The following is a 57,671-nucleotide window of genomic DNA, read 5'->3' as shown; positions in this document are numbered from 1 at the left end:
GGTGCGGCGGCCGGCGAATTCGGCCTGGCGCGCGCACTGCGGCTCGCGGTCGATGCGGGCGCGGAAGCGGCGAAGGCGGCGGGCTTCACGGCCGCGCAGCGCCCGGTCGCGCCGCAGGTCGCCGAAACCGTCGAAGGCGCACTGCAGCCGCTGTGGCTCGTCGGCAGCCGCGAGGCCGCGGCGCGCGGGCCGAAGCAGTTCGTCGATTTCCAGAACGACGTGTCGGCTGCCGACATCCTGCTCGCCGCGCGCGAAGGCTTCGAATCGGTCGAGCACGTGAAGCGTTATACGGCGATGGGCTTCGGCACCGACCAGGGCAAGCTCGGCAACATCAACGGGATGGCGATCCTCGCGCAGGCGCTCGGCAAGTCGATTCCGGAAACCGGCACGACGACGTTCCGCCCGAACTACACGCCCGTGTCGTTCGGCACGTTCGCGGGCCGCGAGACCGGCGATTTCCTCGACCCGATCCGCAAGACCTGCGTGCATGAATGGCACGTCGAGCACGGCGCGCTGTTCGAGGACGTCGGCAACTGGAAGCGGCCGTGGTATTTCCCGAAGAACGGCGAGGATCTCCATGCGGCCGTGAAGCGCGAATGCCTCGCGGTGCGCAACAGCGTCGGCATCCTCGACGCATCGACGCTCGGCAAGATCGACATCCAGGGCCCCGACGCAGTGAAGCTGCTGAACTGGATGTACACGAACCCGTGGAACAAGCTCGAAGTCGGCAAGTGTCGCTACGGGCTGATGCTCGACGAGAACGGGATGGTGTTCGACGACGGCGTGACGGTGCGCCTCGCCGACCAGCATTTCATGATGACGACCACGACGGGCGGCGCGGCGCGCGTGCTCACGTGGCTCGAACGCTGGCTGCAGACCGAATGGCCCGACATGAAGGTGCGGCTCTCGTCCGTCACCGATCACTGGGCGACGTTCGCGGTGGTCGGCCCGAAGAGCCGCAAGGTCGTGCAGAAGGTGTGCCAGGACATCGACTTCGGCAACGAAGCGTTCCCGTTCATGAGCTACCGCAACGGCACCGTCGCGGGTGCGAAGGCGCGCGTGATGCGGATCAGCTTCTCGGGCGAACTGGCCTATGAAGTGAACGTGCCGGCGAACGCGGGCCGCGCGGTGTGGGAAGCGCTGATGGTGGCCGGTGCCGAGTTCGACATCACGCCGTACGGCACCGAGACGATGCACGTGCTGCGCGCGGAGAAGGGCTACATCATCGTCGGCCAGGATACCGACGGCTCGGTCACGCCGTACGACCTCGGGATGGGCGGGGTCGTCGCGAAGTCGAAGGACTTCCTCGGCAAGCGTTCGCTCGCGCGCTCGGACACCGCGAAGGAAGGTCGCAAGCAGTTCGTCGGCCTGCTGACCGAGGACGAGCAGTTCGTGCTGCCGGAAGGCGCGCAGATCATCGAGAAGGACACGCAGGTGTCGGCGGTCGATCCGACGCCGATGATCGGCCACGTGACGTCGAGCTACTACAGCCCGATCCTGAAGCGCTCGATCGCGCTCGCGGTGGTGAAGGGCGGCCTGAACAAGATGGGCGAGAGCGTCGTGATTCCGCTGGCCAACGGCAAGCGCATCACCGCGAAGATCTCGAGCCCGGTTTTCTACGATACCGAAGGGGTGCGTCAGCATGTGGAATGAAACGAGAAACCAGACGCAGGTGGCGGGCGCGGGCGGCGTGACGCTTGAATCGCCGTTCGTCGGCGCGACCGACGTGCTGAAGACGCACCAGGCGCGCGCATCGAAGAAGTTCAAGCTGCGCGAGCGGCCGTTCCTCGATCTCGTCAACGTGCGCGGCGAGTTGAGCGATCCGGCGTTCGTGAGCGCGTTCGAGCGCGTGGTCGGTTGCCGGCCGCCCGCTCAGCCGAACACGACCGTGCGCGGTGCGGAGTACGACGTGCTGTGGCTCGGCCCCGACGAGTGGCTCGTGCGCTCGAACGGACCGGTGCAGGCCGGCGTGCTCGAGGCAAAGCTCGCGGAGGCCGTGCAGGGCACGTATTCGGCGGCCGTCGATGTCGGCAGCGGCTACACGGTGGTCGAGATCAGCGGCGAACGCGTGCGCGACGTGCTCGCGCGCGGCTGCCCGCTCGATCTCCATCCGCGTGCGTTCAAGCCGGGCCAGTGCGCGCAGTCGCATTACTTCAAGGCGTCGATCGTGCTGATCCCGACCGGCGACGATGCGTACGAGATCGTGCTGCGCCGCAGCTTCGCCGACTACTTCGTGCGCATCATGCTCGACGCCGCCGAGCCGCTCGCGTCATGAAGCCGTTCGACGAACCGTTCGTGGCGATCGACGCGCCGCGCCTGCGCGGGCGCGGCTGGAGCGTGTTCGTCGACGAACTGAAGGTGCCCGCGCGGATCGGCATTCACGCGCACGAGCATGAAGCGCCGCAGCCGATCGTGATCGATGCGCGGCTTGGGTATCGCTGCGAGCCGAGCGAGCAGGGCGAGTGGATCGATTACGACGGCTATTGCGCGCGCGTCGCGTCGTTTCTGTCGCACAAGCCGCATACGCGGCTGCTGGAGACGCTCGTCGCCGATATCGCGGTGCTGTCGTTTCGCGAATGGCCGGCGCTGGAGTCGCTGACGCTGTCGGTGTACAAGCCGAAGATCCGGCCGGGCACGAAGCGCGTCGGCGTGTCGCTCGACTGGACGCGCGGGGATTATTTGCGGTGGACGGGGGCGGCGGGGCAGATTTGATGCGGCCGGATGGCAGCAGTCGGCCGCGGCTTGCCGATGTGCATTGTTCCTGAAATATCAGAACAATCTGAGTGCCGTCGAGGCGGAAGGCTTTGTTCCTGAAATATCGGAACAAAGCCTTCCGCCTTATGTTGTCTCCGTAACGAACCGATGCCGCGACACCCGTTCCGGCGTGTCGCGGCATCGCGCCGTGCGGATGCGTTACGCCGCAGCCGCGCCGCTCAACGCCGGATAGTCGACGTACCCGCGCGCATCGCCGCCGAAGAACGTGTCGCGCTGCGCGTCGTTCATCGGCGCGCCGGTCTTCAGCCGCGTCACGAAATCCGGATTCGCGAGCACCATCTGGCCGTACGCTTCGAGATCGGCGAGGCCCGTTGCGACATCCGTGCCGATCGCGTCGCGCGTGCGGCCCGGCCGGTTCACGATCAGCGTACCGCTCCAGCGCTCGCGCAGGTCCGCGAGCAGCGGCTCGTCGCCCTGGTGCATCACGTGCAGGTACGCGAGGCCGAGCCGGTCGAGCTGCGTCGCCAGGTGGCGATACAGGTCCGGCCCTTCCGCGCCTTCGTCGATCCCCCACAACGTGGTGCCGGGCGACAGGCGGATCGCCGTGCGGTCCGCACCGATCTCGTCGGCGATCGCCTCGGCGACCTCGATCGCGAAGCGCGCGCGATTCTCGATCGAACCGCCGTAGGCGTCGCTGCGCGTGTTGGCGTTCGGCGCGAAGAACTGCTGGACCAGATACCCGTTCGCGCCATGGATCTCGACGCCGTCGGCGCCGGCCTCGATCGCGCGGCGCGCGGCGAAGCGGAAGTCGTTTACGGTGTCACGCACCTCGTCCGTCGTCAGCGCGCGCGGCGCGGGAATCTCCTGCATCCCCTTCACCGTGAACATCGGCACGCCCGGCGCGATCGCCGACGGCGCGACGCCCTGGCGATGATGCGGCGTATTGTCGGGGTGCGACATGCGCCCCACGTGCATCAACTGGATGAACAGGCGGCCGCCGCGCGCATGCACGCGGTCGCTGATCGCCTTCCAGCCGGCGACGTGCGCATCGGTGTAGATGCCGGGCGTCGTCAGGTAGCCCTGGCCGTCGTCCGACGGTTGCGTACCTTCGCTGACGATCAGGCCGAGGCCCGCGCGCTGCGCATAGTATTCGGCGGCCAGTTCGCCGGGCGTGCCGTCGAACGCGGCGCGGCTGCGCGTCATCGGCGCCATGACCAGGCGGTTTTGCAGCGTGTAGCGGCCGACACGGGCCGGGGTGAACAGTGCGTCCATGATGCGTGACTCCTCGAAGTTCGGGATGCAGGATCGGGGCGATCCCGCATCGGGCGGCGGCCGCGCACGTTGCGCCGACCTCGCCTCCACGTGTGCATCATCCATTGCTTCTTTTTCGAGATAAATATGGTAATTTGGATAACATTGATCCATTGATGGAGCAGTGGGCGTGGAGCTGCTGAACGACATGGCGCTGTTCGTGGAGGTCGTGAAGGCGAAGGGCTTTCGCAGCGCGGCCGACGCGCTGGGCATGCCGAATTCGACGCTGTCGCGGCGGATCGGCGCGCTGGAAAAAGCGATCGGCTTGCGGCTGCTGCATCGCACGACGCGGCGGATCGAGCTGACGGAGGCCGGGCAGCTGTATTTCGAGCGTTGCAAGCGCATCGTCGACGAGGCGCGGCTCGCGCACGAACAGCTCGGCGAACTGCTGGCCGAACCGGCGGGCGTGCTGCGCGCGTCGTTTCCGGTCGATTTCGCGGTGATCTACCTGACGCCGCTGATCGTCGAATTCGCGAACCGTCATCCGAAGCTGACGTTCGATTTCGAGCTGACGTCACGGCGCGTCGATCTGGTGAGCGAGCCGTTCGACGTCGCGATCCGCATCGGCGAATCGGCGGATTCGCAGCTCGTCGCGCGGCGGCTCGCCACGTTTCGCAATCACCTGTATGCGTCGCCGCGCTATCTGGAGCGTTCGGGCGAGCCGCGCGAGCCGGACGACCTGACGCGCCATCAGTGCCTGAGCGTGCAGCGCGTCGATGCGTGGACGCTGCATGACGATGCGCGGGAGGTCGAGGTGCCGGTGGGTGGTCGCTTCGTCGTGAACAGCGTCGGCATGATCCGGCAACTGGCCGTGCACGATGCGGGAATCATCCAGATGCCGGAGGAGGTCGTGGCCGACGACGTGGCCGCAGGAAGGTTGCGTCGCGTGCTACCTGGATGGGAGGGCGCGCCGGTGCCGGTCTATGCGATGACGGAAACGCGTTTGTTGCCCGCGAAGACGCAGATTTTCATTGAGTTTCTGCGCGAGCATTTCGCGCAGGCCTAGCGTCTCGAGCGGCCTGAAAGTATCGGGAGTACGCGCGGAACGCGCTTAGCGGGTGCTGCGGTTCGTGGCCGGCGCCGACGTCGACGATTCGCTGACCGGCACCATCCGTGCCTTCGTATCGTTCGCGGCTTTCGCGTCGTCGTCAGGTTCGAGCACGAACCGGAACGAATCGACCCGCTGCATCACCTTCGCCGCATACGCGTTCGAACCGCCATAGTTCTTCAGCCCGGCCTGCACGTTGCCGCCCGCCGCCCTCACATAGCCCGACAGGATCGCGGAGCCCGCTTCGACGTTCGCGTTCGGCTCGGTCAGATCCTTCACGTTGCGCAGCAGGCCGCGGTGCGCGGCCGGCACGACCTGCATCAGCCCCGTTGCGCCATGCTGGCCGCGCGCCTTTTCCTGGAAGCGCGATTCGATCGAAATGATGGCGTAAACGAGAGCCGGCGGCAGCGAATATTTCGTCGCGGTAACGCTCACGATATCGGCGAGCTTCGCGGCCCGTTCTTTCGCGACGCCGAATTTCTTCGACAGGTAGGCCGTGATGCGGCGGTTTGCTTCGTTCGGCTGATCGTTGGCGTCGGCGAGCGGCGCGGATGCGACGGACGGTGCCGATGCGGCTGCTTCGGGCGCGGACGCAGGCAGCGCGGACGCTTGCTGCGCCGATGCCTGTTGCGCGATGCCGAGCGAAAGCACGATCAGACAGAGAAACCGTCGCATGGTGGAGTGCGGGAAATTGGGAGGCGCATAGTATATCGGCCAATCGGCGCCGGTGGTCGAGCGCCGGCTCGAATGAAAGCGCCGTGTAGGCTTGTATCGGATCGCGATGACCGGTGGGCCGATCGTTGCATGGGCACGCATCGGAGTCCGGATGAATGTCACCGTCGGTTCCGGGATCGTATCCTCATTTCCCGTGCATGGAAAAGCGACGCGAACCGCCTATGCGCGCCGCGCGGCAGCCACCCGCGCAATCGCGCCGATCGCATCGCTGACGAGCACCGCGAGCAGCCCGACGATCACGCCGCCTTGCAGCACGAACGCGGTGTTCGACGTCTGCAGGCCCGCGATGATCACGTCGCCGAGCCCGCGCGCGGCGACCGTCGAGCCGATCGTCGCGGTGCCGAGATTGATCACGACCGCGAGCCGGATGCCGTTGACGATCACCGGAAATGCGAGCGGCAGCTCGACCGACACCAGTTGCTGCCAGCCGCTCATCCCCATCCCGCGCGCGGCGTCGACGACGTCGCGCGGCACGTCTTCGAGCCCCGCGATCGTGCTTTCGAAAATCGGCAGGAGCCCGTACAGCACGAGCGCGATCAGCACGGGTTTCAATCCGAAGCCGACGGCCGGCACCGCAAGTGCGAGCACCGCGACTGGCGGGAAAGTCTGGCCGATATCGACGACGCTGCGCGCGACCGGCAGGAAATCCGCGCCGGCCGGCCGCGTGACGAAGATGCCGGCCGCGACCGCGACGATCGTGCCGATCAGGCTCGACAGCGCGACCGTGCCGAGATGCGCGAGCGTGAGGTCGAGCAGGCTCGCGCGATCGTAGATGACCGGTGCGCCGTTGTCCGCGAACGGCGCGAACAGACCTTGCAGCCATGCAGGGCGCAACAGCAGCACGAGCAGCAGCGCGAGTGCGGTCGCACGGGCCGCATACGCTGGCAGCCGCCGACGCAGCGCCGAGCGCGTTGGCCGCGCACTGTGCGTCGTCATGCGGGTTTCCTCGCGTGTGCACGAATCGCATCGAGCGTGATGCGGCGCGCGACGCGGCCGTTGCCGTCGTCCACGGGAAGCGCGTCCGCACCGCGCCACAGCAGCTCGGACACCGCATCGCGCAGCGTGCGCGTCGCGGCGATCGGTTCGCCGTCGGCATGACCGGGTTCGGCTACCGCGTCGATTGGCGTCAGCGCGAGCAGGCGCAGCGGCCGGTCGACACCCGCGACGAGCTGCTCGACGACGCCGGCCGCCGGCTTGCCGAGAATCTCGGCGGGCGGCGCGACCTGCAGCAGCCGTCCGCCGTCCATCACCGCGATCGTGTCGCCGAGCTTCAGCGCTTCCTCGATATCGTGCGTGACGATCACGACCGTGACGCCGAGGCGGCGCTGCAACGCGAACAGGTCGTCCTGCGCCTTGCCGCGAATGATCGGATCGAGCGCGCCGAACGGTTCGTCCATCAGCAGCATCCCGGGCTCGGCCGCGAGCGCGCGCGCGACGCCGACGCGCTGCTGCTGGCCGCCCGACAATTCGTGCGGCAGCTTGTCGGCGAACTCGGCCGGCGCGAGATGGAACAGGTCGAGCAATTCGTTCACGCGCGCTTCGATGCGCGCAGGCGGCCAGCCGAGCAGGCGCGGCACGGTCGCGATGTTGCGCGCGACGCTCCAGTGCGGAAACAGCCCATGCCCCTGGATCGCATAACCGATGCCGCGTCGAAGCTGCTCGGGCGCGACGCTCGCCGTATCGACGCCGTCGATGCGGATCGTGCCGCTGGTGGGCGCGATCAGCCGGTTGATCATGCGCAGCAGCGTCGACTTGCCGCTGCCCGACGCGCCGACGAGCGCGGTGATCGTGCCGCGCTTCATCGTCAGCGATACGTCGTCGACGGCGACGACGTCGCCGAAGCGTTTGCCGACACGTTCGATTTCGATCATCCCGCACGCCCCTTCGCGAGCGACGTCGCGGCTTCGAACACGACGGCGGCCGCCAGTGCGAGCGCGATCGTCGGGATCGCACCGAGCAGCACGAGATCGGCGGCCGATTGCCCGATCCCCTGGAAGATGAAGGTGCCGAACCCGCCGCCGCCGATCAGCGCGGCGACCGCGGTCAGGCCGATGTTCTGCACGAGCACGATGCGCACGCCGCTCAGGATCACCGGCAGCGCGAGCACGAGATCGACGCGCAGCAGCCGCTGAGCGCGCGTCATGCCCATCGCGCGCGCCGCTTCGGTCACGTGCGGCGGCACTTGCTCGAGCCCGACCACGACGCTCGATGCGATCGGCAGCAGCGAATACAGGAACAGCGCGAGCACGGCCGGCGCGACGCCGATCCCGCGTATGCCGAGCGCGGCCGCGAGCGGCACGTGCGCGGCGAGCAGGCCGAGCGGCGCCATCATCAGCCCGTACATCGCGATGCTCGGGATCGTCTGCACGACATTGAGCACGGGCATCGCGACGGTGCGCACCGCCGCGATGCGCGCGCACGCGATGCCGAGCGGCACACCGGCGACGAGCGCGGCCGCGACCGAGCCGCCCGCGAGCGACACGTGCCGGGTTGCTTCGCGCCAGAAATCGTCGCTGCGCACCGCGTATTCGCGCATCACGGAGAGGCCGTCCCACCAGCCGCTCGCGAGCGGCACCGAGATCGCCGCAATCGCGACGACGAGCGCGACGAGGCGCCGCCACGGGCCGAACGCGAGTCGCGCGAGCGCATCGGCGACGAGCACGGCCCACGCGAACAGCAGCAGCCAGACGCCGGCGGCGGGCGACACGCGCGCGAGCATGTCGTCGGGTGCGACGACGTGCGTCGCGGCTACGCCGACCGCATACGCGAGCGTCGCGAGCCACGCGCTGCCGGCCGCGAGCCGCCACGCGGGGCGGCTCGCCGTCATCGCCCACAGCGCGCCGGCGATCCATAGCGCGGCGAACACAGCGCCCTGCATGGCGGGCAGCGCGGCGAACACGGACAGATCGGCGCCGGCCGCGATCCGGTTCGGCCGCAGCACCGCGAACGGCAGGCCGAGCACGCCGACGATCGTCAGTACTCCGATCAGGATGCCGACCTTGTCGGGTGTCACGCGCCGCGCGGACGCTGCCGCGCGACCCGTCATTTAACGAAGCCCTTCGATTTCAGATAGCTTTTCGCGACGCCGGCCGCCGGCTCGCCGTTGATCTGGATGCGCGCGTTCAGCGCCTGCAGCGTCTTCAGGTCGAGGCTTGCAAACACGGGCTGCAGGTAATCGGCGATCTGCGGATGCGCTTTCAGCACGGCTTCGCGGATCACGGGCGTCGGCGCGTAGACCGGCTGCACGTGCTTGTCGTCGTCGAGCACCGCGAGGCCGCTCGACGCGATGCCGCCGTCGGTGCCGTAGACCATCGCGGCATTCACGCCGTCGGTCTGGTTCGCGGCGGCCTTGATCGTCGCGGCCGTGTCGCCGCCGGACAGCACGACGAGCTGCTCGGGCTTCAGCTTGAAGCCGTACGCCTTCTCGAACGAAGGCAACGCGGACGCGCTGTTCACGAATTCGGCCGACGCGGCGAGCTTCAGCTTGCCGCCGCCCGCGATCCACTTGCCGAAATCGGAGAAGGTCTTCAGGTGCTGCGATTGCGCGACAGGCGCGAGCACGGCGACGCCCCAGGTGTTGTTCGCGGGCGCCGGTGCGAGCCACACGAGACGGTTCGCCGCGTAGTCGAGCTTCTTCGCGGTGTCGTAGCCTTGACTTGCGTTCTTCCACACGGGATCGTCGGCCTTGTTGAAGAAGAACGCGGCGTTGCCCGTGTATTCGGGGTAGATGTCGATCTCGCCGCTCGTGAGCGCCTTGCGCACGATCGGCGTCGTGCCGAGCGCGATCTTTTCGGTGACCGGAATGCCGTGGGCCTTCAGCACCTGCGCGATGAGGTTGCCGAGCAGGTTGCCTTCGGTGTCGATCTTCGACGACACCACGACGGGCGTGTCGGCGTGTGCGCCGGGCGCGACGAGGGCGGCGGCAAATGCGAGGCCCAGGATCCGGGCGGGCAGGGCGAGCTTCATCAGGGCCAATCTCCAGGACGGGGGCGTACGCCGAAAGTTACTTGACTGAGCCGGCTTTGGCAAACCGCGTGCGGCGGCGTGTCCACAGCCCGTGTGGGGATAACCCGCAGCCGTCATGCGAGCTTGCTACACTGAAATCCGTTCCCGCCTGCGGACACTTGCTGACATGAAGCCCGAGCTGCTGGTCCTCATCGCATTGCGCGGCGACGCGCATCGCGAGATCGCCGCGTCGTTCGACGTGCGCTACGCCCCGACCGCCGAAGAACGCGAACGCGCGATCGCCGAGCACGGCGGCACGATTCGCGCGGTGCTGACCAACGGCAGCACGGGCCTCGCCGCTGCCGACATCGACCGGCTCCCGCGGCTCACGTTCGTTAGCGCGCTCGGCGCCGGCTACGAGCATATCGACGTCGCGCATGCGAAGGCGCGCGGCATCACGGTCGTGACGGGCGCCGGTACCAACGACGATTGCGTCGCCGATCACGCGTTCGCGCTGCTGCTCGCGGCGGTGCGCGGCGTCGTGCGGCTCGATGCGAAAACCCGCGCGGGTGTATGGCGCGAAGGGTTGCCGATGCCGCCGAACGTGTCGGGCAAGAAGCTCGGCATCGTCGGGCTCGGCAAGATCGGCGAGAAGTGCGCACGCCGCGCGGCCGGCTTCGACATCGAGATCGGTTATCACAACCGTTCCGCGAAGGATGTTCCTTACCGCTATTTCGACCGGCTCGACGCGCTCGCGCAGTGGGCCGATTTCCTGATCGTCGCGACGCCGGGCGGCGCGGGCACGCGGCACATGATCGACCGCGCGGTGCTCGACGCGCTCGGCCCCGGTGGTTTTGTCGTCAACGTATCGCGCGGCAGCGTTGTCGATACCGCTGCTTTGGCGGATGCGCTGCGCGAAGGGCGCATCGCGGGCGCGGGGCTCGACGTGTATGAAGGGGAACCGGAGCCGCCGCGCGCGCTGACGGATCTCGACAGCGTCGTGCTGACGCCGCACATGGGCGGCTGGTCGCCCGAGGCGCTCGATCGTTCGGTGCAGCAGTTTCTCGATAACGCCGCGCGGCATTTCGCGGGGCAGCCGGTGCTGACGCCCGTTTGAGTCGGGGTTTTCGGAGATAAAACAGTGCGGACGGCGACCGACGTCGAGATGACGTTGGTCGCCGTCCGCTTTGCGTCACGCGCGCCCGCTCAGGACGAAGCCGAAACCAGCGGCAGCGTCACCGCCGTGCCGGCGGGATCGAGCGTCAGGCCCGTGCCCGGCGTCGGCCGCAGCGTCGCCTCGTTGTCGCTGGACAGCACGACGAGCCCCAGCCGGTGGCCGGCTTCGAGCTTGTAGTCGCGCGGCATGAACGTCAGCTTCAGGTCGTACGGCATCCCCGGCAGCACGGGTTCCGACAGCCAGTCGGACAGCCGGTTGCGCGGGTCGGTCCATGCACGCGTGACGATCGTCGCCGTGCCGTCCGGTGCGCGGTCGACCAGCAGCGCCGTCACGTTGGCCACGCCCGTGAAGGTCAGCCTGACCTTTGCCGTCGCGGTGCCGGAAAGGCGCGTCGCGGCCGTGAACGGCGCGGTCTCGAAGCGGCTGCGGTTTTCGCCGGTCGGCGCATTCGCCAGCGTGAGCGCGGTAATGCGCGCATCGTCGGTGAAGCGTGCGAGCGGGCCGCCGGTCGGCATCCGCAGCAGCGTGCCGGTACCCGCGCCGTCGCCGCCCGCGAAATACGAAACCGGCGTCGCATGGCGCGCGGCCCAGTCGGCTTCCTTCAGCAGCTTGCCGTCCGCCTGCTCGATCACCGCGCGCGGATCGTGTTCGACGCCGTTGTCAAAGCCGATCAGGTAGCGCGTGAACCACCGGTTCACCTCCGCGGTCCACGCATCGGCCATCGCCGGCACGCGCGTCGGATCGGTGTGCTTCAGGCGATGCAGCCAAAGCTGCGTCGGCACGCCCTGGCGCCGCATCGCGAGATACCACGACGTCGACTGGTCGACACGCACGTTGTCGTCGGTCAGCCCCTGCGCGACGAGTGCCGGCGCGACCGCGAACGCGGTCGGGATGTCGCGCGCGGCCCAGAACGGCGAATAGTCGCCGGTCGTGCGGTTTTCCTTCTGCAACGCTTCGTCGATCAGGTGCGTGCAGCGCTCAGGATGCGCGTTTGTCAGCAGCGCCTTGATATACACGTCGACGTCCTCGCCCTGATAGCCTTCCGGCGCGCGCACGAGCCCGCCCGAGCGGTAATAGCCGTACATGTTCGACAACCCGGCGACCGGCACGATCGCATCGAGCCCGCGCGTGCGCAGGCTCGCGACCATCTTCGGCAGCGTGCCGTCGTACGACACGCCGTACATGCCGACGTGGCCCGTCGACCAGTTTGCAACGACGGTCTTGCCGCTCGCGTCCTTCGCGGTGGCGTCGCGGCCGAGCCAGCGGATCACCGACGCCATCGCGACCGATTCGTCGCGCGTGAGGATCGTCGGGCAGCCGTCCGAGCCGGCGGTGCCGAGCGAATCCGCATAGACGATCGTGAAGCCGCGCGGCACGAAGTAGCCTTCGATCCACGAGCGCCCGGCGGCGGCCGCTTCGACCTGCTGCAGCATCCGCGTCTGCGGCGCGGCGGCCATGATGCGCGCGGACGTCGATGCCGATGCGGAGGCGCTCGCGGCCGGATGCGGCGTGCCGTCGAGCTCGACGTCGACGTCGTGGTTCGGGCTGTCGGCGAGCCCTGCGTAGTACGGGCTCGCGAGCACGATGACGGGCGTGCGCGCGCCGTTCGCGGTTTCGGCCGGGCGCACGATGCGCACGTGGACGCGGTCGCGCGTGCCGTCGCCGTCGGAATCGACCGGCGTGTCGACCCACGCGTTCTCCTCGATCGTGCCGCCCGACAGCGACGGCTGCACCTGGCCGTTCGCGATCACGGGCCGGTAGCGCCCGCCGCTGGCCGGGTTGGCGTACGGGACGCCGGACGGCGAGATGCGTGACGCCAGCGACTGCGTATCGGCCGCCGATGCGGCGGCCCCCTCCTGTTGGCCTTGCGCGAGCGCAGATGCACCCACCACGCTGCCGCCGTCGTCGCCGCCGCACGCGGCGAGCGTCGCGGCAGCAACGAGCGCGGGAAGCCATGCGCGCCGCAATCCGGTTCGATGAATGTTCATTGTCGACCTCGTTGTTGTGTTTGTCCGGAACCGGCCGGCCCGCGATATGCCCCCTGCGGCCCGGCCGGGTGCTGCATCGGATGAAGCGGAACTGCACCTTCGAAAGCGCCGGGCGAGACGCCCGGATGTCACGGCCGGTGTCGGCGCGCGTGATGCGGCGCGCAAACCGGCGAGCGTCGGGGCGACTGCATCGCCCCGACCGGAAAGCGTCAGCGAGGCGGTCGGTTCGGGCCGCGCGGTCGAAGCGGTGCCGGCAGCGCGATATCAATGCAGGAGTGCGAATCAAATGTGGGCATGCCCGACCTTCCTTCAGGTTTCAGATGAAACGGAACGGCACGATGCGATGAGGCGGGGGTGTTGCGAACGACGGTGCTGCAACGGCAGGAAAGCGCGACGCGTGTCGGCATGGCTGGCCGGATTTCTTTCCGGAAGCTTGCGCAAACTTATCTCAGTGAAATCTACGTGTCAAACTTTTTTAGTTTGTGTCAAACAAAGTTTCGATGTGTGTGCACGGCACGCGGCCACCAATCCTTGCGGAATCGGTGTCAACTTCGCTCGCATCCATCCGCAAACAATCAAAAACAGTCTGAAAGGAGGGAGAGGGCCATGACGATTTCGGTCACGCCGGACGACGGCAACAGCGTCGGTTTCCACGACATCGCGTAACGCCCGCGCCGGACGCCGCGCCTATTCGTCGCGCAGCGCTTCGGCCGGCCGCACTCGCGCGGCACGCCAGCTCGGGTACAGCGTCGCGACGCACGACATCAGGAACGCGGCCGCGGCGATCTCGATCACGTCGATCGCCGCGAGCTTCGACGGCAGCGAACTGAGGAAATACACGGACGGCGTCAGGAAGCGGATGCCGAGCAACTGCTCGATCGCCGGCAGCACCCACGGGATGCTGACCGCGATCGCGCAGCCGAGCGCGACGCCCGCCAGCGTGCCGGCGAGGCCGATCGTCATCCCCTGGATCGCGAAGATCTTCGTGATCGACCCGGGCGGCGCGCCGAGCGTGCGCAGGATCGCGATGTCGCCCTGCTTCTGCGTGACGGTCATCACCAGCGACGACACGAGATTGAACGCGGCGACCGCGACGATCAGCATCAGGATCAGCGACAGCATGCGCTTCTGAAGTCGCTCGGCTTCGAACCACGTGCGGTTCTGCCGCGTCCAGTCGCGGATATAAAGATCGCCCGACAGCGTGCGCGACAGCGCCAGCGCGATGTCCGGCGCGCGCTGCAGATCGTCGAGACGCAACCGGATGCCGGTCGGCGCGGGCACGTTGAACAGCTTCCGCGCATCGCTGATGTGGATGTACGCAAGCGCGCTGTCGTATTGATAGTGGCCCGACTCGAACGTGCCGACCACGTTGAACTGCCGGAACCGCGGCAGCGCATCGCCGATGCGCGCGCTGTTGCCGGGCGCGAAGAACGTGATGCGGTCGCCGATCTTCACGTGCAGCGCGTCAGCCAGCGCGGCGCCGAGCACGATGCCCATCTCGCCCGGCACGAGCGCGTCGAGGCGCCCGGTCTTCAGCTTGCGCGCGATCTCGGACACGCGCGGCTCGAGCACGGGATCGATGCCGCGCAGCGCGACGCCCGTCACGCTGCCCGCGTTCGTCAGCAGCGCCTGCGCGTCGACATAGGGCGCGACGGCGCGCACGGCCGGGTTCCGCAGCGATTCGTGCGCGGTGAGCCGCCAGTCGGGCAGCGCGCCGGACGGCGAGAAGATCTCCACATGCGCGAGCACCGACAGCATCCGGTCGCGCACCTCGGTGCGAAAACCGTTCATCACCGACAGCACGACGATCAGCGCGGCGACGCCGAGCGCGATGCCGGCCATCGCGGCGCCGGCAATGAACGACACGAAGCCGTCGCCGGCCGCGCGCCGGCCGCCGCGCGCATAGCGCAGCCCGATCTGCCATTCGAACGGGAGTTTCAAGCGGTTTCCTTTCAATTCGATACGAACCACGTCGAGCCGCGCATTCTAGCGAACGCGGCGCGAGTGCGTGCAGAGGTCGGGGGGCGGGCGGAATGGCTAGCCGACCGGCCGGTCATTCGCCTGCGTTGCGCGCCGACACATCCATATTTCCATCGTTTCGGCTCTGACCCATAATGTCGGCCAGCATCCGGTCGAACAAAACATTCCAAGCATTTACGGCGCAACCAGGGCCGCGCCGTCACAGACCAATAAATCTCGGGGTACGTCGCCGCAGCCGGCAGCACGTCCTTGACAAGGAAATAACAAAATGGATTTGCTGCGTTTCCTGCTGCTCCTGCCGATTCGCGCGGCGGGCTTCGTCTGGCGCCTGCTCGGCCGCGTGCTGCGGCCGCTGGTCGGCAACGTGTCGTGGACGGCGCCCGCGTGGGCGGGCATCACCGCCACGGCCGTGCGCCGCCGCCCATGGCATGCCGGCGGCATCGTGCTGCTCGCGGCCGCGCTCGGCTACGGCGGATACTGGTTCAAGCATCGCCCGAAGCCGCCCGAGCCCGAGACAGTCGGTTTTACCGTGAAGGCGCCGGCGATCACGACCTACGAGGTCGACGACAGCGACAAGCCGAAGATCACCGTGCATCCGCTCGAAGTGGCGTTCGCGCGATCGGCCGCGCCGATCGAGCTGGTCGGCAAGCCGGCCGGGCAGGGCATCGAGATGACGCCCGCGCTGAAGGGCGCGTGGGAGTGGGCCGACGACAAGACGCTGCGCTTCACGCCGGCGGCCGACTGGCCGGTCGGCGCGCACGTCGAGGTGCGCTTCGCGGTGCGCCAGGTGTTCGCGCCGCAGGTGGTGATGCAGGACGACCATTTCGCGTTCGACCTGCCGGCCTTCACCGCGCAGTCGGGCGACAACCGGTTCTACCAGAATCCCGACAATCCGGCGGAGAAGCAGGCGCTGCTGCAGTTGCGCTTCAACTATCCGGTCGATCCGGCCGAGCTCGAGAAGCGCATCGGCCTCGTGCTGGTCGGCCGCGACGGCAAGACCGCGTCGCCGCTGCGCTATACGGTCAACTACGACAAGATGAAGACGAGCGCGTGGGTCTATTCGCCGCCGCTCGAGATTCCGCGCGATCCGCTGTCGGTGCGGCTCGACGTCGACAAGGGCGTGAAGAGCGCGCGCGGCGGCGACGGCACGCCGGCGGCGCTGCACGCGTCGGTCGGCGTGCCGGGGCTCTACAGCCTGACCATCGGCAACGTCGCGCCGACGCTCGTCGACAACGAGCGCTACGAGCCCGAGCAGGTGCTCGTCGCGGAAGCGTCCGACGGCGTGCGCAGCGCCGATCTCGCCGCGCGCGCGAAGGCGTGGGTGCTGCCGAAGCGCAAGCCGGGCGTCGATCAGTCCGACGACGATCCGCCGTACGAATGGAACGTGGCCGACATCAGTGACGCGGTGCTGAAGCAGTCGAAGCCGCTGCCGCTCGCGGCGGTGCCGACCGAGAACGACTTCGCGACGCTGCAAAGCTTCAAGTATCACGCGACACCGGGCGACCGCATCGTCGTACGTTTCGAAGGCGACCTGAAATCGGCCGGCGGCTATCTGCTCGGCGCGCCGGTGACGACCGCGTTCACGGTGCCCGACTATCCGAAGCTGCTGCGCTTCATGGCCGACGGTTCGCTGCTGTCGATGAGCGGCAGCAAGCGGCTGTCGGTCGTATCGCGCAACCTGCCGGGCATGAAGGTCGAGATCGGCCGCGTGCTGCCCGACCAGCTCCAGCATCTGGTGAGCTTCAACAACGGCACGTACGCGCGGCCCGAGCTGTCGTATTCGTTCAGCGAGGATCACATCGTCGAGCGTTTCGTGCAGACGCGCGCGTTCCCGGCCGGCGACCCCGGCAAGGCGCATTACGAAGGCGTCGATCTCGGTCAGTACCTGAAGGGCGGCAAGCGCGGCGTGTTCCTGCTGCACCTGTCGAAATACGATCCGGCGGCCGAGAAGAAGGCCGACGATGCGAAGGATGGCGATGCTTCGTCGGGCGACAGTAGCCAGGATCAGTCCGACAACGCCGATTCGGGCGACAGCAACGGCAACAGTGATGACAGCGACCACGCGCTCGGCGACACGCGCCTGATCGTCGTGACCGATCTCGGGATGCTGGTCAAGCGCGCGCTGGACGGCAGCCAGGACGTGTTCATCCAGTCGATCCGCAACGGCCGTCCGGTTGCGGGCGCAACCGTGTCGGTGCTCGCGGTGAACGGCCAGACGCTGTTCTCGCAGACCACCAGCGCCGACGGCGTCGTGCATTTCCCCGCGTTCAAGGGGCTCGACCGCGAGAAGCGTCCGCAACTGTATGTCGTGAAGAAGGACGGCGACCTGTCGTTCCTGCCGGTGGCCGGCCGCGATCGCCAGCTCGATTTCTCGCGCTTCGACGTCGACGGCGAACGCAACGCGACGGGCCAGGGGCAGCTGTCCGCATACCTGTTCTCGGATCGCGGCCTGTACCGGCCCGGCGATCCGTTCCACATCGGCCTGATCGTGCGCGCGGCGAGCTGGGCGCGCAGCCCGGCCGGCGTGCCGCTGCAGGCGGAGATCGTCGACCCGCGCGGGATCACCGTCGAGCGCAAGCCGGTGACCGTCGATGCGACGGGCTTCACGGAGCTTGGTTATACGACGGCCGAAACGTCGCCGACCGGCACGTGGACGGTCAACCTGTACATCGTCAAGGACGGCCAGCCGGGCGCCGAGCCGATCGGCAGCACGACGGTGCAGGTGAAGGAGTTCCTGCCCGACCGGATGAAGGTCGACGCGAAGCTGTCGCAGCAGGTCGTCGAAGGATGGGTGAAGCCGAAGGGGCTGAAGGGCATCGTCGATGCGCAGAACCTGTTCGGCACGCCGGCGGAGAAACGCCGCGTCGCGGCGACGCTGACGCTGCGCCCGGTATGGCCGTCGTTCCGCAGCTGGCAGGGTTATCGCTTCTTCGACGCACGCCGCGCGAAGGAAGGCTATACGACGACGCTGCAGGACGGCACGACCGACGACCACGGCCATGCCGAGTTCGATCTCGACCTCGACAAGTACGCGGACGCGACCTACCAGCTCTACTTCCAGGCGAAGGCATATGAAGCGGAAGGCGGGCGCAACGTCGCCGCGAACGCGCAGACGCTCGTGTCGAACAACGACTGGCTCGTCGGCTACAAGTCGGTCGACGATCTCGGCTATGTGAAACGCGGCAGCCCGCGCACGGTGCGGCTCGTCGCGATCGACCCGGGCGCGAAGGCGATCGACGTGAAGGACCTGCGCGCGCAACTCGTCGAGGAACGCTACGTGTCGGTGCTGACCAAGCAGGATTCCGGCGCGTACAAATACGATTCGCGGCTGAAGGAAGTGCCGGTCGACGAGAAGCCGCTGACGATTCCGGCTGCCGGGCTCGACTTCGCGCTGCGCACCGACAAGCCGGGCAGCTATGCGCTCGTGATCCGCCGCGCGGACGGCACCGCGGTGAACCGGATCGAGTATTCGGTCACGGGCGACGCGAACGTCACGCGTTCGCTCGACCGCAACGCCGAGCTGCAGGTGAGCCTCGCGAAGCACGACTACAAGCCGGGCGAGCAGGTCGAGATCGCGATCCGCGCGCCTTACGCGGGCAGCGGCCTGATCACGATCGAGCGCGACAAGGTGTATGCGCACGCATGGTTCCATGCGGACACGACGAGCTCGATCCAGCACATCACGGTGCCGGCCGGCTTCGAAGGCAACGGCTACATCAACGTGCAGTACATCCGCGATCCGTCGTCGGACGAGATCTTCATGAGCCCGCTGAGCTACGGCGTCGTGCCGTTCTCGGTGAACCTCGACGCGCGCCGCAATGCGCTGACCATTGATGCGCCGGCGCTCGTGAAGCCGGGCGAAACCGCCACCTTCACCGTGCATTCGGCGAAACCCGCGAAGGTCGTCGTGTTCGCCGTCGACGAAGGCATCCTGCAGGTGGCGCGCTACAAGCTCGGCGATCCGCTGAAGTTCTTCTTCCGCAAGCGGATGCTCGAAGTCGGCACGTCGCAGATTCTCGACCTGATCCTGCCGGACTTCGAGAAGCTGATGGCGATGGCCGCGCCCGGCGGCGACGCCGACGACGCGATCGGCCGCCAGTTGAACCCGTTCAAGCGCAAGCGCGACAAGCCGGTCGTCTACTGGTCGGGGATCGTCGACGTGAACGGCGACACGCGTGTGAGCTACACGGTGCCCGACTACTTCAACGGGAAACTGCGTGTGATGGCCGTGTCGGTGTCGCCGGACCTGGTCGGCACGTTCGAAGGCGCGACGACGGTGCGCGGCGATTTCGTGCTGTCGCCGAACGTGCCGACGACGCTTGCACCGGGCGACGAGGCCGACGTCAGCGTCGGCGTCGCGAACAACCTGACGGGCGTCGGCAGCCAGCCGGTGCCGGTCGCGGTCACGCTGAAGACGGGCCCGCAGTTGCAGGTGATCGGGCCGGCGACGCGGAACGTCGCGCTCGCGCCGCAGCACGAGGGCGTCGCGCTGTTCCGCGTGAAGGCGACCGACACGCTCGGCTCGGGCATGCTGTCGTTCGGCGCGCGCTACGGCGCGAAGGGTGCGCAGCAGCGCGTCGACGTGTCGGTGCGGCCGGCGGCCGCGTTCCGCACGCAGCTCGACATCGCGCGGCTGGATGCCGGCAAGAAGGCGAGCGTGCCGAACCTGCGGCCGATGTACGACGCGTATGCGTCGCGCGACGCGAGCATCTCGACCGCGCCGCTCGTGCTGTCCGAAGGGTTGTCGTCGTATCTCGTCAACTTCGACCATTACTGCAGCGAGCAGATGGTGAGCGCGGCCGTACCGCGCGTGTTCGCGTCGAAGTGGCTGTCGGTGCGTGCGCTGACGAGCGCGATGCATGCGCCCGAAGCCGGCGCCGATGCAGCAAATGCCAGCGCAATCACGCAGTTCCTCGGTGTGCTGCGCAGCCGGCAGAACGCGCAGGGCGGCTTCGGCCTGTGGAGCGCGACGCCCGATGCCGATCCGTTCGTGTCCGCGTACGCGATGCACGTGCTGCTCGACGCGCGTGAGCGCGGCACGGCCGTGCCGAAGGATATGCTCGACGCGGGCAACCAGTATCTGCAGAAGCTCGCGGCGAACGATTCGCTCGGCTCGCTCGACCTGCTGCGGCAGCGCGCGTACGCGGTGTACCTGCTGACGCGCCAGGGCAACGTGACGACCAACAGCCTCGCGGCCGTGCAGAAGCGCCTGCAGGATGCGTATCCGAACGACTGGAAGAACGATCTCGCGGCCGCGTGGCTGGCCGCGTCGTATCAACTGCTGAAGCAGGAAAAGGAGGCCGCCGCGCTGATCGCGGGCCCGCAGGCGCTGCTCGAACGCAAGCGTGCGTCCGACGGCGGTTACGTGACCGGCTACTACATCGATCCGCTGACGCGCGACGCGAGCGTGCTGTACCTGCTCGCGAAGCACTTCCCGGAGCGCGTGCGCAAGCTGTCGCCGCGTGCGATGGACAACATCGCCGCGCCGCTGGTCGACAACCGCTACAACACGCTGTCGTCGGCGATGACGATCCTCGCGCTCGATGCGTATGCGGCGTCGAACGTGGGCCAGCTCGACCAACTCGCGATCGACGAGGTGCGTGCGGGCGCCGCGCCGAAGGACGTGTCTTCGATCCAGGCGAACCTCGTGCGCTCGGGCACGTGGGCGGCCGGTGCGTCGCGCGTCGACTTCGTGAACGGCAGTGCGCTGCCCGCGTGGTGGGTTGCAAGCCAGTCGGGCTACGACCGCGGCACGTCGACGAAGGCGATCAAGAACGGGCTCGAGATCGTGCGCGACTACACCGACACTAACGGCAAGCCGCTCGACAGGATCACGCTCGGCCAGGAAATCGACGTACACCTGAAGATCCGCGCGACGGGTTCGGCGAACGTCGGCAACATCGCGATCGTCGACCTGCTGCCGGGCGGCTTCGATCCGGTGATCGCGCCGCCGCCCGCGACCGACGCGCAGGACGGCGACGGCAATGGCGACGGCGGCGCGTCGGCGCCGGCGGCCGATGCACCATGGCGCTCGCCGATCGGCGTGACGGGTTCGACGTGGCAGCCGCAGTTCGCGGACGTGCGCGAGGATCGCGTGGTGATCTACGGCACCGCGACGACCGACGTGCGCGAGTTCGTCTACCGGATCAAGGCGAGCAACGCGGGCCGTTTCGTCGCGCCGCCCGCGTACGGCGAGTCGATGTACGACCGCCGCGTGCAGGCGCAGGCGCCGGGCGGCACGACGCTGACGGTGGAGCGCGTGCGATGACGATGCGGCTGCACCGGCCTTGCATGCCGCGCCGGATGCGAGGAGCGCTCACGCGTGGCTGACGCATCCGTGCTCCGGCGGGCGCTGCATGGCGCCGGCCGCTGGCTGCATCGCTGGCAGAACTGGATCGCCGGCGCGCTGCTCGTGTTCGGCGCGCTGGCCGTATGCCGGCTATGGCCGCACCCGCCGCTGTGCGACTGGAAGCCGTCGTCGGTCGCGGTGGTCGACGCGCATGGCCGGCTGCTGCGCCTGACGCTAGCGAAGGACGATCGCTACCGGCTGTGGGTGCCGCTCGACCGTATGTCGCCGCAGCTCGTCGAAGCCGTGATGCTGCACGAGGACCGCTGGTTCCGGTGGCATCCGGGCTTCAACCCGTACGGGCTCGCGCGCGGCGCGTGGATCACGTACGTGCGCGGCGGCAATCCGCAGGGCGGATCGACGCTGACGATGCAGCTCGCGCGCTCGCTGTGGCGGCTGAACACGCGCACGCCGGCCGGCAAGCTCGAGCAGGTCGCGCGCGCGGTGCAGCTCGAACTTTTCTACTCGAAGCGGCAGATTCTCGAAGCCTATCTGAACGATGCGCCATACGGCCGCAATGTCGAAGGCGCGGGCACCGCGAGCGTCGTCTATTTCGACCGGATGCCCGACGCGCTGACGTTGCCCGAGGCGCTCGCGCTCGCGGTGATTCCGCAGGACCCGGCGCGGCGCGTGCGCGGCGGGCAGGACGAGATCAATCGCGTGCTGGCCGCGTCGCGCAACCGGCTATACGCACGCTGGCTGACGAAGCACCCGCGCGATGCGTCGCTCAAGCCGCTGTTCGCGTTGCCGCTGGCGATGCGGCCGCTGTCGGCGCTGCCGTTCGACGCACCGCACGCGGTCGACCAGGCGCTTGCCGTGCGCAACGCATGGCGCACGACATCGGGCAACGCCGACGACACGAACGACGCCGGCGCGCGGCTCGTGACGACGTTGGATCTCGATCTGCAGCGCACGCTCGAACGGCAGATCGCGCGCTACGTCGCTCGCAACGACACGCGCGGCGTGCGCAATGCAGCCGCACTGCTCGTCGATACGCGCGACATGGGCGTGAAGGCGCTGGTCGGCTCCGCGAACTTCTTCGATCGCACGATCGACGGGCAGGTGAACGGCACGCTCGCGCGGCGCTCGCCGGGCTCGACGCTCAAGCCGTTCATCTATGCGCTCGGTTTCGACCAGGGCGTGCTGCATCCGCAGACCGTGCTGCGCGACGTGCCGACCGCGTTCGGCCCGTATGCGCCGGAGAATTTCGACGGCCATTTCCTCGGGCCGATCACCGCGACCGATGCGCTGAACCGCAGCCGCAACGTGCCGGCCGTGTGGGTCGCGTCGCAGCTCAAGTCGCCCGATTTGTATGGATTCCTGCAGGAAGCCGGCGTGCGCCGGCTCGCGAGCGCGCAGCACTACGGGCTCGCGCTCGTGCTCGGCGGCGGCGAAGTGACGATGCAGGATCTCGCGGCGCTCTACGCAATGCTCGCGAATCGCGGCGAGTTCCGGCCGCTGCGGCTGCGCGCGGACCAACCGGCCGCGCCCGGCCGGCGCCTGCTGAGCGCGGAGGCGAGCTACATGACGATGGACATGCTGCGCCAGCACCTGCGCCCGGACGAGACGAGCGGCGCGCAGCCGTCGGGCGTGCCCGTCTACTGGAAGACCGGAACGTCCTGGTCGTTTCGCGATGCGTGGACGGCCGGCGTGTTCGGCCCGTATGTGCTGGTCGTGTGGGTCGGCAACTTCGACAATTCGACCAACACGGCCTTCGTCGGCGTCGATGCGGCCGCACCGCTGTTCTTCCAGGTCGTCGATGCGCTGAACGCCGAGCGCACGCTCGTCGAGCCGCCGCGCGCGGTGCCGCCGCACCTGAAGCGCGTGCGGATCTGCCTTGCAAGCGGCGACTTGCCGAACGAATGGTGCCCGCAGCAGGGCTGGACGTGGTTCATTCCGGGCACGTCGCCGATCCGCGTGAGCACCGTGCACCGACCCGTCGTGATCGACGATGCGACGGGGAAGGCCGCATGCCCGCCGTACGACGGCAAGCATACGCATACGGAGATCTTCGAGTTCTGGCCGTCGGACCTGCAGCAGGTGTTCGTGCAGGCCGGCATTCCGCGCCGGCGGCCGCCGCAGAATGCGGACTGCCGCGACGCCGGGCAAGTGGATGGCGACCCGCCGCGCATCACGTCGCCGCTGCGCGGCAGTACCTATGCGATGCGCGTGAAGAGCGCGGACGATACGCGCATCGCGTTCAACGCGACGGCCGATGCGAGCGCGCATGCGCTCTATTGGTTCGTCAACGATGCGTATGTCGGCCGCAGCGCGCCGGGCGACGCGCTGTTCTGGCAGCCGCGCACGGCCGGCGGTTATACGGTGCGGGTGGTGGACGATCATGGCCGCAGCGACCAGCGGCCGCTGGCGGTCGGGCTCGAGCAGTAACCGGGAGCGACGTGAACAGGGAGTGAGGGCAGGAAGGCACCAACGAGGCGCGCTCGAATCGTTCGGTTCTCTTTCGCTCGGAATTGCCTGGGAAGCCGCGCGTGACCTGAATTTAGCCGGAGTGTCCGAGTTGTCGATCCAGGGCCGCGCCTCCCGTCAACATCACGCCAAGCGTCATCGGATAACCCGATGAAACCTTCAACTCGGGCATGTTCTCGAAATTCGTGCCATAGAGACTGAAGATCACTGTGGGGACGGCGAGTATTGCCGCAGGACTATCGTGGCAACGTACTCTTGCTTTTATTCGACATCCTAAGCTGTCAGGGCATTGACTCGGCCACGATGCTCGACCCCGCCCGGGGCGAAGAAACTCTTCGGAGAACAAGAGGGCAAGGTCAAGATCGCCTTCGTCACCTTGGATTCGAGTCGCGACACGCGATGGCCATGACTCGCGGGCTCGCCAATTTCGATGAGGACAACATCGGATCGTGCGATAGCGAAGAGCACGTCAGGGAGGCGGCAGCGACATTGAGCCCGAAATACAAGCGAGTCGAAGGAGATTTCCCCGGATCCCATACCATCGATCATGGCGTTCAGATTCATGCATTCGATCCACAACGACGATTGCGATTGATTATCCGAACCCGCATCGAGCCCGAGTACATGGCGAAGGACATTGTTCAACTGCTTTCGGGTTGTTGGAAAAACGCAGAACCATTCTAGCCGGCGGTCGTCGAGGAAGATGCCGGAAACGCCGCAACAAGCTTCGCCGAGGCGGCAATGTCGTTCGGTTGCTGACTGACAGGTGCGCCAAATGTGGCGTGGCCAGAATCCGGCGCCCTCGGCTTTCTCGATCCGCATGCCCGGCACGTCGAGCCAACGGTCGGCCTCGGTGTCGAGCGCTACATACGCGACCTTGTTGCTGACCACGACGACGTCGCGAGTCCTGATGCGCTTCGTGTCGAATAACGTCACCAGAAATAATGAGCAGTTCCATAAAAATCGCCACCGATCGGCAAGCGTCCCTTTCGCGCGCAGTGTCGCCTCGAGGTTCGGGCCCGCTGCATGATTGTTAATTTTGCGGTGACAAACCTGCATTCTGTCATCTGAAGCACATAAGAGAGGGATGTTGCTCGACTACTCTGGCCGCATATTTTTCTTCCCCCCATGTTCGGAAAAGAAATGGCATGTCATCTGCATGACATTGGATGGCGTGATCGAGGACGAGTTGAATGGCTTGGCCGGAGCAAGCTTGCATTTTCATAAGCAACTTTCTCGAATTGCGCAATCGGTGCGCTGACCAAGCGCAAAAAAATCATGATTTAGTTGCAGGTCGGAGATATGAGAGACAAAGGGGTGCTCGACGAGCAAGTGGACGAGCTTCGGGTTTCGTCCGGTCCATGTGAATTGCAATGGCTTTTTCTACGTCAGGTTCAGCCGCCAGACATTGTGCCTTTCGACGTCGATTTCAGGCTCCCGAGTCAGGCTTCGCCAGCAGCGCGTAAATCAAAGGGATCCAGCGGATTTTCATCGCTGATCCGGCGAAACGTCTGGCGCGCATGCGTTAGCTCGCATGCCCGCATTTTTTCGTTGAAATAAAAATATTCAAGGGAATCTGTCAATGTGCCGCCTTCTAGTCCCATTGATTTCAATAATGGCCGTGATGCTTTCTGCATGTAACGGCGGCGACTCGTCGACAAGCCCCGCGGGCGCCGATGATTTCGTCTCGAACCTGACGCGTCAGCGTAGTCAATATCAGACAATCGCTACGCCTGCGAGGTCGCAATGGTCCAACGTCACCACGCTGTCCCTCGTCCCTACCTTTGCCTCTCCGTTGCCCAACGGCAAGGTTTTGCTGTTCTCGGCAGACTCTCGCTTCAACTTTACGATGAGCCAGTCCGGCACTGGGGGCGCTCAGACCTATTCGACTTTATATGACCCGAACACCAATACGTCCACGGACGTCCTGGTAAGCAATACGGGGCATGAGATGTTCTGCTCGGGCTCCAGCAACTTGATGGATGGCCGTCTACTGATCGCAGGCGGGGGAGACGATTCCAAGACCAGCATTTATGACCCTGTGTCCAACACGTGGGCATCATCGGGTGTCCTGAACATTCCGCGAGCCTACAATTCCAACACGGTGCTCGCGAATGGTTCGGTGATGACCTTGGGGGGATCCTGGCTGGGAGGGACGACCAACAAGAATGCCGAAATCTGGGCGCCCTCGACCGGGAACTGGAGCCTTCTGAGCGGCGTGCCAATCACGCCTTTCATGGAGCCGGGAAAAAGTTCTCCCGATCTCTATGTGGCGGACAGCCACTTGTGGCTGATCCCTGCCGGTAACGGGAAGGTCTTTCATGCCGGTCCGGGCGAACAGATGCACTGGATCAGCACGCAAGGCAACGGCAGCGTCGTGAGCGCGGGAGCCCGGGGTGACGATGCATTTGCGTTCCATGGCAACACCGTCATGTACGACACCGGCAAAGTATTGAAAGTCGGCGGGTCGCCGGAAAATATGAATGCGGCATCGAGCAACACCGCCTACGTCATCGATTTGAACACCGGCGTGAACGTGCGCAAGATCAATCCGATGAACTATGCGCGCTCGTATCACAATTCCGTCGTGTTGCCGAACGGTCAGGTCGTCATCATCGGCGGGATGACCATTGGAGCGCAGTTCACGGACAGCAACTCAGTGATGCAACCGGAGATATTCGACCCCGTCACTGAAACCTTTACCATGATGCCGGCCATGATCGTCCCGCGGAATTATCACAGCGTGGCGGTGCTGCTGGCCGACGGTCGTGTGCTGGCGGCCGGCGGCGGATTGTGCGGCGCAGGTTGTGCCGCGAATCATCCCGATCTGGAGATCCTGACTCCGAATTATCTGCTCAACGCGGACGGCACGCTTGCAACGCGACCTGTCATCACAAGCGCACCCAATTACGCCAGCTACGGCAGCGTCATCAATGTGACGACGGATTCGGCTGTCACCGCGTTTTCGCTGGTACGGATTGCGTCGACCACGCATACGGTCAACAACGATCAGCGCCGCTTGTCGCTCACCTTCAGCAGCAACAGTGCCAACAGTTATCAGGTCAATGTCCCCAGCAACTCCGGATGGGCCGTTCCCGGCGTGTACATGCTGTTTGGCATGAACGCCAACGGCACGCCGTCGATTGCAAAAATGATCACCGTCGGCGGCAATGGCGCACCCACGCTCACGCCTCCGGACACGCAAACCGGCTTTCTGGGTACCGCAGTGTCATTGACCGTTCAGGCAGGCGCGAATGGTGGTGCGCCGATATCCTTCAGTGCGACCGGGTTGCCGCCGGGCCTGAGCATCAACACCTCCACGGGTGCGATTACCGGGACCCCGACTACCCAGGGCACGTATTACCCCACCATTACCGTCGCCAACGGTAGAGCTCAAGTCAGTTCCAACCTGGAGTGGGACGTCCATGGCGCCGCGCCCCGGTCGAGCGCCGGGCCAGTCTACGGAACCCCTGGCGGGGGTACGACATTTACCGATACCGTCGCAGGACCGCTGACCGCCGTGAATCTTCGCGGCGGGGCGTGGCTGGACAACATTCAAGGCGTGAATGCGTCCGGCCCGCTTGCCATGCACGGCGGTGCCGGGGGCAATGCCGCGACATTCACGGTGCCCGCCGGGCAGTATCTGGTTCGCGTGTATGGCGTTGCGGGCGAGTCCACGATCGCGCAGATCAGCTTTGTCACCAACACAGGGCAGATTTTCGGGCCGTACGGCGCCAATCAGGGGCAAACCCGCACGACACCGTTTGACTACACGGTGCCGTCAGGTATGCAAATCGTCGGCTTTACCGGCAGCGCGGGGCAATACCTCAATGCGCTCGGCGTGTTGTACAGCGCGGTCGACACTGGGACCGTCACGCCCACTATCGCAACACCAACGCCGCCCACATCCTACGTCGGTGTACAGACTTCGCTGTCCCTGTCTGCCAGCGAGCCCGGCTCAAGTACGCTGACGTTTTCCGCCACAGGCCTGCCGCCCGGCGTGTCGCTCAATCAGGCCACCGGCGTCATCGCCGGCTTCCCGACGGCGGCCGGCAGCTACCCTGTAACCGCGACGGTCCGCGACGCCAACGGAGGCAGCGCCAGCACCAGCTTTACGTGGGTCATACAACCGCCTCTTCCCGTCATTCAGCCCGTCAATGCCGCGGCTATCGCCAGTGGAAGCACCGCCAATTACACGGCCGATTCCGGTACCGGTAATTTCCAGTACACGTGGAATTTCGGCGACGGCAGCCCGACGACCGCGTCCAGTTCAGAGAACACGGCCAGCCATACCTATGCCGGCCCCGGCGTCTATACCGTCACGGTAACCGCGCAGAATGCCAGCGGTGTGTCGGTCACGCGCACCTTCGTCCAGGCGGTTACATCCGGCAGCAGTACCGGCGTCAGTGCGCTGAGTTCGTCCGGCATCGCGGTCGAGAAACGCAGCGGGGCCAGCGATCGGCTCTGGGTGGTGAACCCGGATAACGGCAGCGTGTCCGTGATCGATACTGCCAGCAATTCCCTGGTCGGCGAGATCCCGGTCGGCAATGAACCTCGCACGGTTGCCATCAACGGTACGACGGCTGTCGTGACCAACAAGGAGTCTGCCAGTGTGAGTGTGCTGAGCACCAGCAGCCTGAGTGTGGTCAAGACTGTCGCCATGCCGCGCGCGTCCCAGCCTTACGGTGTACTGATCGGATCCGACGGCAGCACGTATGTGAGTCTGGAGGCCACGGGGCAAGTCCTGAAGTTCGACACCAGATGGAATCAGACCGCGAGCGTTCCGGTTCCCGGCGTGCGTCATCTTGCCTTGAGCGCCGATGGCAAGCGCCTGTTCGCCAGCCGCTTTATCACTGCGCCGCAGCCGGGCGAAAACACCAAGTCCGTGCAGACCAGTGTGAACGGTGTGCCAACGGGCGGAACCGTGACGGAGCTGAATCCCGGAACCCTGGCACAGGTGCGCCAGATGGTGCTGCAGTTCAGTACCCTGCCCGATACGATCCTCTCGGGGCGTGGCGTGCCCAACTACCTGGGCGCCCTCGCGATATCGCCGGACGGCGCAAATGCGTGGGTACCGTCCAAGCAGGACAATATCCAGCGCGGGACGTACCGCGACGGTAATCCGCTGGATTTCCAGACTACGGTCAGGGCGGTGACATCGCACCTGAATCTGAGCACCAATACGGAAGATCTCGCGGGCCGGGTGTTCCACCTCAACAGCGGCTTCGCCACCGACGCCATTTATCACCCGAATGGCGCGTACCTGTTTGTCTCGCTCGAAACTTCGCGTGAGATTGCCGTGCTCGATGCGGCCGGCAAACGCGAAATATTGCGCGTTGCAGCGGGTCGCGCGCCCGATGGAGTGCGCCTTTCGTCCGACGGAACCAAGTTGTATGTTCGCAATTTCATGGACCGCACGGTGGAGGTCTATGACCTGAATCCCTTGCTTCGGAATGGCATCTTGGCGCTACCGCAACTTGCCACGGTGTCCACCATCGGGACGGAGAAACTGCCCGCCAACGTTTTGCTGGGGAAACAGTACTTCTACGATGCACAAGACACCCGTCTGGCGCGGGATCGCTGGATGAGTTGCGCGTCCTGCCATAACGAAGGAACGCGGGACGGCCGGGTCTGGGATTTCACGAGCCTCGGTGAAGGCTTGCGTCGCACCATTAATTTGCGCGGACGTGCGGGTAACGGCGAAGGCAATATGCACTGGACCGGTAATTTCGATGAGGTGCAAGACTTCGAGGGCCAAATTCGAACTTTTGCACAGGGCACCGGTTTAATGACCAATGCGCAATTCAATACCGGCACCCGCAGTCAGCAGTTGGGCGATTCCAAAGCCGGCGTGAGCCCGGATCTGGATGCGCTGGCTGCGTACGTCACGTCCCTCGATGTCTATAGCCCAAGCCCCAACCGGAATTCGGACGGCACCCTGACCAGTGCAGCCGTGACAGGCAAGACTGTGTTTGCTGCCAAGTGTGCGAGTTGCCACGGCGGCGCCAACTTCACGGATAACTACATATTCTCCGGAACATCCACCGGAGACCTGCAAAATATCGGTACCCTTTACGAAGGAAGCGGCAAGCGTCTGGGAGGGCCGCTCCCCGGTTTCACGATACCGACGTTGCGGGACGTATGGACCACCGGGCCTTACCTGCATGACGGCTCGGCACCGACGGTCAACGACGCGATCAAGGCGCACACCAACCTGAGTTTGAGCGCGGCGGACCTCGCATCCGTTTCTGCCTATGTGTTGCAAATTGGCTCCGAGGAGCCTGGCCCGACTACCGCCGGGCCGGTCTTTGGTTCGCTCGCCGCGGGTACGGCATTTACCGATACCGTCGCGGGACCGCTGACCGCCGTGAAGCTTCGCGGCGGGGCGTGGCTGGACAGCATTCAAGGCGTGAATGCGTCCGGCACGCTTGCGATCCGTGGCGGTGCCGGGGGCAATGCCGCGACATTCACGGTGCCCGCCGGACAATATCTGGTTCGCGTGTTTGGTGTTGCAGGCGACTCCACGATCGCGCAGATCAGCTTTGTCACCAACACCGGGCAGATTTTCGGGCCGTACGGCGCCAATCAGGGGCAAACCCACACCACACCGTTTAACTACACGGTGCCGGCGGGCAACAAGATTTATGGCTTCACCGGTGCCAGCGGGACTTATATCAACGCCCTCGGGGTCATCTATGGCCCTTGAGGATTGGATGTATGGTCCGACACCGGTTGTGCCATGAACGGACTCAATCGTGTTTCACATGGCGTGGGCCGCAACTGGCGATTGATATTGAGCGTTGCAGCGTGCGTCGGGGTCGGCTGGCTGGCCCTGACTCGCCTGCAGGCGCCGGTCGCGTTGCACGACGCCAGGTTCGAACAAGGAAGGCGGCTCTATGAAGCAGTTGTGCCGATGCGTGCTCGGTTGGTCGGTCAAGGCTTTGATCTTCCGTCAACGGCGACGCGATGCGTCAACTGTCATGCCGTGACGGCGCAGCCCGGTCAATCCGGTTTCGCTCCAGCGCTCACGGGGGCGATGCTGACTGAAAATCGCCGTCGGCGTGGCGGCCCCGCGAGTGCATACGACATGGCGGCGTTTTGCCGGGTATTGCGCGAAGGGATCGACCCGGCTCAGGTCATGGTCAATTCCGTCATGCCGAGGTACGACGTCGACCGAGAACAATGCGCCGCGATATGGCTTTACTTGACACGGACACCTTGATCATCCGATGTTGCCGCCCCAACCTTACTTCAACGCAGGTTCCCAGTGAAAGACTCTCTTCCGCGCAGAACCGTGCTGCGCACCGCCGCGGCTTTGGCGCTCTCCGGCGTATTTCGTGTGGCTGGCGCACACAACAGCGCGGGGGTTGTCAAGCCCGCGCTCGCTGTGCCGGATATGGATATCGTGCTGCACACGGGACGCAAAACGACCCTGCGCGAACTGCTCACTGGCCGTGCAACCGCGCTACAACTCATGTTTACCGGCTGCAGCGCAACCTGCCCGATTCAGGGGGCGTTGTTTGCCCAGGTACAAGACCACCTGCCTAAAGAGAAACTCCCGCTACAACTGGTTTCGTTCAGCATCGACCCTCTAGGCGATACCGCGCAGGCCATGAAAAAGTGGTTAGCCAGGTTCGGGGCGCGGGATTCCTGGTTGGGCGTCATTCCCAGCGCCTCCAGGGTCGACGCGTGGCTCGATGTCCTGAATGGCCGAGCGACTGGCCCTGATCGGCATACCGGACAAGTATTTTTCTTCGATCATCATGCGATGCTGAGTTTGCGCACCGTCGATTTCCCGAAACCCGAAGAGGTCGCCCGTCTGCTCGTTACGTTGGCCTCACAGGTAAAAGCTTGAACGGCTATCGATCGACTATTTTTCAGCGATGCGGTGCACGCCTGTCCAGTCCTGCCACACATGTAAACGCGCATTGGGTTGTGCGCGACGGCAGGCTGCCTTTATCCGGTGCCGGGGCAAGGAAGTGCTGACCGATAGGATCAAAACGGGAGAAACGCCTGCGTGCGTGGCGGATCGCGAAAGCCCTGCGTGTACCGCCCGGCACTCAGGCAAAACCGCCTTTGCATGCAGGCCGTTTCTGATATCGCGAACATTAGGCTTGCAAAAGGCTTCGGGTCCATACATGCCCGAAAAGGACGATTTCCCCTCGTCGGGAATCGTTGAGCCGAATCGGGCCGATTCAATGGAAGAGGCGGAACGTTCCGGAACGGGCGGATGACGTCAGCAGGCAGGTAACGCATGCCGATCACCGGCTTCGCATGGTTCGAACGAGTTGCTTCCAGAGCGCGTCGGCTGCGGGCGACAGGCGCCCGCCTGCGCGTCTTATCACCTGGCTATGGAATTCGCGAGCGATGGGATGGTCGATGCCCAGCGGCACCAGTTTACCTGCCTCCAGATAAAGCCTCGCCGCATCGGTCGACATGAAGGCCACCCCCAATCCGGCCGCCGCGATCGCTTGCGCGGTCGAGAATTGATCGCAGCGATAGGACGGCGCCAGATCGAGCCGTTCGGCACGCAAGATCGAGTCGACGTATTGTTGAACATTGTAGCGGGCGGGCATGAAAATCAGACGTTCGCCCTGCAGCTCCTTGAAGCGGATCGAGCCTTTGGCTGCCAGCGGATGACTCGGGCTCACGAATGCGCAACATGGTGGCCCACGGAACGTGCGAGTTTGTATCGCGGGGTCGTTGCCTCCGCCCGTGCAGACGCCCAGATCGACATCGCCACTGCGCACCATGGCGATAATTTCGTCGGTCGTTCCGCTACGCAGATCGATCAGGATGTCGGGGAATTGCACACTGAACGGTTCGAGCACGGTCGCAATCAGTGTCTCCAGGCGACCTGCTCCCACGCCGACACCCAGCCGACCGCGCCGCAGCCCCCGGTAATCCTCCAGTTGGGCAAGCATCCGGGCGTTGCGCTGGCTGCTCTCGCGGTAATGCTCGACGAGGTTGAGACCGATTTCCGTCAGCACCACGCGACGGCCACGTCGCTCGAGAATCGTGACGCCGTGTGCGCGCTCGAGCTGCGATACCTGGCGACTGATGACGGACGCGTTGATGCCCAGCGCGTCCGCTGCGGCGCGTACGCCGCCATGAACCTCGATCTCGTGGAGGTACCGCAAGCTTCGCGTGCTCAGCGTATTGGGGGCAGATTCGCGAGATTCTTCAGGATCGGTTTTCATGGGAATGAATGTTGACGCCTGAGTCAACATTATCAATCCAAATGCGTCATTGATCGCGGATTTTCGGGTTGGGATACTGGATTCATTCAATCCGCGCATCTCGGTCCGACCATCATGCAATCAGCCTGTACGTTGTGCACCCTCGCTGAAACCCAGGATCTCGCAGAGGAGCTGAAGGGCATCCGTCACCATTTGCACCGGCATCCGGAACTGGCGTACGAGGAGCATCAGACTGCCGAATTCGTCGCGGAAGCGCTTGAGCGCTGGGGTTACCGCGTGACACGCGGCCTGGCGGGAACCGGCATGGTGGCGTCGCTGAAAGCCGGCGAGTCAAGCCGCGCGGTCGCCGTTCGCGCGGACATGGACGCGCTGAAAATCGCCGAGCAGACCGGGCTGCCCTATGCGAGCGTCAAGCCGGACCAGATGCACGCATGCGGTCACGACGGTCACACGACGATGGTTCTGGGCGCGGCTCGCCATCTTGCGCGCACGCGCCGGTTCGACGGCACCGTCCATCTGGTGTTTCAACCCGCCGAGGAGATCGGTGGGGCGGAGAGCGGCGCAAAGCGGATGATTGCCGACGGTTTGTTCGAGCGATTCCCGTGCGATGCAATCTTTGGGTTGCACAATCATCCGGGTTATCCCGCGGGTACCTTCATGTTTCGAAGCGGCCCGTTCATGTCGGCGTCCGACCTCGTGGACATCGTCATACGCGGACGCAGCGGCCACGCGGCTCGCCCCCACCTGACGATCGATCCGGTGATGATCGGCGCCACGCTGGTCGTCGCGCTCCAGTCGATCGTGTCGCGCAACATCGATCCCATGCAGACGGCGGTCGTGACCGTGGGCGCATTCCATGCCGGGCATGCGGCGAATGCGATTCCGGATCAGGCCCGCTTGCGCCTGAGCGTGCGATCGTTTGACGCGGACGTGCGCAAGCAGCTCGAAACACGCATCCGAGCACTGGCGATATCGCTTGTGGAAGGTTATGGCGCCGAGGTCGAGATCAGCTATGTCGCCGGTTCCCCGCCGGTCGTCAACAGCGCCGCGGAGACCGAACTGGCGGCGCAAGTGGCGCGAGAGCTGGTGGGCGATGCGCGCGTCATCGATCCATTCGATCGGATAACCGGCAGCGAGGACTTTGCGTACTACTTGCAACGCAAGCCCGGATGCTTCCTGCGCGTCGGAAACGGCGAAGGCGCTCCGATGCTGCACAACGCGTCGTACGACTTCAACGACCAGAACCTGACCGTCGGCGCGGCCTACTGGACCCGACTCGTCGAGCGCTTTCTGGCGCCAGGTCGATAAGACTTGCCGATAACACGATACAAGCCGTCTTTCGCGGTGCCGCACCGCGTCGTTACAACGGCGACATCCGAACCAGGAGACCACGCATGCCCGCCACATCCGCATCGACTGCCGCATCCGCGTCCCCGTCTGACGCCGCTTCCTCGGCCCGAGTAGTCATTGCGGCGACCATCGGCAACCTGCTCGAGTTTTACGATTTCACGGTCTACAGTTTCTTCACGCTGACCCTCGCCAAAGTGTTTTTCCCGGCGAGCGATCCGGTTGTTTCGACGCTCATTGCGCTCTCCGCATTCGCGATCGGATTTCTGGCGCGCCCGCTCGGCGGCTTCGTGCTCGGCCACTATGCGGACAAGCGGGGGCGTCGCGCAGCACTGACGTTGACCATTTTCCTGATGGCAGCGGGTTCGGCCGCCATCGGGCTGGCACCTGGCTATGCATCGATCGGATTGGCTGCACCCGTGCTGGTCATCGCGGCCCGTCTGGTGCAAGGGTTTGCGCAAGGCGGCGAGTTCGGTGCCGCGACTGCGACATTGCTGGAGACCGGGTCGGACAGCACCCGCGGCTTTCGCGCAAGCTGGCAGCTTGCCAGCCAGGGAGCTGCCGCACTCCTGGGCTCCGGCATCGCGGCACTGCTCACCTATCTGCTGACGGACCGCCAGCTGCTTGAATGGGGATGGCGCGTACCGTTCCTGATCGGCACGCTGATCGTGCCTGTCGGCATCTATTTGCGCAGGCATGTGGTCGACGAGCCGATACACGCACGCGCACGGAAGATCGTCGTGCTCGAGCCGGCGCTGGTGCGCAAATGGTTTCTTGTCGTGTTGACGATCATGGGCACCACTGTCGCCACGTATGTGTTGATCTACTACGTTCCGATCTACTCGACGCAATACCTCGGGTTGCCGCACAAGCTTTCGATGCTGATCTCGATCGGCGCCGCCATCGTCTCGTTCGCGTTGTGTCCGGTATGGGGCGCGCTCTCCGACAAGCAGCAGCGTCGCAAGCCGCTGATCGTGTATGGTCGCGTTGCGCTTGTCGTTCTTCTCTATCCGGCGTTCTGGCTGATGAACCTGTTCCCGATACTACCGGTTGTCGTCAGCATGGTCGTCGTCATGATGTTCTTCTACACGATGGGCTCCGCGCCTGCCTATGCGCTGATGCCGGAGAATTTTCCCAAGCATGCGCGCGCCGGCTACATGGGCAGTGCATACGCCGTTTCGGTGGCGGTCTTTGGCGGCACGGCTCAACTCGTGGCCGCGTGGCTGATCAAGGTGACCGGGAACGTGATGGCGCCCGCCTGGTACATGGTCGCATGCCTCGCGATTTCCCTGTTCGCGGCATGCAGGCTCGACGAGACCGGCAATGCTGTGTTGTCACAATAGCGACACAGTGTCGCCTAGGTAAATGCAATAACCCAACTTGATTTCTCGCTGTCTGAAAAGATCAGAAATAGCCTGATCAAGATTTCTTAAATTTACATTAATAAGTACATAAGAAAAATACTGGAGATGCGGTCAATCATTGGAAATTGAAGGCGCGGGTGCAGGTTTGGAGATGATGTGTTTGACGAGAAGGGTGATATAAACGCAATGGTATAACGGCACGAAGCCATTGCCAGAAAAGCCTCTCGATCGAAATAGGATATCTTCGATATTCTCCCGGCGGTTCATGCCGCACGTCATGCGAATGGCGTGTCGCTCATGCGCGCCGATGCTTGCAAGATTTGCTGTACGCCCATTTTGCAAATTTCTCCTTGTGACTGATTGGCCTGACGATGAAACGCACCGATCGGTGCGATGGTCGCGATCAATGCGGCCGCGCTCGACGACGTCAAACGATGGTGAGGTTGCAAGTGTTGATTTATTTGATTGAGGACGAGGAAGCCCAGGCTCAGTGCTATCAGAAAATTCTGGAGCGGGCCGGCTGGGAGGTGCGCGTGCTGCCGGATGGCGAGCGTGCATTACGGGAGATTCAGCGGAAGACACCCGACGTGGTCGTCCTCGATCGCCGGCTGCCCGATATCGACGGGCTGGAAATCCTGAGGTGGGTTCACGAGCGCCATCCTAAGTTGCCGATACTCGTGCTGACCCATGCTGCCCTGGAATCGGATGCCGTGGTGGCGCTCGACGCGGGCGCCGACGACTACATGGTGAAGCCGCCGCGAGAGCGGGAGCTGGTTGCTCGGATCAACGTACTGCGCCGCAGGCGGGTCGACAGCCACCAGGGCATGGAGACGATCAAGATCGGATCGTACCGGATCGACACCGGCGAGCGCACCATTTATCTGGATGGCGAGCGGGTCGCGCTTTCTCCGAAGGAATATGAAATCTTCGAGCTGCTCGCGCACAATGTCGGGCAGGTCGTGTCGCGCTGCACGGTCATCGGCAAGGTATGGGGGCGTGTGGACGACGATTCGAACTCGCGATCACTCGATACGCACATTTACCGGATTCGTCACAAGCTCAACCTGAATCGCTGCAACGGCGTCATGTTGCGCATGGTCTATACGCACGGCTATCGTCTCGATGATTTGAGTTGAACGGGTCGGAGATATTCGGAATCCAGATTATTTTTATAAATCCTGTTTTATATATCACGTCGTAACATTCATCTTAAAAATAAAAAATCATCGGCCTGCGGCGTTGCGCACGCGCAGACGTTTGTCGGTACGCCGGATGCGAATGGCGGGAAAGTCTGAGTGGCAAGCCCGAGCGGCAACATGTCGACCGAACTCATCGCAATCGGCAACGGCGCGGGGCAAAACGTATCGGCATCGATCGCTGCCGGTGGCAACGCCGCCGCGATGGCGCTGACGGTGATTCCCGAAGTCGACGAGGACAAGACGACCGTAGCGGGAGTCGCCGGCGGCACGTATCGCGGCACCCAGGCGGTTGCGTTCGGTGCGACCCTTGCATTACGGAGAACATCAAGTTCCGCGCGGGCGTCGGCACGAGTGGCGCGGGGGTGACGGTGGGTGTCGGCGCTTCGATGCAGTGGTGACACGCCGCGACAGGGTGCCGGATAACGTCTTCGTTCATCAGGCTGCTGTCTTTGTGACAATAGTTTAGATAACTACCAGTCGCTTGCGCGTAGAGTAACAGTTGGTTGTGAGTGACCTCGGAGCGACCTTGGTCGCGTACCCGTTCTTCCCCGTATGGGTGCGTTGTGCGCCGAACTGAACCAGTTCGGCGTTTTTTTGAGGGGAAGTGCGGAGTGCCAGGCACGAACGGTCGACGAGCCGTGGCTCGAACTTGCAGACACATCGATCGTAAAAATGCTTGCCCCGCGATGCGGAAGCAACGCCTGACCTAAATCCAGCCGGAGTGTCTGAGTTTTCGATACAGGATCGCGCATCCGGTCAACGTCACGGCAAGCGTCATCGGATAACCCCATGAAACCTTCAACTCGGGCATGTTTTCGAAATTCATGCCATAGAGACTGAAGATCACCGTGGGAATGGCGAGAATCGCTCCCCAGCCTGCCAGTCGTTTCACGACATCGTTTTGCCGGACGGTAACGAGCGCGAGATTGACATGCATTGCATTGGTCAGCATCTCGCGCATTTCGTCCGTGGCGGAGACGATTCGTTGTGCGTGATCCTGAACATCACGAAGGTAGGCACGCAAATCCTTGGGGACAATTTCCTCGTGGATGCGAATCAGTTGGGCACAGATGTCGATCATCGGGACAACGCTATTGCGAAGCTGCAGCAGATCGCGCCGAAGATCGTACAGCTCTTCGATGACCATCTTGTCGAAGGCGGACTTGAATACGTCCGTCTCGATACGATCGAACTTCTCTTCGAATCGGCGGATGATCGGCTGATAGTTGTCCATCACGAAATCAAGTACCGAGTACAACGCGAATCCGGGACCTTTGCTCAGGAGCTTCGGGTTCTGTTCGGCGAGCGCGCGAACGGGAGCGTAGCTTGCCGATGCCCCGTGCCGGACGGTGGCCAGGAAGTTTCCGCCCACGAACAGGTGAGTCTCGCCGTACCGTACTTCTTCATCGACCAGCTGTGCCGTCTTGACGACGATAAAAACCGACTCGCCGTAGGTCTCGATCTTGGGCCGTTGATGAGCGACAAGTGCATCCTCGATTGCAAGATCATGCAGTGTGAACTCCTCCTGAATCTTTCTCAGGAACGGCTCGTCGGGCTGCCAGATACCTAGCCAGACAAATGCATCCGGTTCCTTGACGACCTCGCTGATGTCGTCGACGGTGATTTCTCCCAGGCGCATGCCGGCTCGATAGGCAACGCTATTGACAACCATGTTCACTCTGTTCTCCCGCTCATGGATCGGCTACAAGAAAATCATGAGGATACCTTCCCGGACGGGACGGAAACAATCGGATGCCTGCATCGAAATCGGGAGGCGGAGGGGGCGAAGGCACGAACCTCGACATGCAGCTTGCGCTTGTGCGGGGCGGTATCGGCGCATGCGTTATTTCGGCGCTTGCGGCGTCGCATTCGGGCCCGCTCGGTCCACGTTATCGGCTCATCGAATCACCGGCACTTCAGCGCGAGGTCTACGTTTTCACCCGGCGCGACGTGTCGCTTTTGCCGGCTGCTGTCAGATTCCTGGATATTCTGACCGACGCGCTGCCGACGATCGATTTCGTCGACGGTGTCCAGCTCGCTCCCGAATCCAGCAAATCCGATTTGTCGACGTTGCCGCCGGAAACAAGAAACGGAGCGCAAGTGTCGACGACCCATCTTAAAACCATAAAAGTGGTGCCGAGAGTCGATACGCATGCGGCAATGCGCAGAATGGCAAAAGGCTTGCCGGCCGTCGTCGTACTCGAGCGGTGTTTGCCCGATGTCGACGGGCTCGAAGTCCAGGCGCGGATGATTTCGTCCACGAGCCCGTGCTGGAGGATGAATTCGTTGCCCGGATCGCACCGCTGATTCGACGGCAGCATCGCCCGGCGCTCGACGTCATTGAAATCGGACACGTGGTCTTCGACATGCGGGTGAGGGAAGCAGCCGCAGCCGGCGATCTGGCGCGGCTGACGCCGATCGAATACCAGATCGTCGAACTGCTGGCTCAGGATATTGGCGTGGCGATTCAGCGCGAAACGATCGCGAGTCTCGTCTGGGGCCGCCCCGTCGACGAGGCGGTATCGCGATCGCTGGACACGCATATCTACCGAATCGGCTGAAAACCGTGGTTGCACACATCTTCGGGGCTCGTGCTGCGCTCGGCCCATACGCTCGAGTACGCGAGACGCGAGAGGCTTGCGTGCCGGAGCCAACGATCATCGCGACAGTCGGATTGCCGCGATAAATGCGGAGCGTGTCGAACGTCCGGTACGCTGGTGTTAGGTGATGCTGCGGCGAGGTTCGATCATTCGGATTTCCGTTGGCTGGCGGCACGATTCGGCTCCGCATCGACAGCGTTGAACGCTCGGATGTCAATCCATTTCCCTTTGCCGCCTTGCCGTCGATTGACACCGACCAGACGCTCGGCGATCGGGTCGACCGCGGCAATGAAATGCAAGTTTCCCGTCAAACCTTGTGCGAGATGCAATATTCGGAATTGTTGTGAAATCGGCTGAGAAATATTGTTGAGAATTGAGACAAGAATTGCTTCGTAATTCAATAAATAAGTGCGCGGAAGAAGCGAGCGTGAGTCTGCGGACACGATCCGTGCCAGGTGGACTTCGGACGCGGCAGGTCACACGGGCCTGGCGGAATATGGCGTCCCTCAGACGGCTGCGAGCCGAGCCACCATCAATCAAGTTCCGTGTTCAAGTGACGTATGGCGCGCGGAGATATCCGTCGAGTCATCCTGCATAGTGGGATTGCCATCTGCACAAGTCGGTTTTCGACGGCGCGCGAATCATGTGCGGCGCGGATATTTGCGCGTGTACAGCCATATCGGTAGCAGTTGAGGCAGACAGTGATTATCTATTTGATAGAGGATGACGAGGACCAGGCGCGGTGTTATCAAGCAATGCTGGAACGGGCCACATGGACCGTACAAGTGATTCCGGAAGGCACGCGCGCGTTGAGGGAGATCCAGCGTGCCGCGCCGGACGTTATCGTCCTCGACCTCCGGTTGCCGGATATCGACGGGCTCGAGGTGATTGCATGGTTGCGCGAACGCTATGCCGCGTTGCCGGTGCTGGTGCTCACGAACGCCATTCTCGAGTCGGACCTCGTCGAAGCGCTGGAAGCAGGGGCTGACGACTACCTTGTCAAGCCTCCGCGCGAGCGGGAGCTGGTGGCGCGGATCAAGGCGCTTCATCGCAGGACCATCGAAATCAGGGAAAACCTGACTACGATCAGGTTCGGGGCATACCGGGTCGAGACGGTGGAGCGCGAGATCTATCTCGGCAACGAAAGAGTCCCGCTATCGCCCAAGGAGTACGAAATCGTAGAGCTGCTCGCGCGGAATGTCGGGCAGGTCGTATCGCGCGAAACGATGATCGGTCGCGTGTGGGGGCGTGCGGTCGGGGACGAGAGTTCCCGCACGCTGGACACGCATATCTATCGAATTCGGCAGAAGCTCAATCTGTCGCGGAGCAACGGCGCGCTGCTTCGTTCGATCTACACGCATGGATACCGACTGGACGAGCTGAGCGCTGCAACAGAATAAACGGCTTGATCGGAATTTTTCCCGAACGACCGGACGGGATTTCGGGAGGGAAATAATTAGTCTCGATAAGAGGCTTCGATATGTAGATTGAATTTGCGCAAACGTTTCACATAAAATTTCAAATCTGTTTTGATTGATTAAATAATTTAATTTTCAATATTTGAAGAATCCGGGCAGGAAAGTTCAGATTTGGTATCTTGTGAAATAAATAAATTCCTCACTGCAATTTGATGTTCTTGAATCGACTTGGTGAGGATGAAATGAACAAGACATATCGGGTTAGGTGGAGCGAGTCTCGGGGCGAGTGGATGGTGGCGTCGGAGACCGCATCTGCAGCGGGGAAGGGGCAGTCGCTGAAGTCCGCACGGAAAGTGCGTGTCATTGCTCGTGCGAGTGCACTCGCATTTGCGCTCGGTGTTGCCGTGTGCGGGGCGGCGTACGGGCAGGCGTCGGGTTTCTCCGGGGTCCCGGACACGAATGGCGGAAAGGTCGGAGCGGGTATTCCGACGGGCAATACGACGACTGAATTCATTGCCATTGGCAATGGCGCAGGACAGAACGTGAGCGCGCCGACGGATGCGAACAACTCTGGACCTGGCGACGATTATGCAATTGGCACGTCGGCGGGCAACAACGTGACCGGACACTACAATTTGGCGTTCGGATACAACGCAGGCAACAATGTAACTGGTGGGAGCAATAACGCGATCGGTTCGCAAGCCGGCCGGAATGTCAACGGCACCGCCAATCTCGCGATTGGCAACTCGACCGGCAACACCGTGAGCGGTATTCGCAATATCGCGTTCGGTGACTTTGCCGGAACGAACGTGACGGGCGACGAAAACCAGGCAAGCGGCAATATGGCCGGCTACAACGTGACAGGCTCGGACAATCAGGCGAGTGGATATCACGCAGGCTACAACGTCATCGGCCACCGCAATCTTTCGCAAGGGCTTTGGTCGGGTAATGGCGTCACGGGCAGCGACAACCAGGCTGCAGGGGAAAGTGCCGGGAATAACGTGACCGGCAGCTACAACCTGTCGAGCGGCTACCAGGCGGGCAGCAATGTGACCGGGAACAACAACCAAGCCATGGGGTTTCAGGCCGGACAAAATGTGTCCGGCGACAACAACGTTGCGCTCGGTACGTCGGCCGGCAGCAACGTGACCGCGAGCAATACGATCAGCATCGGTAACGCGGCGGCGGCGACCGCGAACAACGCGATCGCGGTCGGCACGAGCGCCGTCGCCAATTCGGCCAGCGCCGTCGCGATCGGCAACACGTCCACGGCAACTGGTGGCCAGGCGGTATCGATCGGCGCTGCGAACACGGCAAGCGGAAACGGCGCGGTCGCGATCGGTGATCCGAACATCGCGACCGGCACCGGCGCGGTGGCGCTTGGCGCAAACAACACGGCCAGTGGTCAGGGCGCCGTGGGCCTGGGCAATCAGAACTCGGCGACCGGCCAGGGTTCGGTCGCGATCGGCAACACGTCGGTGGCCTCCGGCGCGGGTTCGCTCGCGTTCGGCGATACGGCCAACGCGTCTGCGAACGGCGGCGTCGCGCTCGGCAGCGGCGCGGTCGCGGATCGCGCCGGCATGAACGGCGCAAAGGAACTGTTCTCCAACGTGGCCGTGGGTTCGACGGCTGGTGCCGTATCCGTCGGCGCACCCGGCGCGGAACGTCAGATCACGAATGTCGCGGGCGGCACGCAGGATACCGACGCGGTCAACGTCCGCCAGCTCAAGTGGGTGCATGACAACGCGGTCAACTACGACATCAATCCGGACGGCTCGATCAATTACAACAGCATCACGCTGAATCCGGGTGGCGCACCCGCGTCCATTCACAATCTGGCGCCGGGCGTCATCAGTCCGACCAGCACGGATGCCGTCAATGGCAGTCAGTTGTACGGCTTGCAGCAGACCCTGGACAGCTCGATGCAGCAGTTTCAGCAGAACCTGAATCAAACCAACCAGACCGTCCAGCAGATCCAGCAGAACGTGAACAACGTGACCAATGTCATCCAGCAGGGCGGCGGCGACAAGTGGGTGACCGGCAATCCGACGAATTACGTGGCGCCCAGCGCGACCGGGACCGATTCGACGGCGATCGGATCCGGTGCGCAGTCGAGCGGCAATAACAGCGTCGCGCTCGGCAACGGCTCGACGGATGGCGGCCAGAACAATGTCGTATCCGTCGGGTCCGCGGGTAACGAGCGTCGTATCGTCAACGTCGCGAAGGGGGTGAACGGAACTGACGGTGTCAACGTGTCACAGCTCAACGATGCGATCAATCAGTCGACCGACAATTTCAACCAACAGCTCGGCGGGATCAGGCAGGACGTCAACAACCTCGCGCGTAACGCCTACGGCGGCATTGCCGCCGCGACCGCGCTGACGATGATTCCCGAGGTCGACAAGGACAAGACGATTGCCGTGGGCGTCGGCGGCGGCACGTACCGTGGGTATCAGGCCGTGGCGCTCGGGGCGACGGCGCGCATTACCGAGAACATCAAGTTCCGCGCCGGCGTCGGCATGAGCAGCGGGGGGACGACGGCTGGCGTCGGCGCCTCGATGCAGTGGTAATCGACGTTCAATCGACAGGGAGGGGCGCGTCGTCGTCGATGTGCCATACCTCGACACAACACGGGATACAAGTCATGTACAAAGCAATTTTTCTCGGCGTCTCGGCGGCATTTCTGCTCGGCGCCTGCACCAGCGCAACGGGACCGCGATTCAATGCCTACGTTGTCTCGGACAACGCCGGCGCAAAATCCTACAAGGTCGAATGTCACGGCCTGTTCGAAGGCGCGGGCGTGTGCCGCGACAAGGCGCAGGAGATCTGCGGCGATCAGAAGGTGCACGTGCTGAAGGGCGTCGGGCCGCTCGGCCACGACGACGATGTCCGCACGCTGGTGTTCCAGTGCGGCGAGCCCGAGCAGCCGGCGGCGCAACAGCCGGCGCTCGTACCGGCAGCGGCTGCTGCACCGCCCGCTCCGATCCGCCTGAGCGCTGACGCAATGTTCGCATTCGATCGCGCCGACGAAGCGTCGATGACCCAGCGGGGCCGGCAACAGCTGTCGCAGCTCGCGCAGGGTTTGAAGGACCAGCATGTACGCTCGGTGTCGATCGTCGGTTATACCGACCGCCTCGGCAGCAGCGATTACAACCGGCGCCTGTCCGAAGCGCGTGCGAAAACGGTCGGCGACTATCTGGTCGCAGCGGGCATCCCGGCGAGCGACGTCCATACCGAAGGGCGCGGTGCGAGCGACCCGCTCGTCGAGTGCCGGCAAGGCGACCGAAAGGCACTGATCGCGTGCCTGGCGCCGAATCGCCGTGTCGAAGTCACCGCAACGGAATCGGGCGGGGCGTGACATGAAACCGGCTCTCGACGCTTACGGCTGGATATTGCGGGCCGAACAATTGCTCGACGCCGGCCGTCCGGACGAGGCCGGATTATTCGCCGCCGAGGCACTCGCGCTCGCGCCGGACGATGCGCGAGTGTCGAAGCTCTTCGGCATCGCCGCGTGCATGCGCGGCGATTATGCCGCCGGGATTTTGTATCTTGAACGTGCGTGCGCGCGGATGCCCGACGACGCGAATCTGCATTACAACCTTGCCGTCGCGTTCGAACAAACGGGCTCGCGCGAGCGTGCCGCATTGAGCTACCGGAACTGCCTGCGCTTGCAGCCCGACCATGCAGGCGCGTTGTGGAACCATGGCGAATACCTGCGACTGAACGGTCATTTCGACGAGGCGGCGCGCTGTTTCGAGGCGCTGGAGACGGCGGGGCACCTATATGCGTCGATGCATCACCGGATGGCCGTCGTTTACGCGCATTTGCAGCGTCCCGCCGACGCCGCGCGGCATTTCGAACTTGCGATGAAGGAGGGCGGCGATACGCGGCTCACGCAATGGGAACGCGCGCATTTCCTGTTGGGAACGAAGGACTTCGCGCAAGGCTGGCAGGACTACGGCGTGCGTTTCGAAATCGGCCACCTGCTCAACGTTGCCTGTCATCCCTTTTCGATGCCGCTCTGGCGTGGGGAAGCGCTCGACGGCAAGACCATCCTCGTGCATGGCGAGCAAGGACTCGGTGACGAGATCATGTTTGCATCGATGATCCCGGAGCTCGAGCGGCGGGCGCGTCGGGTGGTGCTTGCCTGTGCGCCGTCGCTCGTAACCCTGTTTCAGTGCGCATTTCCGTCGGCGATCGTGCGGGCGCATCGGGCCGGCGTGGCGCCCGCGGTGATCGACGACCTTGGGCCGATCGACTACCAGTCGCCGATCGGCAGCCTGGCGCGCTGGCTGCGTCCGAGTGCAGCGTCGTTCGGCGACGGCGATCCGTATCTGCGGGCGAATCCGGAGAGGGTCGAGCGGTTCGGCGCACGGCTTCGCGCGCTCGCGCCGCAGTCGGCGCGAGCATTGAAGGTCGGCTTGGCATGGGGATCGAATCCCGCGAAATCGGTGCCGTCCGCCGCTCGGCGGGCCAGCTACAAGAGCATCCCGTTGCCGCTGCTCGAGCCGCTTGCGCGATGCGCCGACGTCCAGTTCGTGAGCCTGCAGAATGCGGAGCTGGGCGAGCAGGCCGCAAGCGCACCGGGTCTCGATCTGATCGACTTCAGCCATTCGCTGAAGGATTTCTCGGATACCGCGGCGCTCGTCGCGAATCTCGATGCCGTCGTGACGGTCGACACGTCGGTCGCCCACCTGTCAGCGGCGCTCGGGAAGCCCACCTATGTATTGCTGATGCGCCATTGCGACTGGCGGTTCGGCCATGAGGGAGACCGATGCATCTGGTATCGGTCGATGACATTGTTGCGCCAGACGACGCAGGGCGACTGGCGGTCGGTCGTGGATCTGGCGACCGACGCGCTGAATCGCCATCAGCGTCAACCGACATTGGGGGAAGCAGGCTGTGAACATGGATCCGCAGTTGAGTGAGAAGTTGCTCGAAATACATTCCGAGATCGAGGCCTTGAACCGGAAAGCGAAGGCTGCCGCGATCATGCAGGTTACGCAATTGATGACGCGATATGGAATCCTGATTAGCGATCTGAAAGATGTCGAACACGCATTGCCGGTACGCAGGGCCAAGGCGAAGTACTGGAATCCGCAAACGGGGCAGACGTGGTCGGGGCGCGGAAGGATTCCGAAGTGGCTGGTCGGCAGGGATCTCGACGCCTATCGGATTGCCGGTCCGGCGGGGCAAGGTACCGACGATCCGGGCGCCGTCGGCCAGGAAGCCGAATAGTCGGGGGCGGCGCGAATCGGGCCGGGTTCCGCGATCCGAGGTTGTCGTATGTTCCGGTCATTCCTGCTTCAGGTGCCACGGAAGGGCGTTCGCGGCCCGCCGCGGCGAGAGGTTTTCCATTACGAATTTCAAGAAACTGGTCAGTGCAGAAGCGCCGGGTCATGACATCCATTGTCTTCCGCTTATGTGGCCCGATATTCAGATCGTCAAATGACGCTTTGGCCTGATTAGTCGGATCGGCAGCCGATGCAGTGTTCAGTGGCACGTCGATCAAAGTCAGGCAGAGTCAGTCATGCGTATCGGTCGACAATTCTGGATTCTCGCATCGGGTGTCGTTCTCATCACCATCTGTGCATCGCTGATCGCGATCGCCCAGGGATGGAGCATTCTTTCCGTCAAGCGTTCGACTATCGATCTGCTGGCGACCTACCGGCGGTCACTGGTGGTCGCGGAAATGGTATCGCGCGAGCGTGGCCCGATAAACAGCGTGCTTGGCGTCGCGCCGTCCGGCCAGGGGCAAGCCATGCGCTCTCTCGTCGAGGCTCGTCAACGGACCGACGAGGCAATCTCGGCGTTCGTGACGGCGCTGCCCGTCCACGACTTCGACCGATCGACGATCACTGAACTCGACACGCGCCTGGCCGTTGTCCGCCGTCGCGTCGACACGTTGATTGCGACGCCCGCATCGAGGCGCCATGCGCACGAGATGGCCGATGTGCTGCAGCAGATGTTCGGGTTGGTGGATCTTCTGCAACCGGCGCTTTCCCGGATTCAGACGCCATTGCTCATGCGGGTGCCCGAGATTTCGTATCGGATCGCAGGCGCCCGCCTGCTGACGGAACTCCGGGAATATGCCGGCCGGCTCGGATCGGATATGGGGCCCGCCGTCGCGCACGGCATACCGTTGACGCGGAGTCAGGAAGAGGCGATGGAGCGCGATGCCGGTCGAATCCTCGAACTGTACGACCTGCTCAAGATCCATGCGACCGACGGCACGACCGATCCAGAATTGCAGCGAGGCATGGACGCCGTGCAGCACGTGTATCTGGATCGCGCCTGGCAGTTGGTCGCACAGATCCGCGACGCGAGCAGCGCGCGCGTGCCATACCCTATGACCATGGCAGAATTCACGAGCGAGTACGTGCAGGCGATGAACCCGATCGTTGCGTTGCGCGACACGGAACTGCAGCTTGCGGAGCGGCGTATCGGCGCAAGTATCCATCATGCCAGGCTATCGTTGGGCTGGATCGCCGGATTTTCAGTCTTGGCGCTCGCGCTTGAACTCATGCTGATTCGTGCGTTTCGCCGCAAGGTGATCGAGCCTGTCGAGGAAGTGTCGGCAGCCTTCGGACCAACCGGTTTCGACGAGCGGGATGAGTACGACGACATCGTGCGACTGCGCAAGGGGCCTCAACGGCTGAGGGCCTCGGAGGCAGAGAATATCCTCCTCGAGCGAGAGCGTCAGGATGCGCTGAACTTCATTTCGCACGACGTGAGGGCGCCGATTGCTTCCATCATCACGCTGACGGAGGGCCTCGGTTCCGATTCGAATATCGCGGCCGACAGAAACGTTCGCCAGTACATTGCGCGCCAGGCCCGGCACGCGCTGTCGCTGGTCGACGAATATCTGCAGCTGGCGCGCCTGCAAAGCCGGATCGAATCCCATGAGTTTCAGCCCGTGAATCTCTTCGACGTGCTGACCGAGGTCGTCGACGACGCGTGGGCATGCGCGCGATGCCGGGAAGTCAAGGTCGTGTTCGATGATCCGGCCGTTGATGCGTGGGTGAGCGGTGCCCGCCTGATGATCTTCCGGATCTTCAGCAATTTGATTCATAACGCGATCAAATTCAGCTTTGCCGGCGGCGAAGTGCGCATCCGTCTTGTCGGCCACGGCGACGACTGGGGCGTTTCGGTGCGGGACTGGGGCACGGGCATCGCCGGCGACGACCTGCCGAAACTGTTTCGTCCGTTCTACCGGGCCTCGTCGGCGACCGGAGAGAGCGTGGTGGGTACCGGTCTCGGGCTGGCTTACGTGCGTATCGCCGTGACCCAACTGGGCGGAACGGTAAAGGTCTCCAGTTCACTCGATGTCGGTTCTGAATTCCTGGTTACGTTGCCGGCATGCAACGTCCGGGGATTGAACTCGCGGGCGGCGTGACGCAGCGTCGATGGCCCGATGCCCGTTTCCGGTTGCCGTCATCAAAATGCGTCCAATGTGGTTTTCCGAACCGAGAAAATTTCAGATTATATATTTCGCCGAGTTAAAGGGTCGTTTTCCATTGCGAATGGCTGGGCTTTTGTCTATTTGGCAATCGATGGTGGTCATTCAGAAATAATCATATTCAAAATTATTCCTTGGAATACACTCTGGTCGCCGATTGGCGTGCGCGAATCGCATTGTAAATGACTGCGATGGCGCGGCAGGAAATGAGATTGCGGGCGAAATGCCATCTAATAGTAAATAATTTCGCTCTTTGTCGATCCGGTGTAATGGGTCGTGAAATCGGCCTATTTGATGAAAATCTTTTATGGGCGGGAGGAGTCTATGGGCGGGATGCGGGCGGGAGCGAAGGAATTAAGATTATTGGTATTCGGACTGCTGCTGTTCGCAGTCCAGTTTGCGCATGCGCAATCGACACCGTACGGCATCGTATCGGTCGCGATCAACGAAACCCGGCTATGTGTCGAAGTGAGCGGTGAATCCGTGTCACCCCTCGCAAACGTCAATGCCGGCGAATGCAAGGGCACGGCCAACCAGCAATGGTCGCTGGTCAAGAACGGCCAGCATTTCCAGGTCGTCGCCAAGAACAGCCAGCAATGCCTGACGATCCTGAATGCGTCGACGAGCCCGGGCGCGCAACTCGTACAGTACCCGTGCAACAACGGCTCGAACCAGCAGTGGGACGTTACGCCTTCCGGCGCGGGATACAAGCTCGTGTCCGTTCACGATGCGCTTTGCGCGAGTGCCGGTGGATCGTCCGCTGGCGCAGGGATGATTCAGGACCGCTGCAGCAACAGTGCATTGCAGACACTGCAGGTGTCGGCCCCTCCCGAAGTGGTCGGCTCGCTGATCGGCATGAACAGCAATCTCTGCATCGATTCCGGCGATGTGGGCACGCAAGCGACCCAGAACACCTGCAGCAATGTCGCAAGCCAGCAGTGGCGGATCCGTCCGACAGTCAGCGGCTACAAGATCCGCTCGGCATCGAAGGATCTTTGCCTCGGCGTGCGAGGCGGGTCGCAAGGCGCGGGCGCGGCGATCGAGAGTCAACGGTGCGACAGCGGCAACAGTCAATTGTGGTCGATACGCGCGGCCAGCGTGGTCAATGGGACGAACGGATACGAGAATGGCTATTGGCAATTCGTTTCCGCCGGCAGCGGACAATGCATCGTTGTCCAGAATGCGTCGACGGCCGCACAGGCAAGCCTGATTCAGTATCCGTGCGAAGGAGGAAACGGCGGATCGAACACCATGTGGCGCGTCAATCGCACGCTGCCGTCGTCGTGGGGCGGTGCGATCACGCTGCCGCTCGTGCCGACTGCTGCCGCACACCTGCCGGACGGGAAAATCCTGATGTGGTCGGCGGATTTGCCGGACTATGCCGGCGGCACCGGTGGTGTCGATGGCAACACCGTCACGACCGTCTTCGATCCGATCGCGCAAAAGGCGTCCGACGCGGTGCTGACGAATCTGGGTCACAACATGTTCTGCCCGGGTCTCAACCTGCTCCCCAGCGGCAAGGTGTTCGTCAACGGCGGTGTTTCCAGCAGGAAGACCAGCATTTACGATCCGGTTACCCATACCTGGGGTGCGTCCAATTGGATGAATATTCCGCGCGGGTACGAGGCGAGCACGACCATGTCCGACGGCGCGGTCTTTACCCTCGGCGGCTCGTGGAATATCGCCACGCCGGACTTCCGGTTGGGTGACAAGTATGGCGAAGTCTGGACGCCCGAGGCCGGCTGGTCGATCCTGTCGAACGTCCCGGACATCATCGGCCCGGACCCTGCAGGGGCCTATCGCGGCGACAACCATATGTGGCTCGTGGCGGCGCAGAATCGCTGGGTCTTTTATGCGGGACCGGACGCCACGTTGCGCTGGATCGACACGAAGGGTGCCGGACAAGTCGTGCCTGTCGGCCAGCGCGGCGACGACGGATTCTCGATCAACGGCAATGCCGTGATGTACGACATCGGCAAACTGCTCACGCTGGGCGGTGCACCGGCATACGACGGCGGCGTGGCGAAGGCAAGTGCATACGTGATCGACATTTCGGCCGGCCCTGCGGTTGCTCCCGTCGTGCGCAAGGTTCAGCCGCTGGCGTATAGCCGGGGCTTTGTGAACAGCGTCGTGTTGCCGAACGGGCAAGTCGTCTCGATCGGCGGTCAGGCTGTCCCGGTTCCATTCACGGACGATCAGTCGGTGCTCGTGCCGGAGCTTTGGGATCCGACAACCGAGGCGTTCACGCGACTTGCACCGATGAGTGTGCCGCGCAATTACCATAGTGAAGCGCTTCTGCTTCCCGATGGTCGCGTGATGTCTTCCGGTGGCGGGCTTTGCGGAAGCAGTTGCAACACCAACCATCCCAACGTGCAGATTCTGACGCCGCCGTATCTGCTTAACCAGGATGGCACCAATGCGATCCGTCCGGCGATCAAGACGTCGCCGGCGAGCGCGGCTTACGGATCGACGGTTGCGGTTTCGACGGATATGCCTATCCGCAGCTTTGCGCTGGTGCGGATGTCGGCCGGCACGCACTCGGTCAATACGGACCAGCGCCGTATTCCTCTTGCGGCGCGGCAGGTTTCAGGGAGCGGCGACTATTCCTACTCGCTGTCGATTCCGTCGGATTCCGGTGTGGCGATACCGGGAAACTATATGTTGTTCGCGATGAATGCGAGTGGCGTTCCGAGCATCGCGAAGATCATTCGAATCGGTGTCTGACTGCAATGGACCACGAAGCGCGCGCGAAGCCGGTCGCGGACTCGACAGAACCGGTTCACCTCCGGATCGCGCGCGTGCTTTTCGTCGGGCTGGCTTTTCAGGGCGGCCTGGCCTTCGCATCGCCAGCCGCGGCACTCGATGCAAGTGTCGCGCGAGGCGCCCAGCTCTTTCACGACGGTGAATCGATGCGTGGCCGGATCGACGGGCACACGGAAATCCTCCCGTCGACAGCGGGCCGTTGCATCAACTGCCATGTGCAGTCGCCACAAGCGGGCGTGCTTGCGCCGCTGCTCGATGCATCGACGCTGCTCGCGCCGCTGCAGCGACGCGGGGGGCCGCCGTCCGTCTATTCGCGGGACACGTTCTGCGCGACGTTGCGCACCGGAATCGATCCGGCCTACGTGACGTTGAAGTCCGAAATGCCGCGTTTCGACGCAAACGACGTGCAATGCGAGGATCTCTGGAACTATCTGACGAGGGAAGTACGTTGACATGAATGCGCTGTACCTATCGCGGCGTCGTTTCCTGCTTGCAAGTGCCGCGTATCTTTGCTTGCCCGCATCTGCTGCGGAAACACGCGAGATTCCCCACAATCCCTGGGGGAAAATCGAACCAGCCGATTCCGTTCCGGACATCGGGTTATCGCTTGCGGATGGCACCCGGGGGCGACTTCGCGATGTACTGCGAGGAAAAGTAGCGGCGGTCCAGTTCATCTTCACTGGCTGCAGTTCCACGTGTCCGCTCCAGGGGGCGATATTTCAGGCGCTTCAATCGATGCTGGAGAAGTCGCCGATTGCCGATACGCAGTTGCTGTCGATCAGTATCGATCCAGCCAACGATTCACCGGTTGCGCTGTCCGGCTGGTTGAAACGGTTCGATGCGAAGCCTGGATGGCTGGCAGTCGTTCCGGAAGGTCGGGACATCGAATCGCTCAAACGCCTTTACATCGACCAGCGAAACACGGCGGACAACCACGTCGATCAGGTATTCGTATCGAACCGGTCGATGGAACTGGTATGGAAAACCGGTCGGCTTCCGACGCCTCTATCGGTCTACGACGCGTTGCGATACTTCGCATCTCACTGAAACCCATATCCGTCATTGTCCACACGCCGATTTCACACCCGTCATATGAAAAGGTTTCACATTGTCCTGCTGGCCGTCGCGGTAGCGACGATTGCCGTTGCAGCAGCGTATTACATTAGACACGACGAAGATTATTCGATATCCGAATCTAATTCGATTGTCCAGGAGGAGATGAGCCAGACGGAATCCGCATCGGATCCGAAGGGGGCGCCGTCCGGTCACGGCACACGCAGCGATTCGTTTCCCGCGGACGAGCGGCAACCTATGCCGGACGGTTGGAAGTAGGGCGCTGCGTCGACTCGAAAGTATCGGAATGGCCTCGCTCGAGGCTTGTTGGCGTGATCGACATGAGCGTGGGCGGTGACCTCCGGCATGCGGCGATCTCTTAAGGCAACGAATATTGGAGTAGATCTGATGTGTGATTCGAAAACATGCCAGGTAGAAGTGGGGAGGGCGCAACGTCGCTCGTTTCTCCGCAGGACCAGCGGCGCGGCGCTAGCGGCCGCGATCACAGGTTTGCTGTCCGGTAAATCCGCGATCGGGGCCGGCACGGAGGCGTTGCCCCCGAAACCACAGAACGACTTGACGCCGGATGAGTCAATCAAGCGCCTGATGGAAGGGAATGCACGATACGTATCGGGTGTAATGCGTCGCCACGATTTCGTGCATGAACGCGAGGCGCTCAATGGAGGGCAGAATCCGTACGCGGCTGTATTGAGTTGTGCAGATTCGCGAGTCGCCCCGGAGTACGCATTCGATAGTGCGAGGGGAGACCTGTTCGTGACTCGGGTCGCTGGAAACTTCGTGAATTCCGACGTGCTTGGAAGCCTTGAGTACGCTGTCGCCGTACTTAAAGTGCCCGTGATCCTGGTGCTCGGCCATGACAAGTGCGGCGCAGTGGATGCGGCAGTCAAGATCGCAACGAAGGGGGCAACTTATCCCGGCAGAATTCAGTCGCTTGCACGCGCCATATTGCCGTCGGTGAACAAAGTCAGGGCGGGGGCTGGAGCAGCGAACCTTCTCGATGCAGCGATTGCGCAGAATGTCCGCGACGGCATGGATAATCTGCGTGTCCAGTCAGAAATTGTCAAGGCTGCGGAAGCGGCCGACAGATTGAAAATTATTGGAGGTATCTACCGGTTGGACAGCGGAAAAGTCGAATTCCTCGCCTGATTCTCCGTAGACCTTCACGCCCATGCCCTCGCCCGCCAGATGGATCGGGTCATCGTCGCTGACACTCGGAGAGTCTGTCCTGCATGACGCCGTGGCCCGGTGTGCCGGACCTGAGGGCGTGTGCGCGGATCGTTGGCCGGCGACGGTTCGCCGTTCCGTTCGCTGAGCATGGGACTGCCGGGAACCAGGCATCCGGCAAGGACTTGCTCGGGGCAGAACAACGGCCAGGCATGAACGCTTCATGCGGTTAGCCAAACGTGAGTGGGCATGTCAGGTTCCATGCGTCGCAACGAGGCTTTGGCGAGCCGGCAACATGACTCAAACGGACGCACAGCGCGGTCGGCGGTGTTGCGCCGGCAGAACGACGTCCGGCTCCGGGAAATAGCTGCTTGACGCTTCACGATCGGCCGCACTGCGTTTCACCGCGGCTCGGGATTGTCGGAGTCACGCAAGCCACAGCGGCATATCGGTTGCCGGCTGGAGCCGGTGCGATGCATGTCAGATTTGTTCGCATTTCGTGGCAGTTTATTCAAGTATCGTGAGCGGTTGATCTAAATGCCAGAAGCGGTAAAAGTAATTGTAAAGACCGACTCCAAAAACGGAATTGTCGCCCCGACTCTAAACCGCATCTTGCGAAAATTCTCGGAAGTGTCGTTGTGTTGATAGTTCCCGGCCAGGTCATGGAAATCCCAAACCCTCATGAAGGATGCGCGTACGATGCGTAGTTATCCACGAAACAGTCCTCAAGCAGCAGCGCGTATCGTGGCCTTGGTGCTTGGGGCCGACGGACACCATTGCAGCGTTGAAGATCAGATGCTCGAGCGTCTTGAGGCTGCGAAGGACCTTGGGCTGACCTCGGACGAGTTTCGCGAGATCACCCAGATTTTTTTCGAAGATCGGATCCTTGCATCCTATCCCGCATCGATTGGCGGAATCGATGCTGCGACACGAACGGCAATAGTCGACGAGGTCGACGATCCGCGGTTGCGTCGAAAATTGTTGCGGATATGCTCCGCCGTTATTACGGCGGACAATTTCTTGGCGGATGGGGAGATCGTTGTGCTTGCGGCAATCCTGAGACAGTGGCATCTGGATGAGGCCGATTGACCTAATGTGCTCGACGACATTGAGATGTTCTACAACCCCGTTCGCCGGCACGGTTTCGCTGGCGACGTCACCGGTGGAGTTGAGCGGCGCTACACGTTAAACGGCTCGTGAGTGTCTATGAAACTCCGGCCGCTCCCGACCGCGCTCGAGTGGGGCCCGTTCAGCGGACGCGTGTTCGTGTTCCGTGGTCGACGTGGCGATCTGGTCAAGGTGCGTTGGTAGAGCGGTGACGGCATGTGTCTGCTGATGAAGCTGCTTGAACGCGGCCGCACGGTCTGGCCTCGTGCAGATGGGGGCGTAGTCAGCCCGAGCCGGGCGCAACGGTCCATGCTGCCGGAAGGCATCGACTGGCGGCAGCCAGTGCGCACAGTCCGCGAATGCTGTTCGGCGTATGCCGGTCAGCTCCGCTCCGGGGCGATGGCGTGGCATCGTGGCGCATTCGGTTTCCAGTTAAATGATCGAGCACACGCGATCCCGGTTTGTGCAGAGCATCCTTAACACGGGCTTCACCACGCACCGTTGTGTGTAAACGTCGCCGTGCCTCGCCTGATTTCTGCAACGACGCTACGTCAACTCCAAGACTTTTGCAGACCTTCCTTAACGCTTCTTCCTGCAATCGCCCTGCTGCCAGTCATCGTTACCCTCAATCCTTATCGCCTTGATGGCCTTCCATTGGCCGACTTTTCCGGGATACGCAATTACTGTAATGACGCGCACACAGCGCACAAAGCATTTAAGCGGATAATCGGACCAGTATAGTGTTGGGCTTCGCCGCAGGCGAATCGTGTAGCGTCCGCCAGGCAATAAGCAGTGTGCCGAACGCGCATCGACGTTTCGAAACGGTTTGACGATTTTGGACCTGAGCATGTTTGTGAACTGGATTCCGCGAAAGGCCACACAAGACCGCGGTCAATCAAGCGAGCCGCGCTCTGCGGCCGAACAGAGCGGTCGGCTTAATGGGAACGACACATATCCGCCGAATAGCGAGCGATCCGGCCATCGCCATGATGGCCTCACGCGGTTTTTCCATTGGATTTTCACTGCTGCCATTATTTATACGAGTGTTGCGGGCTACGCGCTGACCCACATTGCTGGCGGAGCAATGCACGATATTCTGTCTCGACTGAATATGTCGATCGCGACATTACTGATTGTGCTCTTTCCGTTACGAGTGGTGTGGAAATTCGTCCGTATCGAACCTCGCGCGCTACCCGGTATGCCCGGATGGCAACGAACGCTTGCGACCGGCATCCACAATTTGATTTACGTGACGATCTTTGTGGTGCTGGCGAGTGGCTTCCTGATGGTCCCGAACGGCTATTCGTTCTTCGGCCTGATCGAAATTCACACGCCTTTCCCGAAAGGCGCGCTGACCGAAGAACTCTTCACCGTGCATCGCGCAAGTTGCGCACTGCTGGCTGGGTTGGTTGTACTACACGTGCTTGCGGTCATCAAGCATCAGTTGATCGCGCGTAACGACGTCTTGCGACGCATGCTTTGAGTCGGAGGGGCGCTTGCAGGAGGGTTCTGTGAGCGGCCCCCAGTAAACAGTGCCATCATGTGGGCGAGTTTTCGGCGGACTTTTCGATAGAAAGGAGCCGTACGACGAAACGCAAGCGCTTCAGCGTCGAGCAAATATCGGTGGGTCGTCGAACGCACGCATGCCTAGCTGCATCATTTCCGGCGCCTGCGTATTCGTTCCGAGCGCCGTGCCGACATTCACGGGGCATTTCTCAAACTCGGCTGCTGTTTGATCTGCTGGAATACCCTCCAGCGCGCTGAGCAGTCTTTATGAAACCGTCTCTAACTCACCGCCACCAACACCGCACTGGCAGCAGGCACGCTCACGGACACCTGTTTTCCGTTGACGGTCAAAGTGTAGGCCGCGCCCGGACTGAACGATCCGTCTACTCCGATACTCGCGCCCTGGATTAACGGGTTGGCGGTATCGCTGAGTTTGGGACCTTGCATGACTTGTGCGCTTGCCGAACGCGCTGCACTTGGCAGAACGACTGTGGCTGCGAGATTCTGGGATGGCTCCTTGTTGAGCAGGAGGATGCTGATCGCGCCGGCTGCAGACTGAATCGCGTAGGCGCTGACGTTCAGGCCATTCGCACTTGCGGACGTCGTTAGCAAGGAGCCGGATCCCGCCATCGAGAGTAGTTTCAGTCCATAGAATTCGGGGTTGATTGCGGTGACCATACCGGTCGAATCGATGACCATTTGCGTATAGCTCGAACTGCTGTCATTCGTGCCGTGAAAATTCACTCCCGATAGGCCGCCCAGCGCGCAGGTCATGGTGTGATCGATCAGCCACAAGGCGGAGGCGTAACTGTTGCTGACTCCGCTGGTGCCGCCACCTGAAAACGAATTGGTTTCTGCCATTCTTGTCGGCACACCGCTCGATTGGCTTTGCTGAACGAGCTCAGCTATCAGCGCCTGCAAATTGGTGTCGGGGTAGGACAGCAGGGTGTCGACGGTTGCAGTCGATGCGGTGGCGGAGCCGCGATAGTAATGCTGCGTGAGCAACGAGAGTTGCGATGCCTCGGCCTGTACGAAGGGCGGGAAGTATTTGCTGTAACCGGCAGCGGACGTAGCTGGGCCCGTCAGCCTGACACTCGGCACGGCTTGCAGGATCGCGCTGGCGAAGGATTGCCACCGGCTGATGTAATCAGAAGGACTCCAGCCGTTCGGGAAATATTTGCCGTAGTCATTCGGCTCATTCCCAATTTCAATTCCAGCCAGGGCGGAACCAAAGGCATTGGCCGCGTAGGCAACTTCGGCGGCAGCGGCGGAGGGTGACGATTGCGCGAGATTGACGCCGTACAGAATTTTCCATCCGGTTGTCTGAATAAAGCTGGCGAGAGCATCAATATCGGACGGCGCGACCTGGCCCGAGGTCTGGCCAGCACCACCTGGAGTCCACGTGGTCGTGTCAACTGAATTGCCGCCAATGCGCAACAGGCTTGGACCGAGCAATTTGTACAGGTTAATTGCGTTGCTGTCCGCTGACGCAAACAATTGGGTGGAGATGCGCATCTTTTCGCAACTCAAGCCAGTGAATTGCGCCGGAAATGCGGCTGCGACATTCGCTGACACATTGATGCTGGCAATCGTCACCGGGCCTGAAACAGTCGGTTGTGGGTTAGTGGGAGAAGGGTTGCTTGGTGTAGTCGTGTTTGTCGAACCGGGATTTGTCGGATTATCCGTATTGTCCGCCGTGCCACCCGCCCCACTCGCACCGGAAGAGTCGCCACCACATCCGGCAATAGCCCCAGTAACGGCAACACTCGCAGCGGCTCCGAGTAGCCGCAAAAGATGG

42 protein-coding genes and 5 pseudogenes (2 of these 47 cut by a window edge) are annotated in these 57,671 nt (G+C 63.3%); 32 read left to right on the top strand and 15 right to left on the bottom strand.

All coding sequences use genetic code 11. The features are described 5' to 3' along the window. The 3 genes in view from OEJ37_RS11665 to OEJ37_RS11655 are tightly spaced (each overlapping or abutting the next) and all read left to right on the top strand, a layout consistent with a single transcriptional unit that may run on beyond the window. A protein-coding gene (locus OEJ37_RS11665) for a sarcosine oxidase subunit alpha family protein (RefSeq protein ID WP_263344365.1) crosses the window boundary here: on the top strand, positions 1–1,653 show its 3' portion. The gene continues 1,359 nt to the left of window position 1, outside the view; 1,653 of the gene's 3,012 nt are visible here — the last part of the coding sequence; its start codon lies beyond the left edge, outside the window; the stop codon is at positions 1,651–1,653. After that, positions 1,643–2,275: a sarcosine oxidase subunit gamma gene (locus OEJ37_RS11660; RefSeq protein ID WP_152856507.1), complete on the top strand. Its 633-nt coding sequence runs from the start codon at positions 1,643–1,645 to the stop codon at positions 2,273–2,275. Before OEJ37_RS11665 ends, OEJ37_RS11660 begins: the two co-directional genes overlap by 11 nt. Further along, complete coding sequence (locus OEJ37_RS11655) at positions 2,272–2,712, top strand: dihydroneopterin aldolase (RefSeq protein WP_034180809.1); 441 nt, start codon at positions 2,272–2,274, stop codon at positions 2,710–2,712. The genes OEJ37_RS11660 and OEJ37_RS11655 overlap by 4 nt, the downstream gene beginning before the upstream one ends. A gap of 201 nt (positions 2,713–2,913) precedes the next feature. On the opposite strand, the gene OEJ37_RS11650 is transcribed toward OEJ37_RS11655, so the two are convergent. Then, positions 2,914–3,987 (bottom strand): alkene reductase, encoded by a 1,074-nt coding sequence (locus tag OEJ37_RS11650; protein WP_263344364.1) that lies wholly within the window; start codon positions 3,985–3,987, stop codon positions 2,914–2,916. Positions 3,988–4,156: 169 nt separating this feature from the next. Here OEJ37_RS11650 and OEJ37_RS11645 point away from each other — a divergent pair, with 169 nt between their 5' ends. Beyond that, positions 4,157–5,032, top strand: a complete 876-nt coding sequence (locus OEJ37_RS11645; RefSeq protein WP_175918560.1) for a LysR family transcriptional regulator — start codon at positions 4,157–4,159, stop codon at positions 5,030–5,032. Between the two features lie 45 nt (positions 5,033–5,077). On the opposite strand, the gene OEJ37_RS11640 is transcribed toward OEJ37_RS11645, so the two are convergent. From OEJ37_RS11640 to OEJ37_RS11620, 5 genes are all read right to left on the bottom strand, one after another. Further along, entirely contained in the window at positions 5,078–5,749 is a 672-nt protein-coding gene (locus OEJ37_RS11640; protein ID WP_263344362.1) for a lytic transglycosylase domain-containing protein, read from the bottom strand. Between the two features lie 219 nt (positions 5,750–5,968). Continuing rightward, the gene (locus tag OEJ37_RS11635; protein ID WP_263344361.1) at positions 5,969–6,745 is read right to left on the bottom strand and encodes an ABC transporter permease; all 777 of its coding nucleotides are present in this window, start codon (positions 6,743–6,745) and stop codon (positions 5,969–5,971) included. Further along, entirely contained in the window at positions 6,742–7,680 is a 939-nt protein-coding gene (locus tag OEJ37_RS11630; RefSeq protein ID WP_152856503.1) for an ABC transporter ATP-binding protein, read from the bottom strand. Before OEJ37_RS11630 ends, OEJ37_RS11635 begins: the two co-directional genes overlap by 4 nt. Then, a complete protein-coding gene (locus OEJ37_RS11625) occupies positions 7,677–8,855 on the bottom strand; it encodes an ABC transporter permease (protein WP_175918556.1) in 1,179 nt (392 codons plus the stop codon). The genes OEJ37_RS11630 and OEJ37_RS11625 overlap by 4 nt, the downstream gene beginning before the upstream one ends. Continuing rightward, the gene (locus OEJ37_RS11620; protein WP_174419435.1) at positions 8,852–9,775 is read right to left on the bottom strand and encodes an ABC transporter substrate-binding protein; all 924 of its coding nucleotides are present in this window, start codon (positions 9,773–9,775) and stop codon (positions 8,852–8,854) included. The genes OEJ37_RS11625 and OEJ37_RS11620 overlap by 4 nt, the downstream gene beginning before the upstream one ends. A 166-nt stretch (positions 9,776–9,941) precedes the next feature. Between OEJ37_RS11620 and OEJ37_RS11615 the strand changes: the two genes are divergently transcribed. After that, complete coding sequence (locus OEJ37_RS11615; protein WP_263344360.1) at positions 9,942–10,871, top strand: 2-hydroxyacid dehydrogenase; 930 nt, start codon at positions 9,942–9,944, stop codon at positions 10,869–10,871. An 89-nt stretch (positions 10,872–10,960) separates the two neighbouring features. Here OEJ37_RS11615 and OEJ37_RS11610 read toward each other — a convergent pair whose 3' ends face one another. Both OEJ37_RS11610 and OEJ37_RS11605 read right to left on the bottom strand, forming a co-directional pair. Beyond that, on the bottom strand, positions 10,961–12,919 hold the full coding sequence (locus OEJ37_RS11610; RefSeq protein ID WP_263344359.1) for a Xaa-Pro dipeptidyl-peptidase: 1,959 nt from the start codon (positions 12,917–12,919) through the stop codon (positions 10,961–10,963). A gap of 687 nt (positions 12,920–13,606) precedes the next feature. Then, positions 13,607–14,860 (bottom strand): lipoprotein-releasing ABC transporter permease subunit, encoded by a 1,254-nt coding sequence (locus OEJ37_RS11605; RefSeq protein WP_263344358.1) that lies wholly within the window; start codon positions 14,858–14,860, stop codon positions 13,607–13,609. Between the two features lie 307 nt (positions 14,861–15,167). Here OEJ37_RS11605 and OEJ37_RS11600 point away from each other — a divergent pair, with 307 nt between their 5' ends. Both OEJ37_RS11600 and pbpC read left to right on the top strand, forming a co-directional pair. Beyond that, on the top strand, positions 15,168–21,167 hold the full coding sequence (locus OEJ37_RS11600) for an alpha-2-macroglobulin (protein ID WP_263344357.1): 6,000 nt from the start codon (positions 15,168–15,170) through the stop codon (positions 21,165–21,167). A gap of 54 nt (positions 21,168–21,221) precedes the next feature. Further along, positions 21,222–23,633: a penicillin-binding protein 1C gene (gene pbpC / locus OEJ37_RS11595; RefSeq protein WP_263344356.1), complete on the top strand. Its 2,412-nt coding sequence runs from the start codon at positions 21,222–21,224 to the stop codon at positions 23,631–23,633. Positions 23,634–23,745: 112 nt separating this feature from the next. On the opposite strand, the gene OEJ37_RS35115 is transcribed toward pbpC, so the two are convergent. Both OEJ37_RS35115 and OEJ37_RS11585 read right to left on the bottom strand, forming a co-directional pair. Continuing rightward, positions 23,746–23,844: a hypothetical protein gene (locus OEJ37_RS35115; protein ID WP_411859256.1), complete on the bottom strand. Its 99-nt coding sequence runs from the start codon at positions 23,842–23,844 to the stop codon at positions 23,746–23,748. 101 nt (positions 23,845–23,945) lie between these two features. Next, a complete protein-coding gene (locus OEJ37_RS11585; protein WP_263344355.1) occupies positions 23,946–24,731 on the bottom strand; it encodes a hypothetical protein in 786 nt (261 codons plus the stop codon). Between the two features lie 28 nt (positions 24,732–24,759). Between OEJ37_RS11585 and OEJ37_RS11580 the strand changes: the two genes are divergently transcribed. Then, positions 24,760–24,933 carry a hypothetical protein gene (locus tag OEJ37_RS11580; RefSeq protein WP_263344354.1) on the top strand — a complete coding sequence of 58 codons (174 nt, stop codon included), beginning with the start codon at positions 24,760–24,762 and terminating at the stop codon, positions 24,931–24,933. A gap of 181 nt (positions 24,934–25,114) precedes the next feature. On the opposite strand, the gene OEJ37_RS11575 is transcribed toward OEJ37_RS11580, so the two are convergent. Continuing rightward, a complete protein-coding gene (locus OEJ37_RS11575; protein ID WP_263344353.1) occupies positions 25,115–25,309 on the bottom strand; it encodes a hypothetical protein in 195 nt (64 codons plus the stop codon). Here OEJ37_RS11575 and OEJ37_RS11570 point away from each other — a divergent pair. Genes OEJ37_RS11570 through OEJ37_RS11560 form a run of 3 tightly spaced genes read left to right on the top strand, consistent with a single transcriptional unit; the run spans position 25,288 to position 31,527 of the window. Next, a complete protein-coding gene (locus tag OEJ37_RS11570) occupies positions 25,288–30,378 on the top strand; it encodes a jacalin-like lectin (protein ID WP_263344352.1) in 5,091 nt (1,696 codons plus the stop codon). The two genes, OEJ37_RS11575 and OEJ37_RS11570, sit on opposite strands and share 22 nt — an antisense overlap. 33 nt (positions 30,379–30,411) lie before the next feature. Beyond that, on the top strand, positions 30,412–30,894 hold the full coding sequence (locus tag OEJ37_RS11565; protein ID WP_263344350.1) for a c-type cytochrome: 483 nt from the start codon (positions 30,412–30,414) through the stop codon (positions 30,892–30,894). A 45-nt stretch (positions 30,895–30,939) separates the two neighbouring features. After that, the gene (locus OEJ37_RS11560; RefSeq protein ID WP_174419446.1) at positions 30,940–31,527 is read left to right on the top strand and encodes an SCO family protein; all 588 of its coding nucleotides are present in this window, start codon (positions 30,940–30,942) and stop codon (positions 31,525–31,527) included. 406 nt (positions 31,528–31,933) lie between these two features. Here the strand turns inward: OEJ37_RS11560 and OEJ37_RS11555 are convergent, their stop codons facing one another. After that, positions 31,934–32,872 carry a LysR family transcriptional regulator gene (locus OEJ37_RS11555; RefSeq protein ID WP_174419447.1) on the bottom strand — a complete coding sequence of 313 codons (939 nt, stop codon included), beginning with the start codon at positions 32,870–32,872 and terminating at the stop codon, positions 31,934–31,936. A 114-nt stretch (positions 32,873–32,986) separates the two neighbouring features. Between OEJ37_RS11555 and OEJ37_RS11550 the strand changes: the two genes are divergently transcribed. The 4 genes and pseudogenes from OEJ37_RS11550 to OEJ37_RS11535 all read left to right on the top strand — a co-directional run. Continuing rightward, positions 32,987–34,180, top strand: a complete 1,194-nt coding sequence (locus tag OEJ37_RS11550) for a M20 aminoacylase family protein (RefSeq protein ID WP_174419448.1) — start codon at positions 32,987–32,989, stop codon at positions 34,178–34,180. Between the two features lie 86 nt (positions 34,181–34,266). Further along, a complete protein-coding gene (locus OEJ37_RS11545; RefSeq protein WP_263344349.1) occupies positions 34,267–35,562 on the top strand; it encodes an MFS transporter in 1,296 nt (431 codons plus the stop codon). A gap of 455 nt (positions 35,563–36,017) precedes the next feature. Beyond that, positions 36,018–36,719 carry a response regulator transcription factor gene (locus OEJ37_RS11540; protein WP_263344396.1) on the top strand — a complete coding sequence of 234 codons (702 nt, stop codon included), beginning with the start codon at positions 36,018–36,020 and terminating at the stop codon, positions 36,717–36,719. A 231-nt stretch (positions 36,720–36,950) separates the two neighbouring features. After that, a pseudogene (locus OEJ37_RS11535) lies at positions 36,951–37,180 on the top strand (YadA C-terminal domain-containing protein); the annotation flags it as partial. A gap of 308 nt (positions 37,181–37,488) precedes the next feature. Here OEJ37_RS11535 and OEJ37_RS11530 read toward each other — a convergent pair. Beyond that, a complete protein-coding gene (locus OEJ37_RS11530) occupies positions 37,489–38,460 on the bottom strand; it encodes a magnesium and cobalt transport protein CorA (protein WP_263344347.1) in 972 nt (323 codons plus the stop codon). 113 nt (positions 38,461–38,573) lie between these two features. Here OEJ37_RS11530 and OEJ37_RS35110 point away from each other — a divergent pair. After that, positions 38,574–38,822: pseudogene (locus OEJ37_RS35110) on the top strand (LysR substrate-binding domain-containing protein); the annotation flags it as partial. Positions 38,823–39,049: 227 nt separating this feature from the next. Next, the gene (locus tag OEJ37_RS11520) at positions 39,050–39,343 is read left to right on the top strand and encodes a winged helix-turn-helix domain-containing protein (protein WP_263344345.1); all 294 of its coding nucleotides are present in this window, start codon (positions 39,050–39,052) and stop codon (positions 39,341–39,343) included. A gap of 185 nt (positions 39,344–39,528) precedes the next feature. Here OEJ37_RS11520 and OEJ37_RS11515 read toward each other — a convergent pair whose 3' ends face one another. After that, on the bottom strand, positions 39,529–39,825 hold the full coding sequence (locus tag OEJ37_RS11515) for a hypothetical protein (RefSeq protein WP_263344344.1): 297 nt from the start codon (positions 39,823–39,825) through the stop codon (positions 39,529–39,531). A gap of 258 nt (positions 39,826–40,083) precedes the next feature. Here OEJ37_RS11515 and OEJ37_RS11510 point away from each other — a divergent pair, with 258 nt between their 5' ends. From OEJ37_RS11510 to OEJ37_RS11450, 15 genes and pseudogenes are all read left to right on the top strand, one after another. Continuing rightward, positions 40,084–40,782 carry a response regulator transcription factor gene (locus tag OEJ37_RS11510; protein ID WP_263344343.1) on the top strand — a complete coding sequence of 233 codons (699 nt, stop codon included), beginning with the start codon at positions 40,084–40,086 and terminating at the stop codon, positions 40,780–40,782. 230 nt (positions 40,783–41,012) lie between these two features. After that, positions 41,013–42,758 (top strand): annotated as a pseudogene (locus OEJ37_RS11505) (YadA family autotransporter adhesin); the annotation flags it as partial. 63 nt (positions 42,759–42,821) lie between these two features. Continuing rightward, positions 42,822–43,370, top strand: a pseudogene (locus tag OEJ37_RS35105) (YadA family autotransporter adhesin); the annotation flags it as partial. Positions 43,371–43,444: 74 nt separating this feature from the next. Next, entirely contained in the window at positions 43,445–44,158 is a 714-nt protein-coding gene (locus OEJ37_RS11500) for an OmpA family protein (protein ID WP_175918541.1), read from the top strand. Position 44,159: 1 nt separating this feature from the next. Next, positions 44,160–45,728 (top strand): tetratricopeptide repeat protein, encoded by a 1,569-nt coding sequence (locus OEJ37_RS11495; protein ID WP_263344342.1) that lies wholly within the window; start codon positions 44,160–44,162, stop codon positions 45,726–45,728. Continuing rightward, positions 45,703–46,038 carry an H-NS histone family protein gene (locus OEJ37_RS11490; RefSeq protein WP_317891530.1) on the top strand — a complete coding sequence of 112 codons (336 nt, stop codon included), beginning with the start codon at positions 45,703–45,705 and terminating at the stop codon, positions 46,036–46,038. The genes OEJ37_RS11495 and OEJ37_RS11490 overlap by 26 nt, the downstream gene beginning before the upstream one ends. A gap of 292 nt (positions 46,039–46,330) precedes the next feature. Continuing rightward, positions 46,331–48,196 (top strand): sensor histidine kinase, encoded by a 1,866-nt coding sequence (locus OEJ37_RS11485; protein WP_263344340.1) that lies wholly within the window; start codon positions 46,331–46,333, stop codon positions 48,194–48,196. Between the two features lie 387 nt (positions 48,197–48,583). Continuing rightward, positions 48,584–50,983, top strand: coding sequence for an RICIN domain-containing protein (locus OEJ37_RS11480; RefSeq protein WP_263344395.1), 2,400 nt, complete (start codon positions 48,584–48,586; stop codon positions 50,981–50,983). Positions 50,984–50,988: 5 nt separating this feature from the next. Beyond that, complete coding sequence (locus OEJ37_RS11475; protein WP_263344339.1) at positions 50,989–51,474, top strand: hypothetical protein; 486 nt, start codon at positions 50,989–50,991, stop codon at positions 51,472–51,474. 34 nt (positions 51,475–51,508) lie between these two features. Next, positions 51,509–52,069, top strand: coding sequence for an SCO family protein (locus tag OEJ37_RS11470; RefSeq protein WP_317891533.1), 561 nt, complete (start codon positions 51,509–51,511; stop codon positions 52,067–52,069). A 414-nt stretch (positions 52,070–52,483) separates the two neighbouring features. Then, positions 52,484–53,242: a carbonic anhydrase gene (locus OEJ37_RS11465; protein ID WP_263344337.1), complete on the top strand. Its 759-nt coding sequence runs from the start codon at positions 52,484–52,486 to the stop codon at positions 53,240–53,242. Between the two features lie 717 nt (positions 53,243–53,959). Then, positions 53,960–54,349, top strand: a complete 390-nt coding sequence (locus OEJ37_RS11460; RefSeq protein ID WP_175918537.1) for a TerB family tellurite resistance protein — start codon at positions 53,960–53,962, stop codon at positions 54,347–54,349. Between the two features lie 234 nt (positions 54,350–54,583). Continuing rightward, positions 54,584–54,847 carry an IS66 family insertion sequence element accessory protein TnpB gene (gene tnpB, locus OEJ37_RS35100; RefSeq protein WP_208459177.1) on the top strand — a complete coding sequence of 88 codons (264 nt, stop codon included), beginning with the start codon at positions 54,584–54,586 and terminating at the stop codon, positions 54,845–54,847. A 346-nt stretch (positions 54,848–55,193) separates the two neighbouring features. Next, positions 55,194–55,850, top strand: a complete 657-nt coding sequence (locus tag OEJ37_RS11455; protein WP_263344336.1) for a cytochrome b — start codon at positions 55,194–55,196, stop codon at positions 55,848–55,850. A 126-nt stretch (positions 55,851–55,976) separates the two neighbouring features. Then, positions 55,977–56,144, top strand: a pseudogene (locus tag OEJ37_RS11450) (transposase); the annotation flags it as partial. A gap of 8 nt (positions 56,145–56,152) precedes the next feature. Here OEJ37_RS11450 and OEJ37_RS11445 read toward each other — a convergent pair. Continuing rightward, positions 56,153–57,671 carry the 3' portion of a glycosyl hydrolase family 79 C-terminal domain-containing protein gene (locus OEJ37_RS11445; RefSeq protein ID WP_263344335.1) on the bottom strand. 89 nt of this gene lie beyond the right edge of the window, so only the last 1,519 of its 1,608 coding nucleotides appear in the window; its start codon lies beyond the right edge, outside the window; it ends in the stop codon at positions 56,153–56,155.

This window comes from Burkholderia sp. BKH01 (assembly GCF_025685725.1).
In the GTDB taxonomy this organism is placed as follows: Bacteria; Pseudomonadota; Gammaproteobacteria; order Burkholderiales; family Burkholderiaceae; genus Burkholderia; species Burkholderia pyrrocinia_C.
The sequence above is the reverse complement of the archived record's forward strand: the minus strand, read 5'-3'. Positions and strand labels throughout refer to the sequence as shown.

Bases quoted from the DNA above. Each gene is read 5' to 3' on its own strand.
- OEJ37_RS11660 (WP_152856507.1), top strand. From the start codon at position 1,643: ATGTGGAATGAAACGAGAAACCAGACGCAGGTGGCGGGCGCGGGCGGC.
- OEJ37_RS11655 (WP_034180809.1), top strand. From the start codon at position 2,272: ATGAAGCCGTTCGACGAACCGTTCGTGGCGATCGACGCGCCGCGCCTG.
- OEJ37_RS11650 (WP_263344364.1), bottom strand. From the start codon at position 3,987: ATGGACGCACTGTTCACCCCGGCCCGTGTCGGCCGCTACACGCTGCAA.
- OEJ37_RS11640 (WP_263344362.1), bottom strand. From the start codon at position 5,749: ATGCGACGGTTTCTCTGTCTGATCGTGCTTTCGCTCGGCATCGCGCAA.
- OEJ37_RS11635 (WP_263344361.1), bottom strand. From the start codon at position 6,745: ATGACGACGCACAGTGCGCGGCCAACGCGCTCGGCGCTGCGTCGGCGG.
- OEJ37_RS11630 (WP_152856503.1), bottom strand. From the start codon at position 7,680: ATGATCGAAATCGAACGTGTCGGCAAACGCTTCGGCGACGTCGTCGCC.
- OEJ37_RS11625 (WP_175918556.1), bottom strand. From the start codon at position 8,855: ATGACGGGTCGCGCGGCAGCGTCCGCGCGGCGCGTGACACCCGACAAG.
- OEJ37_RS11620 (WP_174419435.1), bottom strand. From the start codon at position 9,775: ATGAAGCTCGCCCTGCCCGCCCGGATCCTGGGCCTCGCATTTGCCGCC.
- OEJ37_RS11615 (WP_263344360.1), top strand. From the start codon at position 9,942: ATGAAGCCCGAGCTGCTGGTCCTCATCGCATTGCGCGGCGACGCGCAT.
- OEJ37_RS11610 (WP_263344359.1), bottom strand. From the start codon at position 12,919: ATGAACATTCATCGAACCGGATTGCGGCGCGCATGGCTTCCCGCGCTC.
- OEJ37_RS11600 (WP_263344357.1), top strand. From the start codon at position 15,168: ATGGATTTGCTGCGTTTCCTGCTGCTCCTGCCGATTCGCGCGGCGGGC.
- OEJ37_RS35115 (WP_411859256.1), bottom strand. From the start codon at position 23,844: ATGCCCGAGTTGAAGGTTTCATCGGGTTATCCGATGACGCTTGGCGTG.
- OEJ37_RS11585 (WP_263344355.1), bottom strand. From the start codon at position 24,731: ATGCAGGTTTGTCACCGCAAAATTAACAATCATGCAGCGGGCCCGAAC.
- OEJ37_RS11580 (WP_263344354.1), top strand. From the start codon at position 24,760: ATGTTGCTCGACTACTCTGGCCGCATATTTTTCTTCCCCCCATGTTCG.
- OEJ37_RS11570 (WP_263344352.1), top strand. From the start codon at position 25,288: ATGGCCGTGATGCTTTCTGCATGTAACGGCGGCGACTCGTCGACAAGC.
- OEJ37_RS11575 (WP_263344353.1), bottom strand. From the start codon at position 25,309: ATGCAGAAAGCATCACGGCCATTATTGAAATCAATGGGACTAGAAGGC.
- OEJ37_RS11565 (WP_263344350.1), top strand. From the start codon at position 30,412: ATGAACGGACTCAATCGTGTTTCACATGGCGTGGGCCGCAACTGGCGA.
- OEJ37_RS11555 (WP_174419447.1), bottom strand. From the start codon at position 32,872: ATGAAAACCGATCCTGAAGAATCTCGCGAATCTGCCCCCAATACGCTG.
- OEJ37_RS11550 (WP_174419448.1), top strand. From the start codon at position 32,987: ATGCAATCAGCCTGTACGTTGTGCACCCTCGCTGAAACCCAGGATCTC.
- OEJ37_RS11545 (WP_263344349.1), top strand. From the start codon at position 34,267: ATGCCCGCCACATCCGCATCGACTGCCGCATCCGCGTCCCCGTCTGAC.
- OEJ37_RS11540 (WP_263344396.1), top strand. From the start codon at position 36,018: ATGGTGAGGTTGCAAGTGTTGATTTATTTGATTGAGGACGAGGAAGCC.
- OEJ37_RS11500 (WP_175918541.1), top strand. From the start codon at position 43,445: ATGTACAAAGCAATTTTTCTCGGCGTCTCGGCGGCATTTCTGCTCGGC.
- OEJ37_RS11495 (WP_263344342.1), top strand. From the start codon at position 44,160: ATGAAACCGGCTCTCGACGCTTACGGCTGGATATTGCGGGCCGAACAA.
- OEJ37_RS11485 (WP_263344340.1), top strand. From the start codon at position 46,331: ATGCGTATCGGTCGACAATTCTGGATTCTCGCATCGGGTGTCGTTCTC.
- OEJ37_RS11480 (WP_263344395.1), top strand. From the start codon at position 48,584: ATGGGCGGGATGCGGGCGGGAGCGAAGGAATTAAGATTATTGGTATTC.
- OEJ37_RS11475 (WP_263344339.1), top strand. From the start codon at position 50,989: ATGGACCACGAAGCGCGCGCGAAGCCGGTCGCGGACTCGACAGAACCG.
- OEJ37_RS11465 (WP_263344337.1), top strand. From the start codon at position 52,484: ATGTGTGATTCGAAAACATGCCAGGTAGAAGTGGGGAGGGCGCAACGT.
- OEJ37_RS11460 (WP_175918537.1), top strand. From the start codon at position 53,960: ATGCGTAGTTATCCACGAAACAGTCCTCAAGCAGCAGCGCGTATCGTG.
- tnpB (WP_208459177.1), top strand. From the start codon at position 54,584: ATGTGTCTGCTGATGAAGCTGCTTGAACGCGGCCGCACGGTCTGGCCT.